This is a genomic window from Bacillus sp. AFS029533 (assembly GCF_002585125.1).
In the GTDB taxonomy this organism is placed as follows: domain Bacteria; phylum Bacillota; class Bacilli; order Bacillales; family Bacillaceae_G; genus Gottfriedia; species Gottfriedia luciferensis_B.
Genome location: NZ_NUQC01000029.1, coordinates 1 through 57,671 on the forward strand (window position 1 = coordinate 1; position 57,671 = coordinate 57,671).

Here is a 57,671-nt window from a genome sequence, read left to right on the forward strand (position 1 = left end):
GGTCTCAGCCTTCCCGCATATCCCATAGGAGTTGAGCACTATCCGCTCCAATCAACTTATTCATAAAAAAATGGTTACACTAAAAACCTAATTTAATATCCTTTACTTAAAGTAGCGTAACAGATTGTTAAACAGTTTATAGGTCAATTACGATTGAACATCAACGTATTTTATAAATTATTAAAATTTGTATTCTAAAAAGACTCTTATTATTTTTTACTAAGAATAAACATTCTAGAGTTTGTTGATCTTATAAAACCGTTCAAACAAGTTAATACATTCTGCAAGCACTCCTGTCGATAAATTGGAGTGCTTTTTAGAATCCAGTCCAATTCTCCTACTTTTAAAGCTATAAATGGTTATTTCTACATCCACTTTCTTACCTTAAAGGGAGATCAGTATTTTAAAAGTTATTGGATATAATCATATATATTCTTCACTAATAGTAAGCAGGTTACTGCAATAAAAAGAGCACGTACATAACCACTTCCTTTTTTTATCGCAAATTTCGATCCACATATCGCACCAGCAATTTGTGCTATCCCCATTATTATTCCATAAGTGTAGTTTACTTGTCCTAAAAACATAAACATTAACAATCCAGCAATATTACTACTAAAGTTTAAAAATTTTGCATTGCCTGCAGACTTTAAAAAATCAAACCCAATCATCAAAAAAGCAAAAATTAAAAATGATCCTGTTCCAGGTCCAATGAACCCATCATAGAAACCAATCGCAAATATTGTAACTAAAAAAATAATGACTTGATAATTGGATAATTTTTTTTGTGTTGAAATGCTGCCCCAATCTTTCTTGAAAATAGTAAAAATTGCTACTGCTCCGAGCATAATTAACATCAATGGCTTAAGCATTTCAGGGTTTAGCAAATGTACAGTGTATGCACCCAATAATGAGCCAACAAATGAAAGCGGAAAAAATTTAAGCACTGATTTTAAGTCGATTTTACCAGAACGATAAAACATTAATGTACTTGTTAGAGAGCCAATTGTCGCTGCTAATTTATTGGTAGCTACTGCCGCGGCAGGGTTAAGTCCAGTGAATAATAATGCAGGTAGTGTAATTAACCCTCCACCCCCAACAACAGAATCAATGAATGAAGCTAAAAATCCAAAACAAATTAAAATAATTAATAAAGATAAGTCTAGATGCATTTCTATCAACCTTTCAGTATAGTCACTACTGAAATAGTAACTAACAAATTGCTATCTGTAAATAGATATTGTAAATTTATTACATAAACAAAAATAGGAGTGCGAAAAATGGAAGATCTAGTGCAACAGTTAAAAAAATTAGGTTTTAACGAATATGAAGCTAAATCTTATGTATCACTCGTTAAACAAGGTCCTGTAACAGCTTATCAAGTTAGCAAGGACTCCGGTATACCAAGAGCACGTATTTATGATGTGTTAGGTAATCTTGTTGAAAAAGGGATTGTCTTGAAAGAGGAAATAAATGACACGGCACGATATTCCCCCCTGCCCGTTGATATCTTTTTACAGAAGGCCCAAACAGAGTGGCAATCAACTTATTCAGTTATAAGTGACTCTTTAAAGGATCTAGAATCATTTGGTGAAAAAGTGGACAACCGTGTCATTACTTTAAAGGACTATAAAACGATTATTAACTATTGTGAGACGTTGATTAAAAAAGCAGAAAAACGGATTGTAATATCAATGTGGGACGAAATGTATGAGGTTTTGAAAAAGGAACTGGTTCATGCGACTGAAAAAGCAACCATACAAGGAATTACGCTACATGTCGAAAATCCAATTGGAAAACTAGAAAGTCATCGCATAACACCATTTACTGAGACTAAGTCTACAGATCATTGGTTTATTTTGTCGATTGATTCTAAAGAGATGATTTATGGACCATCAATTGAGGATCGTAGTATTGCTTTTTATACAAATGATCCAGTTCATATTTACTTATTAGAGGATTATATATGGCACGATGTGCTAGTGAATAGACTTGTTCGACGTAGCAAAGACGATTTAGAGCAATGGATTACTTCTGAGCGAAGCGCCTTTTTCATGGAATAATAATAAGCAAATTTAAAGAACAAAAAAAATAAAGCATAAGGACCTTAAGGAACTTATGCTTTATTTCCAGTCTAATGTCTGTTTCACACATTTTAGTTAATAACTTTTTTCATAGTTTGTATTTAATATTATAATTTGTAATACTGAAAATTCCTTCGAGTTTATTTGATTAAAAACTGGTTATTGATGAGCTAGGCTGCTATCTGGCATTATCTTAAGTTTTCTTAAGTAAGGAATCATTAGAACAGCACCCATAAAGAACGTTATCCCCTCCGTAAGTGTTAAAGACCAAATTATGCCACTTAATCCATAAAAATGATGCAAGATGATGATAACTGGAATGAAAAGAACTCCTTGTGTAATTGACATGATTCCTGTTGCAAGTCCTTCACCGGACGCTTGGAAAATACTAGTGAATAAACCTGTGAATCCGTTAAAAACAGATGAAATGAGTTGAGCTGTTAAGATTAGTGCTCCAATACTTAGCACGGCTGAATCGCTTGTAAATAAACCGAGTACTTGATCTTTAAGAATATATACAATTCCACCAAATACAATTGAGATTCCACCAATCCATAATGTTAACTCTTTTAAAGTTTCATATAGACGTGGTTTATTTTTCCTACCAAAATTATAAGCAATTAAAGAAATAGCCCCTATAAATAAGCCCATCATTATAAACTCTGGGAGTTGTGCAATCCTTACTGCAATTCCAAAGCTTGCTACAACATGCTCGCCGTATTCAATGGAATAGTTGTTTAATAATAAGGTTGTAATAATCATAAATGACATTTTAAATAGCTCAGGAACACCGACTTTATAGATTTCTAATTGATCGTTTTTTGATACTTTCCAATTCTTTAAGAAACCTCTTAATGTTTCACTTTTTCTGTTTAAAAACCAAACGTAATAGATGCTTGCCGCGATATTTGCTAAAACCATCGAAAGTGCAGCCCCCATTACATGAAGGTTTAAAACTAAAATGAATAACACATCAAATATGATGCTAAAAATAACACTAATGAACATGCCATACATAGATTCTTTTGCTGCACCTTCAGAACGCACAATTTGTTCTAATGCAAAGTTCAATATAAATGCAAAGCCACCAATAAAAAGCGTGATTGTATATTGTTTTGTATAAAGCAATGTTGTGGCGTCCGCTCCCAACAAATGAACAATTGGATTAACAAATAATAAGGCAATTACTGCAATAATCAATCCACATATAATGCTCATATAAAAAGCATATCCAGCTACTGATTTCCCTTTCTGAAGATTCCCTTCACCTAAAAGACGAGTAACAAAAGTTCCAGCACCAACCCCAAATACATTCCCAATCGCCATTAGTACTGTAAAGATCGGTAATCCTAATGTAATCGCGCTTAACATCGCAGTATCATGAACTAAACCGATAAAAAATACGTTTATTAAGTTATAAATTGTACCAGCAGAAATCCCAATCATCATTGGGATACATAAACGAGCTAACGCTTTACGTATCGGTGCATCTTTTAAATAATAAATATTTGATTGATCTATTTCAAATTCTTCCATTATATTCCATCCTCCCGAATCTTATCTTTTTATTTTTTTATAATTATAATTTTTGAATATATTTACTTAGAATTCTAACTTTTAGATTTCTAAGTTTTTATCGATACGACCGTAATGGCCGTAGTCACTCAAAGGTTTGAATCAATTTTTTTCAATAGGCGTAAAAATTCATTTTTTTCTTCTTCAGTCAATGACTCTGTTAATCGAGATTCCATTGCCAAAAACATATCATCAATCTGATTAACGATTTCTTTACCTTTATCTAATACGAAAATTTGCTTCTGACGTTCGTTATCAGCTTGAATTTTTCTACCAATGTATCCATTCTTCTCAAGTCCTTGAAGCATACTGGTTATACTTGCACCTCTTCGATTAAATGCATCTGCTAAATCCTTTTGAATTAAACCTCGATCCTGATGCTCAGCAATATAACTGATCATCCTACCTTGTTGTGGATTTACTTCAAGTTCTTTCGTACGATACGACAATTGATCCCGTACCTTATGCATAATAGTATTTAGAAGTCTCATATAAGGTGTATCAATCAAATCGTTCACCTCCGAATAATTAGAATTCTAACTGTCTGAAACCAATATAACTCGGTGGGAGTTCTATGTCAACGAAAAAAGATAGAATTCTAACAATTAGACTTTAAACTTTTAGGAATATATGATACTTCAAATTGAATCGTTTTTTAAGCCCTCTCTAAATTTTTTTATGTCATTTGTCCTGCACTTTTTCTAGTCCAAAATTATCAACTAAAGAAAGAACAATTATTATGTATTTCTTTAAATATAGGTCTGATTAACCAAAATAACCTTATGAACTAAGTCTCAAACCAGTAACCTTGAAGAACTACATCTCTCAATTAGCAAAGGGCAACATTACCCAATAGACGATCACGTAGAAATTATCACGTTCTTCCTTGAATGTCGATTGGTTCTCAAACACTGAACTATAATAAAATAAAGAGCAGTATACCACTACTATAATACGTAAAAGTTTCTAAGTATTATAATGAGGATACTGCCCTTTATGATTAATTAGCCTACAGTAAGTTAAAAGTAATACATCCTGCTGGTTTTTTCCATTATACGAATAAACTTAGTAAAAGAATAAAGATCAGTCCGCAAACGGAAATAATTGTTTCTAGTAATGTCCAAGTTAAGAACGTTTCTTTCATACTTAATCCAAAATATTCCTTAAACATCCAGAACCCTGCGTCATTAACGTGTGAAGCGATTAAGCTACCAGCTCCAGTTGCTAGAACGACTAAAGCTAAGTTAGCATCAGAATGACCCAACATTGGAATAACTAAACCAGAAGTAGTTAAAGCTGCAACAGTAGCAGAACCTAATGAAATTCGTAGGATCGCTGCAATAATCCAAGCAAGTAAAATCGGTGACATTGAAGTACCTTTGAATAACTCAGCTACATAATCACCAACTCCGCCATCAATTAACACTTGTTTGAAGGCACCGCCACCTCCGATGATTAAGAGCATCATCCCAATATGTGTAATTGCAGTTGTACATGAGTTCATAACTTCTTTAATTGGTATTTTTCTAGCCAATCCCATTGTATAAATCGCCACTAATAGTGAAATAACCATTGCAGTACCAGCATTACCAATAAAGCGAATCGCTACTAATAGGCTATTATCATCAAATCCAATTGTTTTTTGTAGCAAATTAACAATTGTTGCAAATGACATTAAAATAACAGGAAGTAAAGCTGTAAAAACACTGATTCCAAAACCGGGAGTTTCTTCAAGTTTAAATGTTTTTTGTTCACCTAAAGATGCAATATTACCCGTTTTTGTGAACGATGCTGGTACTAGCTTTTTAGCAAGCTTTGTAAATAAAGGACCTGCGATAAAAACAGTTGGTAAGGCAATAATAAAACCGTAAAGTAATACTTCACCTATATTTGCATGATATTCACCAGCGATTACAGTCGGACCTGGATGTGGTGGTAAGAAACCATGTGTAACAGATAAAGCAGCTGCCATTGGAATACCTAAATATAAAATAGAAACTTTTAATTGTTTTGATATGGCAAATACTATCGGAATTAATAATACTAATCCTACTTCGAAGAATAGAGCGACTCCGATAATGAATGAAGCAGCAACAACTGCCCATTGAATGTTCTTTTCACCGAATTTGTTAACAAGCGTCATCGCAATACGTTGTGCTCCACCAGAATCTGCGATCAACTTACCAAGCATTGCACCAAGTCCGAAGATTAATGCTAAATGACCAAGTGTTCCGCCTAACCCAGCTTCAATCGTTGTACCAATATTGTCTGGTTTCATTCCAAGTGCTAAAGCAACTCCAAATGAAACTATAATTAATGAAAGGAAAGTATTTAATTTTAACTTCATAATTAAAACAAGTAATGCGATTATTCCGATTGCTACTATAACTAGTGGCATGGAAATCCCCCCCGAATATCTATTTATTTTTAATAATTAATCCTCTTTGATAATTAGCAATCCTCTGATAATCTTTTTCTAATACTCTCGATAGGCTAATAAAGATTGGCAATAATTCTCGATATTCTCTTACTGCATCTTCATTAGGAGTATGTTTGTGCGTATTACCGACCATTTCAGATACTACTTCAAAGGATTCTATTTTTCCTGTTGCATAAAGACCTAAAATACAAGCACCAAGACATGAACTTTCATAGCTTTCTGGTACGACTACATCTAAATCAAAAATATCAGACATCATCTGACGCCATACATTTGATCTTGCGAACCCACCAGTTGCTTGGATTTTAGATACTGGTCCATCCATACATTCAACTAGAGCTAGAAAAACAGTGTATAAGTTGTATATAACTCCTTCTAGTGCAGAGCGAATCATATGCTCCTTCTTATGTGCCATCGTTAATCCGAAAAAGGATCCTCGAACATCAGGGTTCCATAATGGTGCACGTTCACCAGCTAAATAAGGATGGAATAACAAGCCATCTGCTCCTGGTTTTACTCCTTCGGCAATCTTTGTTAATACTTCATATGGATCAATACCTAATCTTTTTGCAGTTTCAACTTCTGAAGCAGCAAATTCATCACGAATCCAACGAAATACCATTCCGCCATTGTTTACTGGTCCACCGATGACCCAGTGTTTTTCTGTTAATGCGTAGCAAAATATTCGTCCTTTTTCGTCAGTTTGCGGTTGGTCAATGATCGTTCGAATTGCCCCACTTGTCCCAATTGTGACTGCAATTTCTCCTTTTCGAATCGCATTCACACCAAGATTTGAAAGTACGCCATCACTTGCGCCAACTACAAAAGGAGTTTGTGGATCAATTCCCATTTGTCTTGCTAACTCAGGATTACAGTTTGTAAAAATCTCCGTAGTAGGTACTAGTCTAGATAGTTGATCAGTTGTAATTCCTGCTACTTGTAACGCTCCTTCATCCCAATCTAATGTTTTAAGATTCATCATACCCATGGCTGAAGCAATCGAATGATCCACAACATATTGTTCAAAGAATTTTTTAAATACATATTCTTTAATTCCAATATATTTTTTCGCTTTTTGTGCGATCTCTGGTCGTTCATTAACAATCCATGTTATCTTGCTTAAAGGTGACATTGGATGGATAGGAGTTCCTGTTCGTTTGTATATTTCGTGACCATTTAATTCATCTTTAATTTTATGAGTCCAAGACTCACTTCGATTATCTGCCCATGTAATACAAGGCGTTAATGGTTGATCATTTTCATCCATAACAATTAGGCTATGCATTGCACTACTAAAAGAAATAAATAATATCACTTTTTGAGGATGTTGTTTCATTATTTTAGAAATTGCTTGTACTAAAGCTGTAAAGATCTCTTCTGGGTCTTGTTCAGCTGTTGAAATATCAGGTGTATAGAGTGGGTATCCGATATTCTCTTGCTGAACGACTTCACCTGTTTCAGTAAATAAAACGGCTTTTGTGCTTGTGGTACCGATGTCTAACCCTAACATATAGTTTGTCATTATTCTTGTTCTACTCCTTTTGAAAACATTTGTTGAGATCTCCAAAGATCCTCTACTTTCCCTTGAACATCATCAAAGTTTTGATGTAGGGATTGAATCATAAGGTCTCTATTCTTCGTACCAATTGCATCAATATATAACTGATGATTTTCGACTATTCGTTGAAAGTCTTCGTATTTTTCCTTAAACCGTACTCGCATTGATAAAAGTATAAACGCTTCCATAACTGGTTTTGCATTATTCCAGATCATCAAAATGTAAGAATGATCAATCGCTCGAATAATCGTTTCATGGAATAATACATCTTGAAATGAAAACTCATCTGCATCTTGATATTTAATAGCAATTTTCATCATCTCAAGAATTTTACTTAGTTCCATAACCAATTCTTTCGTGTCTAATTTTACCAATCGCTCAAATACAAATGTTTCAATTAGTAAGCGCACATCATATATTTCTTCTATTTCTTTTTCAGTTAATCCAATAACAACTGCACCCATTCTTTCTAAACGAATTAGATTTTCAGATGCTAAAGTTTTCAATGCCTCTCTAATAGGAGAACGACTTACATTAAAATCGGCAGCCAATTTATTTTCTGATAACTTGGTACCGCTTTCAATTAGTCCAGAAATTATCTGCATCCTTAATTCATATGTTACACGATCACCAGCTGAAGCTTTTGATAGCCATTTTTCCGGATAAAGATATTTCTTTAATTCTGACATAAGTTCACCTTCATTTCCATACGAGTATACTTGTATACAAGTATTATAAGAACATAATTAAAAAAATGCAAGCGCTTTTAATTCAAATTGCTCCACTATGTAATAGATTTTGATTATCATGAACAATTTATTACAACTAGTTTGTTTAATACGACCCTTCCGCCAATTAAGAATTCCTAGTAATTATTTGTTACTATTCACCGTTTAGGATTCCTATAACATCAATAGATTAGAGCAATAGAAATGACTTTGTGATGCTAATCATTTAATTACTCCCTTTATTGAAATCGCTGAAAGAGTAGCACCTGAAATCGCATTTGGTATTTACCTTCAGATTTTCGGAGATCTTAGGAGAGGTGTAGTCGTTAATTTAACTCGGTCTAGTTTAAGAGCTAAAGTAGATTTTGCCAGTCAACGAAATTTTTTCTTGAGATTAATAAATAATTCTAATTAATCCAACAAACTTATTTTTTACCTAAAGTATTATGAAACCTGAATTCCAAAGTGGTAGGGTATAGCTAAATGGGCTAATCAATTTAATTTGCAGCTGAAAAAAGACTATCGTCATTCTCCTTTTAAATAACAAAATATAAAAAGCATTCATTTTGCTCAATCTTTTAAAAACCTTTAATTTACCATATACAATTCAAACAAAAAACAGGAATGAATATTCATCCCTGTTTAAAGGAATACCTTCTTCTATTAAGAAGGTATTACTTCATCTATTAAGAAAGTATTACTTACCGGTACTTCTTCTACTTTAGTTAACTTACGTTCAATATTTCTTGATTTTCTACTAGCTTCTTCTAGTTTATTTGTAGCTTCCTGCATCTTTTTATGAGTTTTATCTAATAAGTCTCCAAATTTACCAAATTCTGTTTTTACCATTCCTAACAATTTCCAAACTTCACTTGAGCGTTTTTCAATTGCTAATGTTCTAAAACCTACTTGTAAAGCATTTAATAATGCTGTCAAGGTAGTTGGTCCACTTAACACTATTCGGTACTCTCTTTGTAGTAATTCAACTAATCCTGGTATTCTTAAAACTTCTGCATATAACCCTTCTGTTCCTAAGAACATAATCGCAAAATCAGTCGTGAATGGTGGTTCCACATATTTTTCACTAATCTTCCTAGCTTCATTTTTAATGTTATTTTCAAGTTGTTTACGGTAAATCACAACTTTTTCTTGGTTCGCTTCATCGTATGCTTGCAGTAAATTTTCATAATCAGATAATGGGAATTTCGAATCAATCGGCAAATAGATTGTCTTTTCTTCTTCTGATTTAGCTGGTATTTTAATCGCAAACTCAACTCTATCTTTACTCTTAGGTTTTGTGATAACGTTTACATCATATTGTTCTGCAGTTAACATTTGTTCTAGAATGTTATGAAGCTGAACCTCACCCCAAGACCCTCTAGTTTTTACATTACCTAATACTCGTTTTAAATCCCCTACTCCATTTGCTAATGTTTGCATCTCTCCTAAGCCACGTTGTACCTTTTCAAGATGTTCACTAACCATTTTAAATGAAGCTCCAAGTCTTTTTTCTAAAGTGTCGTGTAATTTCTCATCAACTGTTTTGCGAATCTCTTCTAATCTCTTGTTGTTACTCTCTTGTAATGAATTAATTGTTTTCTCAACATTTTCATTTATCTTCTCTAAGTGAGTGGCATTACTTCTTTGCATCCCTATTATATGTTCATTTATGGTTTGTAAGATTTTTTCAGTTTGGTCAGTTAAATTTTTCGAAGTAGTAACATGATTTTCATGTAATGTCTTAACTGTTTTCTCTTGAAGTTTATTTGTTGTATCATTTATTGTACTTAATTTCTCTTCAGTCGATAGAATTAGTTTATTCATAGTATCGACGTGTCTTTGTTGCGATTGCTCTTGTTGCTCCCTTAATCCTTTTATATTTGAACTTGTTTCTTTCATAAATACATTGAAGCTATTTGCTAATTCTTCTCTATTTTCTCTAAGTAATGTATGCAATTCTGTTTTAGAAGAATTTATTTCTTCTCGGACCTGCTTTATCATCTTATTTCTTTCATTTTCTATCTCTTCTCTGGTTAATCCATCACCACTTTGACCAAAACCTTTTCCAATTTTAGTCATTATAAGTAAAAGGATAATAATTTCTACAATAGCAACGCCTAATATTGCATACAGCAACATAACCCCCCCTTTTTCCTTAATTAAATTTTTTTATATTTCTATTATATTCGACAACTTTTAACATATCTATATTTAGCAATAATTTCACAAAAAGTATTTAGTTAAACTAATACTAATTTATTTCTGTTTTTTATTTATTATCAAATCATCATGTTCTTTTTTAATAAAATAATTAGTTGCCTAATTCCCACATATTTCCTCATGATTTGAGGTATTGCTGTAAAGCTTTTTAACATGTTTACTACACATTTTAAAGTATATTCTTCATTAGACTTGAATTTAATATTGACTCTTAATTTCTTTCTTTAACAAAAATGACAGCCTCCAATTTGGAGACTGCCGATTTATTACTTTAAAACCCATTTATATCGCGAATTAAATTATACGCATCTGGTGTCCCAATACCTGAAGCCATATCGTAGCCAGAGGTAGCCGGATAGTACAAGTTTGTTCCAGACGTAATATCATGATATGCTGCATATTTTTGAGCTGTATTAAAAACTTGATAAAGAGTTGGATTTGCTTGACCAAGGTTACCCTTGCCATTTGCTTGTGCGAATTGATTATTGAGTGCAGCGATTCCAGCCCATAATGGTGCAGCAGCTGATGTACCACCTACTACATGCCAGGCACCTCCAGTATAGATTGAATATCCAGTGTTAGGGTCAGCAGCTGCCGATACATCTGGAACCTGCCTTTTACCATTCGAATAACTGTTTTGGACACCAGGACCTGATTGGAACGATGGCATTGTATAAACTTTAGATAATCCTCCACCGTCACCTGATTTGCTTGTTTTGTTACTCCAAACCGTTTCTGAACTGTAGGAAGTACCACTTAAATTCAGGTGAGTTCCACCAACGCCAGTTACATACGGGTCATTTGCGGGACTATCAACCTCTAAGGTTCTACCTCCAGAATCGTAGGCACCATTGTCTCCAGACGCAGCAAAAATACTTTGTCCTTGGGCAGCAAATTGTTGGAATATGGTATGTAAACTATTCATGGTCGCACTTGCTTCATGCTGCTCTCCGATCCCCCAGCTGACAGAAATTGATTTTGCTGTATTATCAGAGGCAATTTTTTGATAGGTATCAATTAATCCTTGGGCACTATTTGGCCCTTCGTATACAACCACTTGTGCTTTTGGCGCAATTGCATTGATTACCTCAATATCAAGTTCAACTTCGATTGCACCTTGACCAGCAGCACCACTATAACCATCAATATATACATTTGTTGGTGCAGGGCTTCCTAAGCCATAGTAGTTGTTATAGGTACTAATGTTTGTTGCTTTATATCCGTCCAACTCCATAACTGCTACAGTTTGGCCAGATCCAGTATATCCGGCAGTTGCCAGTGGGTTGATATCGTATGCACCTTTTAATTCAGCCGGTGTATAACCGCCAGCTGGGCCACTGCCCACTTTTGGTGTCACCGCTTTATTCTGTTGGGAGACTTGCATAGATGCACTACTAATTTTCGAATGTGTATAATGTGGTTCATTATTGAGACCTTCAACATCCGTAATCACCCCAGAAAATTCAGCTGGAATGGAAGGAGCTTGATCATTGGCATAATAGGTTTTGCCATTTGAATCTTTATAGTTATTTATAGTTACACCAAAAGTATCCTCCATTTGACCAATGGTGCCACTGACGGTAATAAAGGCGTTATTGGAAGAAACATTTTCGACTTTAAAGCCTTGACTTGTCAAATAGCTTTTAACATTGGCAACAGTAGTATCAGTTGGTCCATATTGATTTTTAAATTCGTTGGGAGTTAAGTATTTCTTGTAGTTGATGGAGTCAGGGTTCTTTAAGCTGGCAATATATTCATCCAGTTTATCGCTGTTTCTTAGCTGAAGGGCAATAGTTACAGTAGCTTTGGAGTTACGGTTTGTGTGACCAGTGGAAGTACCATGATTTGCAGCAGTTGGAGCTGCCTGATTAAGTTGTACATGTTTGGAAGCTGCGGCAAAAGTTGGGCCTCCTGGGAAATACATCGATAATGTTAACAATGAAGCAACAGTCGGTACTAATAATTTTCGGTTTCTTTTTTTCATCCTTACACCTCTCCTTAGTTCCTAAATAAGTTCTTACCAACAATCTAGAAATCAAAAGACGATTTGAGGATACCCGACTACCATGAAATTAATATCTCCAGTTATTCCTTTTGGCTATCGGCTTCGGGTTATGTATCACCTTCTTTCAAAAATACACCTTTCCATTTAGGATATATTTTTGAGTTTGACGTAAAAATTAGAATCTCCTGCAAAATACATTTTTTTTAATTGAATTCTAAAAAATCTTAAATACTCTTAAAGCTTCTAAACTCCCTGATAGTTCAAGAGCAAAAAAAAAGAGTTATTCTAGTAACTCTTTTAAACTTTTTCTAATCTGAATTTTTTAACTTCTCAGCCTGTTGCCTAAATTCTTGGACATTTTTACGTACTTATGAACTCTTTTATCTCAAATTTTTTCACTTTTATTCTTCCATATGAATCCTTTTTGAGTAAGAAATATAGTTCGAATATTCCTAAATAGTTTTAAGTTACCATTCTTTAGAATAGAATTAATTGAAAGATGGCTTCAACTGTTTTTCGTACTGTTTTCCCAATAAGTTTCATTAGTCCATATTGAAGAAACTAAATAATAGAAGGTGATCTATTTTATGAGTCATTTCTTATTAAGTAGACTTGGCAACTGGAAAATACAAATTCATTGCCATCCTGGTATTAGAACAGTTGGGAATGAGCGGGAAGTGCTTTTACTCGATGAAGAACATGAAAAAATTGCACATTTTTCAATTGATACAAAAGGAGCCTTTTTAATACTACAAATCCCTTGGGGTGGATATGTAAAAATTAAAGAAGGCTACCAAACAATCGTGGTACATATTCCGTTTGAAGAAGCTGCAGAGGAATAGTTGAAAGGAATACTGGTTTTATAAATAAATGCATTGGTCATATAAAAAGAGTGTGTTTAAATATATTAGATTAAATCTGAAAAGTATGAATTTTCCGTTTAGAATTATCCAAGATCCTCTGATACTCGTTGATTAAATAATGTTTTTTTGCGATTTATAATTGGCCTAATAATGATTTCTCTAAAAAAAATTAATTGAGCCAAAGTGTAAGTCATTTAGATGTTTACCATATTTGTAAATGTAAATTTGCATAGGTAGAATTTGAATTTTAGGTACAGTTTAATAATTAAAGGTAATTCTTTAAAATATTGATTTTTTTAATGTTCTAAAGAATAATTTTTATATTTGAAGAGTTGATTGAAACGAAGGGATGCTCGACTCCTATGGGAGATGCAGGAAGGGTGAGACCCCGCAGGAACGAGGAGGCTCAGCTCATGCCCCATGGAAAGCGAGCATCCCGTAGTGGAAATCAACAAGACATTCTTATTTAATTAACAACTTTTTTTAAAAGCATGAAAAAAGAGTGTGCCATTTAGCACACTCTTTCCTTATTATTTACGTAATGTTAAAAACTCTAATTGTCTTAATCTTACTGTGAAGAATGTAATCGGATCGAAGTAAATACTTGGATTAGATTTCATATCTTCTAAAGTTTGATTATAGTTAGAAATTGCTACTCTTGTTTCATCAACTAGTTCATGGATTTGCTCAAATGGAGCATGTAGGAACATTGATAAATCTCTTGGTAAAGTTTTTTCAAACATTTCAAATTGTAGGAAAAACTTCATTGATAATTCTGATGTTACATCATCATAGTTGACATTATCAACATACTTTTGATATTGAGCAACAAGCTTTGATTTATTTTGTGGTAGTAAACCTAATAAGATACCTGAGCTCTTTAAGATAAACTGAGATGGTGAAGAATTTAATAAAATATTCATATCATCTAGTTGAGTCATACTAGTCATTCGATCAGCATCACGGCGCCAGTCATCTAATACTTTAAAATCACATTCAAGATTTAAGTATTCATTTCCAATGTAGTCATTTAAAGAATCACTCATTTCAGATAAGTAGCCTTGAGTACCTTCTAATAAAACACCTGAATCTTTAATCCAGTTTTGAAGAGCTTCATTTAGTTTTGGTAAAGTATTCTCTCTTACATACTCACCAATACGAAGATTCATCTCTTCGTTTAGTGTTTCAAGAATTGTACCGAAATCACTATCTTCTTTGATTAATTCTTTACATTCTTTTAGAAGACCAGGAATACTTAGCTTCAGGTCATATTTTAATTCGTCTTTTAATTCACGATACGAGCTTTTAATTGTATTTAAATGTTCCATTTCTTTATCTTTTAAAGAATGTAATAGACCATTTAATTTGTCATCAAGAACTTCATTCCATTCAACATTAGCACGTAGTTCGTCTTCTTTCTCTACTCGTTTTTCTAATAAGAAATTAATTAATTTGCGAATAGCTAATAATAATTTTTCTGTTTGTTTAGAATTTGCTTCAGTTGAAAGAACGTTATCCTCAATAAATAATTCTAAATCTTTAAATTGATCTTGATTATTATAAATTGAAGAATAAGGTAATACTTTAGCGCTAGGGAAGTCTTGATTAACTTTCGCTTGGATTTCAGCGCGAACTCGATCAATTTCTTCTTTACTATAAATAGAATCCATCTTATTTAAAATAAAGTGAATCGGTAGAGTTGGTAATTCTTTATGAATTTTAACTAGTAACGATCGTTCGTTTTCTGTATAAGGTGCAGTAGCATTTAAAACATAAACAAGACGATCTGCAAGTTTTACAGATTGTAATAATGCTTTTGTATTAACCTGGTTTCCATCAATTCCAGGTGTATCAATAATTGATAGGCGATGCTTTTCTAAAAATGAATTTGGTAATTTATAGTATACTAATTCATCACCTTTTAACAGATTATTTTCAACTGTTGTTAAATCGTAAAAATCTGCAAATTCGGCAAGTTGTGTATTTCCTTCCTTCGAAAATACGATAATATTTGAATCACTATTTTGTTCAAATAATACAGGCATTGTCGTAGAAGAACCCATCATTTTCTCACCTAAAAGTGAGTTAACAAATGAAGATTTACCGTTACCTGATGTACCTGCAACAAGCATTGTTGTATTTTCAAATTGAGTTAATTTACTTGTCCACCACTCAAAACGGTCTCCAACTTCTATTTCATTTAAAGCAGACCATTGTAGGATGTTTTCAAATAATTCTTTGCCAATTTCAAAGCAATCAGGCGTTTTTAATAACTGTTCAAATGCCATTTCTGCGTCAGCAACAATTTGATAATCAATACGGCCTGGGAATAATCGATCCCATGCAAGTGTTGCAGTCGTTGCTAAAACCGCACCTTTTATATCGGTAATACGTAACCAATTTGTTAAAAAGCTTGGCATCATTTCCTCAAGCTGAGCTACAAAATAATCACCTTCAACTAATTCTTCGTATGTCATTGAATAGATTGATGGGAAACGATTCCACTTCACACCTGTTTCAACGTTGATTTGGAATAACATATCATTAAATGTTTGTAACCAATTTACATAAACTGATTGTTCTCTGTAACTATTCCAAAGTGCTTCTACCATTAATTCAAAGTGCTCAAGATCGACTTTAGCCAATGATAGTAACGGTTGCACAAAGTAACTTGGTGCCATTTCTTTTGTTACACCATTTACAATGTATTCTCTTAATACAATAAACCATTTCAAATCTTCTGTTCGAATTGATTCATCTGAAGCTAGAGCTACAGCACTAGTCCAATCGTGATGTTTTTCATAAAATTTACGTGCAATTCTCGTTACATTTGGATAATCAGGATTATATTTTACTGCTTCTTTAATAATACGATCTGCTTCTTCGTATTTCGAAACATCGATATAAAGTGAGAATAAATGTAAGAATATTTCAGATGTCAAAGTACTACTATCTGTTTTAACTTCTTTATATAACTTCTCAGCTGTTTCAAATGCACCGATTTCATAATAAGAATCAGCGATATTTTTCTTTGCCCAATCGCTTAACTGGTTTCCGACTTTTTCCCATTTGAAAACTGCAGATTCAAAATCTTTATTTTCAAAATAAACTTCACCTTGTGCAAATCGAATAGATGAAAGATCCATATCATCATTTTGTTCATTGTAAAGGTCAGCTAGAACTGCAATAGGATGGATATTGTTTTCATTTTCATTTAAATACGATTTATAAAATTGTTTTTTAATAAATTGTTCTTTCACTTTCACTTTAACTTCCACTGTCATGTTCTCACCTACTATGTATAATAAAATCAAATTAAGTCCAAAAATTTGTCAAAAGGAATATGTTAAATTTATACAGCATTATTATTCTACCAAATTAGAGTAGCTGAAATTGTGACAATTCTATGTCATTTTCAAAAGATTTTTGTTATATTTGTTACGTTACATACAAAACATAGGTAAAAGAATATTTTTTTGGAGGCATTATGCTAACTTACGAAGAAAAACTAACAATCATTGAATCATTTCCAGAATTAACTAAAAAGCCAGTCTCACTTGGTCGTACAAATTTTCAATATGAAGAAAGTTTAAAAGAAAAAAAGAATGTTGTTTATCATTTACATCCTAATGGAAACGGCTTTGTATATGCTGAAGGTGTAAAAGGGTACAAAACGAACGAAAAAGGTATGGTAAATATAAGAGAATTTACTGAAGAGGAACTTCGCACAATTCTCACTAAATCAATTGAAAGCCTATCATTCGAGCCAATTTTTGAAGAAGATGAAGAAGTAGAAGAAATCTGGGTTAATGCGAACGGCCAAATCCTTAAACTTGTTTCTGAAATGGACATGTGGAATGTTTACGCAGGAGAAAATCTTGATGGTACATTCAATAGCTACGGTGAAGCTTGTGAATATTTAGATGAAGAAGGATTTAATGTTCAAGACTAAATATAGTTAGAAAAAATATAGAGCTTGGGGAAATCCAAGCTCTTTTTTAATTGGTTATTTTAGTGTAATTCAGTTTGTGATTTACTACCTTTTTTAGAGCGATAGACATTTCCTTTTGTATTATCACCACTAGTAGGTGCTTGTCCATGAAGTTCAGGTGCGTTTTGATTTTTACTTCCTTTGCTGCCATTTTTACTTGTCATTTTGCTTCCTCCTAATACTATTTATCATAAATAGATTCCCATTTTAAATTAAAGATTATTCAAGGAATTTAAGCACATAATAATAAAAAAGGAGGGTTAAACATGGCAAAAGGACATACAAACAAAGGTCCACAGAAAAGTTCTGTCGATCAATTTGGGCATTCAGAGGAATCTGCATATTCGAAGAGTAAAAAAATGGAAGAGTTTCATAAGAAAAATACAGAAAAAGACAGCTAATAGATCGCTTAATTCTTTTAAATGTACTTGCTAATTTTCCTTCAACAAGTCATTATAAAAGTATGATTAAATTGGAGGAAACTAAATTTATGAGCGAAAATAACAATGAACCAAAAAAAGTTAGTCTTCAGGAATTAATGAAACAAAAGTTGGCTAGCAAAAAACAGCAAAATTCTAATCAAAATACTGGAGTAAATGCTGTTAAAGATATGACGAAAAAGAATCAAATTTCTAAAAAGCCAAACAATCAACGCAAACGTATGGGTGTGTAATTAAAAAAACGACTGAGGTTATCAGTCGTTTTTTATATGTCTTCTAAAAGATTTTGATTGCTATTATTTTCTCCAAAAGTTAAAACTTCCTCTACTGGCTGATAAGATTCACCGTAAAAATGTGTATCCCTATATGTATGAATCATATTATATGTTTTTTTCATCGCTTTAAATATCATTTCTTCACCCTCATTATTTGGAGACCAGTATAAAATCTCCATAGGGTTTATTTCTTGAGTTGCTAATGATCGTCTGTTATATCCTATCGACTGAGCATGCTCAAAACCTTCTCTTTTATAAAATCTAAGCCTTTTTTCTGTATCTGTATCTTCATAATTAACTGGTTCAACCTCTAAAATAATTGGTTTGCCTTTCTTCTTTAGCTTATCAAGCAATTTATACCCAAGACCCTGTCCACGGGCATCTTTTGAAACGAACAAGTAATCGATAAATACAAAATCATCTAGTTCCGCATACATTAAAACATGATGTGGACCTTCATCCTTATGGTAAATATCTGATCGCTCTTTCAATAAAGTTTCCATATGTTCCCTTGATTTCATTTCTTCAACTGGAAAATACTGATTTAGTTTTTCATACCAATGCATTGATATTCTCCTTTTCTTACATGCAGTTTATAGCATCACACTAGACAAGTCATTATTTCATTTAACTCATTAATAAATATTTACACAAAAATAATTAGTAAATCCTTTCAAATGAAGTATTTGAAGTATTAATACTTTTCATGCAAAAAAAAAGTTCATTGATATGAAATTAACATTATTTCCTTAAAGAAACCCTATCTTCCGCTAACATTCCATAAACGATGTGATCTACATAATGATCATACAACCATTCAGCTTTCCTGATCCGACCTTCCTGAAAGAATCCTAACCTCTCAGGAATAGCACGACTTTTTGTATTTTCAACAGCAGCACGAATCTCGACCCGATTTAGCAATAGATCTGTTAATGCATAATTAACAAATGCATGACAAGCCTTTGTCATTATACCTGTACCTTCAACCCCCTTTCCTAGCCAATAACCAATACTCGTCGACTTATTTGACCAATCAATTTTATGAAACCCTATTACTCCAACAAGTTTTGAATTTGACCAAATACCAGCTTGGAATCCATTGTTTTCAGTAAATTGTTTCATAGTTGTTTTTATAAAGTTCTCTGTATCCTCAAGTTTTTTATTATATGCTATTAATGGTAACCATTCTTTTAAATGTTCCATTGAATTGATTGTTAATTTGTATAACTCATTTGCATCTTGTAGAGTCAATAACTTTAATTGCAAATTTTCTTCAATTTTATAACTAAACATCAATTTTTCTCCTTTTTAAGAGCTTAGAACTAGATTATAAAAAAGACAGCTTTAAGCTGCCTTAATCGGTTATGTCAACGATGTGATGGCCACGATCCTTGCATTTTTCTTATTTGAATAATTTGTCCGGTATGGTAAGCGTCATGTAGTAATAAATCCATTAGTTTGACTTCAAAGGAATTTTTCATCAATTCCTCATCTGTCATATTACTCAATAACTGTCTTAAACTAAAACTAGTATTCTCCAATCGTTCAATAACTTTTTTCCATTCGTTTTCTTCATTCGATTGTTCTGTAAGAAAAAAGGTTTGGTCACCGTCTAGATTTTGCGTCCATTCTCTACCTTCTAGATTTGCTACAATCCTCTCTTTGTAATAAAGAAGATGATTAACGTTTTCCCAAATTGATTTAGTCGCTTCCCCTGTTGGTCTCCAACCAGCTTGTTCAGCTGTAATTCCTTCAATTGAATTTTTTAGTGGAGCAAACCAACTTTCCTTATCATATGTTTTGTCTAATACGTTTAAAAACATTTCTTTTCGATTCAAAAAAATTTCCTCCTTTTTAAACTCTAATAATTTTAGAAATTACTTCTATAAAGTCTCCTCATAACTAATAAACTGTCATAAAAAAGTAGGACAAATTTTGAACTAAATGATAACGAATAATTCGTACTTGAGGTCACCACTGTTATTTATTCAACAAATGGCTATTTTTACCTTTTATTTTTTTAGCTAAAAATACTTCTATAAAAACAAAAAGGAGTCACAACCATGACTCTCTTAGAAGCATTAACTTACAATGTGAAGTACAAAAATAACTAAAAACACACCAGACAGTACACTAATTTTTTGAAACTTTGTTCGTTTTTCAAACCAGTTCCATCTTTGATTCTCGGAATTAACAAGTCCAAAGTGAAACATCAAATAATCAATCGTACTCATTAATAAAGCCCCTAATACGACCCAAATAATATTTGACATTCAAATTCTCCCTTTATCTAAACTAAATTTAGAAAAAATTACTAATTTTTCTTAATTATACATTATCGTTTGATAGTTGTAATATGGGAGAATTTCACCATTTTAACAAAATTTCTCACTAAACAAAAAGACGACGATAAATTATCAATTTATCGTCAGAGTGTTGGAATAAAACATATACAATATTGAAAATAACATAATCATAACTGCTTCATGAGTAAATAAAATGGCTAAATATTACTTTTAACTTACTCATAACCGCTTCATGAGTAACTACAATGGCTTATTCTTGCTTTTATCTTACTCATAACTGCTTCATGAGTAACTAAAATGGCTTATTTTTGCTTTTAACTTACTTATAACCCCTTCATAAGTAACTAAAATGGCTTATTCTTGCTTTTATCTTACTCATAACTGCTTCATGAGTAACTACAATGGCTAAAATTCTGACAGTTCAGTTTCCCCTTTTTAAGATCTGAATTATCACTTGATCATCAGCAAGATTTTTTACTATTTGAAAAATAAACCTCATATCCTCTTCCAACATCTTTTACACTATGAGAATCAGAACCATACATTAATTCTATGTTTAAGGAATTCGCAATTTCAATGACATGTTTTGGTGGATAGGTTTCACCACAATACTCTTTAAATAATCCTGCAGTATTATAGTCTAAAATATAATTTTTTTCTTTTACTAGATTTAATAGTTCAACTTGTTTATTTAGGATTTTTTCCGTATCATCACAATTCAAAAATTGTTTAAATTTATTACATAAAGTCATATGTCCTATTCTTTTGGGTTTAAACGGACCTAAATCATCAATGATAGACTGTTTTACTAAATCGTAATAAGCAAGTTGAAACGCTTCTGCACTGCCATAGTAATTAACTAAACCAGAAAAGGTATCTTCAGCTTTATAATCTATACAATGCCATCCATTTTTTCCTTCTAGGTAATGAACTGACAAAAGTCCTGTGTCACAATATTTGCCGTATTCTTTTAGGAAATCTTTAAACCATACTGATTCACTCGGTAAATAATCGTATTCAAATCCAATTTTTATACGAATTCGATCCTTATACTGATCTCTTACTTTATACATTTCCTTAATATATTCGTCTACTTCATTTTCAGACATAGCAAGTGAAGCAACAGCGTCATTTGGCTTTAAGCAGTTTTGAAATGATGATGGTACGGGTGTATGTTCCGTGATATGGTATTCATCGAACCCAAGTTCAATCGCTTTTTCGATCATTAATTGTACGTCATCACCACTTCCGTGCGGACAATATTGTGTATGTGTGTGTCCATCAATTTTCAAGATTTTACTTTCTCCTTCCTATTTATTAAGCAATTGTTTATCTCTTCCAATTTTATTCCTTTTTCTACCATTAAAACAATTGTGTGATAGACTAGATCACTAATCTCATAAATTAATTCTTCCGTTCCTTCATTTTTAGCACCAATAATTACTTCGCTCGTCTCTTCACCTACTTTTTTCAATATCTTATCAATGCCTTGATTAAATAAATAGGTAGTATAAGATCCTTCAATTGGATTCTCTTTTCGATCTTGTATCGTTTCATAGAGGTTTGGTAGATAACTTAATGATTCATTTTGAACAATATTTTTTTCTTGCATTAATGTTAATTTTTCGGAAAAACAACTGTAGCTTCCTGTGTGGCAAGCTACTCCTACTTGTTCAACCTGTAGTAAAATTGAGTCTTGGTCACAATCATAAGAAATCGATTTGACATATTGAAGATTCCCCGATGTTTCTCCTTTTTTCCAAATTGATTGGCGACTTCTACTATAAAATGTAGCAAATCCAGTATCGATTGTGAGTTTAATTGATTCATTATTCATATATGCCAACATTAATACTTCTTTCGTATTAATATCTTGCACAATTGCTGGTACTAATCCTTGTTCATTAAAGCGAATTTTTTCGATATCAAAATACATGTTTTTCTCCTCCTATAGTCGAACTGGAATATTTTTTTCATTTAAGTAGTCTTTTAATTCACTAATTTTGATTTCTCCAAAATGGAATACTGAAGCAGCTAAAACTCCATCGACATTTGCATATTCAATCGCATCGTAAAAGTGTTCTACTTTTCCTGCGCCACCAGATGCAATAACCGGAACATTAATTGCATTTGTAATTTTTTGCAGCAATCGGATATCAAACCCTCTTTTCATACCATCTTCATCAATACTATTTAAGACAATTTCACCCGCTCCAAGCTCCACACCTTTCTTTGCCCAATCAATCGCTTCCCATTCAGTCTCTTTCCGACCACCATTTATAAACACTTTATAATTGCCATCTTTATTTAACTTTGCATCAATTGAAAGCACGACACATTGCGATCCAAAACGATCTGATGCCTCTTTAATTAAATTCGGATTTAAAATTGCTGCAGAATTAATTGAAACTTTATCGGCTCCATTTCTTAATAGTTTCGTAAAATCATCAATCGAACGTACTCCACCTCCAACACTGAAAGGAATACGCAATTCCTTCGCTACTTCTGAAACAAATTTCAATGATATATCTCTTTCTTCATTTGAGGCCGTAATATCATAAAATACTAACTCGTCAGCACCATTATCACTATAATATTTTCCTAGTTTCGTAGGTGAGTCAACATCTTGAATACTTGAAAACTGTTTTCCTTTTACGACTCGTCCATTACGAACGTCTAAGCACGGTATAATTCTTCTTGCAAGCATTTAAGTGCCTCCTCAACTGTAAATTTCCCTTCATATAATGCTTTTCCAGAAATCGCACCATAAATATTTAACGTGCGAAGTGATTTCAGATCATTGATTGAGCTCACTCCACCTGAAGCAATGATTTTTAAATTCGTTTCTTCAGCTAATTTTTTATATGCTTCTAAATTAGGCCCACTTAACATGCCATCCTTTGATATATCAGTGTATACGACTGTTTTCACACCGAGTAGCTCTAGCTGTTTACAAAATTCATAGCTATCTTGATTTGTCGACTCTTCCCATCCATTTATGGCTACAAAACCGTTTTTTGCATCTACTCCTACAATGATTCGATCACCGTATTTTAAAACAGCTTGTTCTAAAAGTTGTCTATTATTAATTGCAGCTGTACCCAAAATTACTTTTTCTACACCTAATTCTAACCAGAACGAAATCGAATCAAGTGATCTGATTCCTCCACCTAACTGAATGTTTAAATTCGTATTTTGAACGATTTCTTTTATAATTGAAGCATTTTTCCGTTCTCCAGTCCTTGCTCCATCTAAATCAACGACATGTAAAACTTTTGCACCAGCTTTTTCAAAGTCTAACGCAACTTCAAGTGGTGAATTCTTATAAATTACTTTCTTATTAAAGTCTCCTTGCTCAAGGCGAACGCAATTACCGTCCTTTAAATCAATTGCTGGATATAGAATCATATAAACACATCTCCTTAAATGCTTTTAATAAATTCAGACCTGTTTCTGCACTTTTTTCAGGGTGAAATTGCATTCCGTAAATATTATTGGATTGAATAATTGCTGGAATCTTTACCCCGTAATCGGAATAAGCTAAAAGCTCATCATTTGTTGAACTAATATAAAATGAGTGTACAAAATAGACATAATCACCTTCATTTACATATTTTAATAATGATTCCTGTTTCGTAAAATTTAGCTTATTCCAGCCCATATGTGGAACTTTTACGATGTCAGGTATACGTTTTACTTGACCTTTAATTAAGCCAAGCCCAATTGCTCCGAAGTTTTCTTCACTAAATTCATATAGTAATTGCATTCCAAGACAAATTCCTAAAATTGGAGTACCACTTTTTGCCTTAGACTTTATACAATCAACTAAACCAAGTCGATTTAATTCATTCATCGCTGCTTCATATGCCCCAACACCTGGTAGAATAATAGAAGAAGCTTCCTCAATCACTTCAATTTCATTCGTAATGACTACCGGAAAATCAATTTCTTCACAAGCTCTTTTTAATGAATCTAAATTACCTACACCATAATCAATAATAATATTCACTTATAACATTCCTTTCGTGGAAGGTAATTTAGTCGAAGTTATTTCAACCGCTTGTTTAACCGCTCTGCCAAATGCTTTAAATAAAGCTTCAATTTTGTGATGATCATTTTCTCCATATAAAACTTCCATATGACAATTCATTCTAGCTTCAGAGCTTAATGATTTAAAAAATTCTTTAAAATTCTGTGTATCAATCATTCCTATTCGTTCTCTTACCGTTCGATCATTGTAAACAAGATATGGTCTACCACTAAAATCTACGACCACTCTTGCTAACGTTTCATCCATTGGAATGTAGCATGAACCGTAACGATTAATGCCAATTTTTTCGTCTAACGCAATTAATAAGGCTTTACCTAATGCGATACCAACATCTTCTGTTGTGTGATGATCATCTACTTCAAGATCACCCTCACAAAATACTTCCAAGCTTATTCCGCTATGGAATGAAAATAACGTTAACATATGATCTAAAAAACCAATTCCAGTTTGAATATTACTTTCTCCATCACCATCTAAATTTAAATTTAAACGAATATTTGTTTCATTTGTTTTTCTTGTTATCATTGCAGTTCTCACTTTGAATCCTCCTCAAATCGAATACTAATTGCTTTACCGTGACCATATAGTCCTTCTTCCTCTGCGATCAATTCAATATGTTTTCTTGCTTCGCTTAAGGCAACTTTATTGTAATAAACAACGGATGTTTTCTTACTAAAGTCATTTACATTTAATGGCGAGGTAAATCTTGCAGTTCCGCTAGTCGGTAATGTATGATTTGTTCCCGCAAAGTAATCACCAACAGGCTCTGGAGTATAGTCTCCTAAAAAAATAGCACCTGCATTTTTAACTTTATGAACGATCGACTCTGGATTTTTTATCATTAGTTCAAGATGTTCAGGCGCTAACTTATTAACAAGCTCAATTCCTTCCTCGATTGTTTTAACGACGATAATAGCTCCATAATTTTCGAATGAGCTTTTAATAATTTCTTTTCTTGGTTGTTCTTCTAATAAGTTTGGTATTTCTTGCTGTATTTTTTGTGCAAACTCTTCTGTATTCGTAATAACAATACTAGATGCCATTTCATCATGCTCCGCCTGTGCCATTAAGTCAGCAGCAATAAATCTCGGATTGGCAGTTTCATCTGCTAATATGACAACCTCTGTTGGACCTGCAACCATATCAATTCCTACGATGCCTGAAACACTTTTCTTAGCGAGCGCCACATAAATATTGCCAGGGCCAACTATTTTATCTACTTTTTCAATTGTTTCAGTTCCATAAGCCAATGCCCCAATTGCTTGCGCTCCACCAATTTTCAACACTTTTGTAACACCAGCTAATTTCGCAGCGACTAGAATAGAAGGCTTAATTTTTCCTTCTTTATTTGGTGGCGTTACAATGACAATTTCATTCACGCCTGCTATTTTTGCAGGAATCACATTCATTAAAACTGTTGATGGGTACGCCGCTTTTCCACCTGGGATATACACACCAACTCTTTCAATTGGATTAATTATTTGTTGAACATATGAATTTTTTTCATTTATTTTATAGCCGTCTTGAAGTTGCTTTTCATGATATGTCTCTATATTTTTCTTAGCTTCAATTAATGCATTTACTAAGTTTTCATCAGTTTGTTCTAGAGCCTCATTAAATTCATCTTCACTAACTTCAAAGCTTTTTAGTTTGACCTCATCATAAATTAAAGAATACCTGCGAACAGCTTCATCACCATTTTCTTTCACATTTAATAAAATCTTTTCCACACTTTTTGTGATCTCAACAGTAGGTAAATTCGTTCGGTTTATAATACTTTCAAGTTTTTCACTTTTATGATTAATCGATAAAATTTCCAGCATATATATCCCTACCCTTCTTTATTTTTTCTATAAAATCAGTAATACGGAAATAGTTAAATCGATAACTAACACGATTTGAAATCACTCTGGCGCTAATTGGAATCATTTCTTCTAAGATGACTAATCCGTTTGCCTTTAAAGTACTTCCTGTTTCTACTAAATCAACAATAATATCGGACATTCCTACAATTGGTGCTAATTCAACAGAACCGTTTAAATAAATAAGTTCAATATTTTGCCTAAACTGAAAATACTTCGAAGTGATATTTGGATATTTTGTCGCAACTCTTAACGTTTCATCACCTCGATCAATTAACGTTCCTGGAAAACCCGCTGCTGCAAAAATGCATTTTCCAAGTTCTAGATCCATCAACTCGTATACATCTTTCTCTTGTTCTAGCAGAATGTCTTTTCCTACAAAACCAAGATCGCAAACTCCTCGTTCAACATATGTAGCGACATCCACTGGTTTCACTACTAAATATTTAATTTTATTTAATTCATCTTCAAAGATTAGTTTTCTAGTTTTAGAATCAATTACTTTTCGGTAACCAGACTGACTTAATATTTTAATAACCTCATCTTCAAGTCTTCCTTTTGCAACTGCAACTGTTAGCCAACTCACTTTACATCCCTCATTTGACATGTTATCCAAGCATTTGTATCAATCGAAAATCCGATTGCATCAATGCTGTTTTCCGAATCTTCAGACACCAGAAGATAGCGTCCTCCACTTAAAACCTCTTTATTTAACTGATCGTAATACCCTTTAAAAACGATTCCGTCATAATAATCAAATTCATTTACGATTGATAAATCGAGAAGAATATTTGGACTAATTTCTTGAAATTTAATTACCTTTTCAACAGCATTTTCCATTTCATTATTTAATACTAAACTTCTAAGTAATGAATGAAGTTTTTCCCCTTTACCTTGTAAACTAAATAACTGTTCAAAAACATTTCTGGCTTGAAGGGGTAAATTAATTGACTGAATAAATCGTTCTAATTCATCTATGTTTTTTAAATAAATTAGCTTTTTCAATTTGTTTTTTTGCGACTCGCTTAAATTACATTCTTTGAAAAGTCCTTCGATAAATCCTGTATGCCCGATTTCTAAAATAAAAGGAACATTGCTTAATAAATCAATTGCCATAATAACTACTTCTATTTCAGATGCTTCAGAAATTTGCCCTAAATTTTCGATACCAAATTGATTAATTTCCTCAAGCTCTACCCCATTATTTCGATAGATTGTTGATTGATAAAATACTTTACATTTCTCTTCCTTCAATGCGATTGGATAAATTTCTTTCATTAATGCACTTGTTAAATCAGGTCTTAACAATAAAATTTGCTGTAAACGTGTCAATACAACAACTAAGTCTTCTCTAGCTAATCTAGGGTTTCGACTCGAAAATGAATCATACTCTTCAAATAACTGAGGATGAAAAGGGATATATCCTCGCTCTAGTGCATAATCTTCCATTTTTCTTTTATATCGATAATTGACTAATGATTGCTTTAATTTCCCATCCAATTGAACATTCCCCCTTTTAGAAAAAACAAAAAGGCCATACAGGTTAAATGCCTGTATGGCCTTCTGGCACGACACAAGCACCTTTTTCGTAACACGAAGAGGGCTTGCATCTATGGTCAATTTTTGTCCATAGATTCAAACCCTGGGTGGATGATGATGTTGTAGCCCATTATTCGTGCGTGCGAAAAGCATGTTCATGTCTCCTTTTTCGTTTTATTTTTATTCATCTTAATGAATTTGATATAAGTTGTCAATCCCTTTTGAAAAATAAAAATTTTGAAAGGGTTTACATTAAGATTTTTTAATTTTTCGAATCTATTAAACTAAAATAAGTGTTTTATTCTTATAACAAATATCTTATATAGTATAACTAATGCAAAAACCTTACTTAGTAAAGAGATAATAAATAACGTAAAACCAACTAAAAAACCCGTGAATTATTGCCCAAAGAACTGATTTATGAATACTCCAAGATATTGTAATGGCTAAAGCCGAACCGAAAGTAATAACACTTTTTGAACCAACTGGAACATTATGTCTTTTTTCTGACCTTTCTTTCATACCTCAATCCCCATTTCCACTAAAGCTATATTTGTTAATATTTATTCTTCAGTGAAAAGTTTATTCTCTTCAAGTATTAGTATCAGTAATTTTAACGCAATATACCTGTCAGTTGTTGTACTACTTATGTATGCATTATTAGGGCAACTAGCTTTTTCTAGTTGATTTTAGTAAATAAGTACTTTAAATATCAAAAGAAAATATTTCTTTAAAACCTTTTTTTCCTTCAAAAGTTATTTTTATGGCTCTTGTTTTTGGCATACGTTGAATCCAATTTAGTTCTAAAAATCTTTCTAGAAGAGCATTTCCCAATGCTCCACCAAGGTGATATCGTCTTTCACTCCAATCTAAACATTTATGTGAAAATGATCGACGTTTCTTCTTAATTTTTTCAAGATCGATTTGAAAATCAGTAAAGAATCTCTCTCCTATTTCTGTTACAATAAATCCTTGTTTTTCTTCGTTTATGACTCCCAAATTAATTAAAGAATCAGTTAATAGTACCCCAAACTTTCCTGCAGGATGATCGTAACACGTTCTTGCAAAGCGTATTGCTGAATTTTCCGAAGCTTGTTTTAAAGACCTAATTTCAATTGGCGGAGCTATTGATAATAATGTCTCCATTATTTGAGCAACCTCCTGATTTCGAATACCGTAGTAACGATGTCTTCCTTGTTTTTCTACATTAAGTAATTTCGCATCGACCAATTTTGCTAAATGGAAACTAGCCGTTTGTGGTTTTATTCCAGCCATATATGCCAGTTCGCTAGCAGGATGAAATCGACCATCTAAAAGGACGGTTAATATTGCAGCACGTGAAGTTTCACTTACAAGCGTAGCAACCACTGCCACATTTGGATTTGCATTCATTTTAAATCTCCTCCCATTATGTAATCCATATTTCGATGATAATTGAACTATTTATATTCTACAATATATTTGAAATACATAATTATTAGGAGGAAAAAAATGAATCATTTTACAAATACAAAGTTGATTAGACCTAAAATTCTATATTATGGAACACCCGTAATTTTACTAAATACATTGAATGAGGATGGGACAGTTAATATTAGCCCGATGTCCTCTTCATGGGCTTTAGGAGATTGCATAATATTAGGAATTGGACTTGGCGGGAAAGCAATTGAAAATTTACAGCGACATCCTGAATGTGTAATCAATGTACCTAGCCCTTTATTATGGGAGAATGTTGAATTTTTAGCCCCTTTTACGGGAAAAAATCCCGTTCCTGATACTAAGAAAAATATAGGATTTTCATATAAAAAAGAAAAATACAATATTAGTAAATTAACCGCTACAGAGTCACAAACCGTAAAACCTACACGAATAGCAGAATGCCCAATTCAAATCGAGGCAATTGTAAAGCACATTCGTATCCCTGAACATTCACCTGATTTTGCAATTGTTGAGACACATGTTTTACATGTACATGCTCAAAATGAAATCATCATTGAAGAAAATCATATTGATCCAAATAAATGGAGTCCACTAATATACAATTTCCGTCATTATTTCGGTCTCGGAAATCAGTTAGGTAAAACTTTTCGTTCGGAAATATAGTAAAAAACTAAAATATAAAGTTAGATTCCAACTTGTAAGGAATCTGACTTTTATATTTTAGAAGGAAAAACAGGTAAAAAAGAATTAATTTTTGTACCTCAACAATCACAAGCTGAGGTACAATTCTTCACTAACTCGCAACCATTTTTAAAGCATCAACATATTGTTTTGCTTCTAATAATGAAAGACCTAAAAGACTTCTAACTTCTCTAATTGCTTGAATTTCTTTTCCTTCTTGTAAAAGTTTACGTATATCATTATTAATTGGATGTTCTGGGACTTCTACTACTTTAGCAATCTGATCTAAAGTAATCTTTATATTTTTCATTCGATTCTCTAGTTTGTTAAGTTTATCAATAACCGTTGTAAAAAGTACAAAAACTATGACTAACACTAATCCAAGTAACGTAAATTCCACGCTAATCACCCTATCTATTTATATATTTTTAACATTATTGAATATCATTATATTTTTTTTCAAAGAGTTCTAATGGCATAGTGAACTTAGTTGTTTTTCACTCTTCCAATAAATGATAATTTCTACTTGATTCCCTTTCTTCTCAACTTCTAGTAAAGCATTCCCCCCTTTATCTCTTATTGAGACGAAACGAGTAAATATACTACTTCAAGTATACGTAAATTTTAGTTATATAAAGATAAAACAAAAAATCGTCATTTCTATAAATGACGATTTTCCAATTAATTAGATTGTAGAAGTATTTTTCGTTAATGCTGGCTTTAAATGTAAGATTAGTCCTTCATTTTCAGCAGCAGTTCCGATTGTAATTCGAATTCCATTAGGGAATGCACGGATAATGTATCCTTTTGATTCTAGATCTTTAAAGATTTCTTGGCTATTTTCAAGTGAAACAAATATAAAGTTTGCTTGAGATGGGTAGTATTCGATTCCATAACTGTTGAAAAACTCTTCGTATTGTTCCATGCCTTTTTTATTTTGTTCAACACAGTTTTTAATAAAGACTTGGTCTTCAAGTGCTGCTATTGCTGCAACTTGAGATAACATTGAAGTGTTGAATGGTAGTCTAGCGATATTTAATTCTTGAATTAATTTGCTATTTCCGATTCCGTAACCGATTCGGAATGATGCTAGGCCGTATGCTTTTGAAAATGTTCTTAATACGATTAGATTGTCAAATTTATTTAGTAATGAGATTGTATCAGGGAAATCTGATGCTGATACATATTCAACGTAAGCTTCGTCAACAACTACAAAAGTAGTGCTTGGTACTTTTTCTAAAAACTCGACTAATTTGCGGCTACCAATATATGTACCTGTTGGGTTATTTGGATTACAAATCCAAACTATTTTAGTATTCGCATCAACTTGTGCAAGCATAGAATCTAAATCGTGTACACCTTTAACTAAAGGAACAGGTCTTACTTCAGCACCTTCAATAACTGCGTGATGAGCATATTGTGAAAATGTTTGAGATGCTTGTACAATATTATGTTCTTTCGTTAACAACGCTCGACTAATCATTTGAATAACTTCGTCAGCACCACTTCCGAATATTAATTGATCTGGCTGTATATTTAGGAAATTTGCTAGTTTCTTACTAATTTCTTCTGTTGCTCCATCTGGATAAATCGCAAACTTACTTACTACATTACGTAGTTCTTCAAAAACTTTAGGAGAACATCCGAATGGATTTTCATTTGATGCAAGTTTTACTACTTTGTCTAGACCATATTCACGCATGACTACTTCACTTGGTTTTCCTGGTGTGTATGCTTGAAGCGTCAAAATTTGTGGTTTCACGTACATGCTTATTTCTCCTTTTATTCAAAGTTTTGTATAATGTTGTCAGTTTATCATATTATTAAGCTGTTAATCTAGTACTATTTTTAAGAATATTTCAAATTATCTAGTTCCATAATGCCTGGGTTTTCTTGTACATAGCTTGTTTCAAATTCAAATAAAAAGTAGAATCAAAAGACTCTACTTTTCAATCCAACTACCCATATAAGCCGGATCTTCATATTGATGTGCTTCTTTTACTACGTAAAGTGGTCTAAATGTATCAATCATAACTGCTAGTTCTAATGTTTCTTTCTTTCCAATACTTCCCTCAGTTTTACCTGGATGTGGTCCATGTGGAATACCTGATGGATGTAATGTAATAGACTCTTGTTCGATTCCTTTTCTACTCATAAAGTTTCCTTCTACATAGTAAAGGACTTCATCACTGTTTACATTACTGTGTACATAAGGTGCCGGAATTGCTTCGGGATGGTAATCATACATCCTTGGTACAAATGAGCACACTACAAAATTATGTCCTTCGAATGTTTGATGTACTGGTGGTGGCTGATGAATTCTTCCTGTAATCGGTTCGAAATCTTCAATATTAAATGCCCATGGATATAAATACCCATCCCAACCTACTACATCAAATGGATGATGTGTTAAAACATGTTTATAAAGGTTTCCTCTTGCTCTAGTTAGGACAGTGAATTCACCTTTTTGATCATATGTCTCAAGCGATTCTGGTCCTCTAAAATCACGTTCGCAAAATGGACTATGCTCAAGCATTTGGCCATATTCATTGCGATAACGTCTTGGCGTTGTTAATTGGCTATTTGACTCAACAATTAAAAACTTCGTATCATCATTTGGAACTACTTTGTAAATTGTTCCAATAGGGATCATGATATAATCCCCTTTACGGTAAGTAATTGTTCCAAACATTGTTTGGATTTCACCTGAACCGTAATGGACGAAGAACATTTCATCTCCTTCACCATTTCGATAAAAATGTTTGCTTTCTTCCGTTACGTTTGCAACTGCAATTAACAGATCAGAATTACCTAAAACGTATACTCTTCCTTCTAATGCATCACCTGTACGCTCTAAATTGTTTGTACGAATATGGCGGTGCTGTAGGGATGTCTGTTCTTCAAATTCGATTTGAAGTGATTTATAAAATGATGTTTCACTAACTGATGTAGGCATATTGTTATGATATAAAATAGATTGAGTACCTGAAAATCCTTTTGTACCCATTACCTGCTCTCTGTATAATGACCCATCTTCTTTACGAAATTGAATATGTCTTTTCTTTGGAATCTTACCTAGACTACGATAATACACAAGCTTCCCCTCACTTTCTTACGGTATTTCGTAATGTACCTAAACCTGTAATGCTTAACTCCACGACGTCTCCATCTTCTAACCAGCGATGTTTTTCTTCACCAAGCTCTAAGATACAGCCTGTTCCAACAGTTCCGGAGCCAATCACATCACCTGGATATAACGTTACATTTTTTGAAGCATGAGAAATTAATTCTGGAACGGAATAATAAATTGAAGAAAAATTGCCACTAGAAATGACTTTTCCATTAACTGCAGCTGTCATCTTCAAATCGTAGCTTTTACCTGTTCTAAATTTCTCAATTTCATCTTTTGTTACAATGCAAGGTCCTAAAGAAGTAGCAAAATCCTTACCCTTAGATGGACCTAAGCCAACCTTTACTTCGTGTGCTTGAATATCTCTAGCACTCCAGTCATTCAAAATTGTATAGCCAAGAATATAATCATCGGCTTCTTCAACTGGGATATCTTTACCTTCTTTACCGATAATACAAGCGATTTCTAATTCAAAATCCATCTTTTTGCAATTAGTTGGAATACTGACATGATCTTCAGGTCCAATTACCGCTCGATGATTCGTAAAATAGAAAACTGGTACGTCATACCACTCAGGTATCATCTCTAGACCTCTTCTGCCGCGAGCAGTTTTCACATGCTCTTCAAAGGCATAAAAGTCACGAATACTCTGTGGTTTTGGTAATGGTGCTCGCAATTGAACGGAAGAAAGTGGAATACCTTCTCCTGTTATTTCTGCTATTTCATTTTTATATAAATCATAGTTTTCTAGAATTGTTAGTAAATCCGCTGGAATTCTGCCATTACTAGCTTTATTAAGATCCATTACTTGATCTTCAACTAATAATCCTGCACGCTCATTACCATCATATTGAAAAGTTATAAATTTCATACCTTCACCTTTTTCTTTCAATTGCAAAAGTATCAGAAATAGCACGAGTATAAGAATGGCCAGCAAGGCGACCAACTGGATTTAGCTTTTCAGTATTGATTTTGCCATCTGCATATAATTCATCATTTATATGAACATTAACGACTTTACCAATTACTAAACTTCCAGCACCTTTGTTCTCACCAAAATGTAGTAGCTCATGAAGCTCACATTCTAGTCCTACTAAACTTTCTTTTACTCGAGGAACTTGCACAGTTGTCCCATCAACTTTTGTAAGACCAACTTGTTCAAATTCATCTACTCCATACGGAAAATCTGCAGCAGCATTATTAACTTGTTCGCAAATTTCTTCACTTACAATATTAATAATAAATCGTTTCGTCTGTTCAATATTTTTTAATGTGTCTTTTTTCTCGCCGTCTGTACCTCTAATCATTGGTGCAAAGCACACTAACATCGGGTCAGCACAAATCGCTGTAAAGAAACTAAAAGGTGCAACATTCGCTACACCTTCTGAGTTTACAGTTGAAACAAAAGCAATCGGACGAGGCAACACTGAACCAATTAACAGCTTATAAGCATCTTGCCATGGTAAAGTATCCGGTCTAATTTCCATTGTTACAACTCCTTATAGATTTCCTCGAAGTTCTTGCTCGCGCTCGATTGATTCGAATAATGCTTTAAAGTTACCATCACCGAAACCTCTAGCACCTTTACGTTGAATAATTTCAATAAATAAAGTTGGACGGTCAACGATTGGACGAGTGAAGATTTGTAATAAATACCCTTCATCATCACGGTCAACTAAAATCTTTAATTCTCTTAATTTCTCAATATCTTCATCAATTTTTCCAACGCGCTCTGTTAACATATCATAGTAAGTATCTGGTGTTTTTAAGAATTCCACACCTAGAGCTCTAAGTTTAGTAACTGTATCAACAATATCTTCAGTTAATAAAGCAATATGTTGTACGCCTGGTCCATTGTTATAATCTAAGTACTCTTGAATTTGTGATTTCTTTTTACCTTCAGCTGGTTCATTAATTGGGAATTTAATTCTGCTTCCATTTGTCATAACTTTTGACATTAATGCAGAATACTCCGTACTAATATCGTCATCATCAAAATGGATCATTGATTGGAATCCCATTACATTTTCATAATAAGAAACCCATTCTTCCATTCTTTCAACGTTACCAACTACGTGGTCTAATGCGATTAATCCAGTTTCATTTACTGGAATTGTGAAAGCGCGATCTTTATATCCTGGTAAGAAAGGACCATTGTAGTCGCCTTTTTCGATTAATGTGTGAATTGTATCACCATAAGTTCCGATTACAGCTTTTTTAACTGTTCCGTATTCATCGCTAACTTCAGTTGGAGGTAAAATTTTAATTGCTCCACGGCTTACTGCACCTTGATATGCTGCTTCGATATCATCTACTAATAAAGCGATATCTTTAACACCATCACCATGTTTTTTAATGAAGTCAGCAATTTTAGAATCTTCTTTTAAAGTTCCAGTAATAACTAGACGAATAGTACCATTTTTTAATACGTAAGAAACTTTATCACGTACTTTTGTTTCTAAGCCAGAGTATGCTACTGGTGTAAATCCAAAAGTGTTTGCGAAGAAATAAGCTGTTTGTTTCGCGTTCCCTACATATAGTTCTAAATGATGTACATCTGATACTGGAAAAACATCATAGCTAGTATTTGTTTGTTTTAATTCATCTTGTTTCATTTTAATTTCCCCCTATAAATTACGAATTTTGTAAAGAAAAGAAAAAACTATGTAAGAGCGTAAAGTAAACGCTTACAAAACAAATAAACCGCATAAAAAAAATTCTTAACAAGGATGACAATTCGCCAAGAATACCATTTAGAAATATATGGGAATTTCCCTAACGAACACACAACCTTTACTACTATATTAATGTAATCATCGTTTTATGAATCGATTTTACACTTATATAGTAGTCTCTAAGATAAATATTTCTACACTTCTTTTTAAATTCCTTCAAAAAATTTTTAATTTAATAAATTTTTTGTCGTTTCTTAATTTTATAACGATAGTATTAATTCCTTTTGCTTTTCTTTATATGATTTCCACCCCATGTACATAAGAGATCCAAAATTGGTTTCATTGATTTACCGTATTCATTTAATTCGTATTCCACTTTTGGTGGAATTTGATCATATGCAATACGATTAATTAGTCCATCCGTTTCTAACTCTCTTAATTGCTGTGTTAACATTTTTTGAGTTATTTTAGGCATCAGTTTTCTAAGTTCATTCGTTCTTTTTTTACCAGTTTCTAAATGGCAAAGTATGATACATTTCCACTTACCACCTATTACCTCAATCGCCGCTTCAATCGGCATATTATATTCTTTCATATATCCTCCATCATTGCTAAATACTATTTAATTAAAAATAAAGTTATTTTACTCAACTTTTTTAGTACTAATGAAAACTTCAAAATCATCATATATTGTGGATATTATAACTATTGTCCTATCAATGATTTTGCAGTCAACAGTAAATGTTCATAAAATATAGCATACAAATAATTTATAGTTCAACTATTTATCAGTTATAAAATAACCGAACTTAGTTCCATAGACTTAGATTTCCCAAAAAGTTTTATAGGCACTTTTTAGTACGTACTTTATTTTAAGATCGTTATCATTCATAATTACAATCATAATTTATTCAAAAAGGAGTGGAAACAATATGTTTATCATTCATGGTAGTTCTAGGGAAAACGGAAATACAGAGCAGCTAACAAATTTCATTACAAAAGATGTTGCCAAGACGGAAGTACAATTACGTCATAAACAGATAAAGGCAATTAACGACCAAAGACACGAGCCAAATGGCTTCCAACCAATTGATGATGATTACGAGGAAATTGTAAAAGAAATGCTCGAGCATGATACGATTATTTTTTCAACACCTTTATATTGGTATGGTATGAGTGGATACATGAAAAACTTTATTGATCGTTGGTCTCAAAGTCTTCGTAATAAAGATCTACAATTCGCTGAAAAAATGAAAAACAAAAAAATCTATGTCGTAATTGTTGGTGGAGATCAGCCTAAAATTAAAGCTCTACCATTAATTTTACAATTTAAGCATATTTTCGAATTTGTTGGAGCTACACTTGAAGGATATATTATTGGAACAGGAAATTCACCTGGAGCAATATTAGAAGATCAATTAGCCATTCAACAAGCCGAATTGCTAAACACAACATTAAAAAATAAGTAAGTACAACTAGAAGGAGCAAGACCTTGATTCCATTTTTACAACATAACCCAACTAAATTATGGTTTGGGAAAAATCAAATTGAACAATTAGCAAATGAAGTACAAAATTATAATCGTATCCTGATCGTTTATGGTGGCGGCAGTATTAAAAAAAATGGCGTATATGATGACGTAATGAACCAATTAAGTGATAAAACGATTTTTGAACTTTCTGGAGTTGAACCAAATCCGAGACTAACAACGGTGAATAAAGGTATTCAAATCTGTAGGGATGAAAAAATTGATTTTATTTTAGCTGTAGGCGGCGGCAGTGTAATCGACTGTGTTAAAGCTATTGCAATTGGCGTTCCATATGAAGGAGATGTGTGGGATGTTATTACAAGAAAATCTAGGCCGACAAGTGCAACTCCTTTTGGTACTGTTTTAACATTAGCTGCAACCGGTTCAGAAATGAACTGCACATCAGTTATATCAAATATGGCAGTAAATGAAAAAAGAGGATGGAGTAACCCACTCGTTTTTCCTAAATTTTCAATTTTAGACCCTTCTTATACATTCTCGGTACCACTAGATCAAACAATTTACGGAATTGTTGACATTATGTCACATGCATTAGAGCAATATTTCCACCGTGTTAGCAATACACCTATGATTGATCGCTTTATCGAAAGTTTATTAATTACTGTAATCGAAGCTGGTGGAAAACTTGTTAAGGATTTAGAAAACTATGAATTACGCGAAACAATTATGTATGCTGGAACAACAGCCTTTAATGATACGTTATTAAATGGTACAGATGGTGGCGACTGGGCATCACATCAAATTGAACATGCGGTATCTGCCATTTACGATATTCCACATGGCGGTGGGTTAGCGATCATATTCCCTAACTGGCTAAGTCACTGTTTAGACTATGATCCAAGCAGAATTAAAATGCTAGCAACAAATGTTTTTGGAATTTCTGAAGAAGGAAAAACAACGAAGCAAGTTGCAGAAGAAGGGATCCAAGCACTAAGAAGTTTTTGGAACTCAATCGGTGCACCAAACCGTTTAGCAGATTATCAAATTGACGACTCACGTTTAGACGAATTAGTAGAAAAATCATTTGTAAAACCAGTAGTTGGTGGTTATAAAATTTTGGATAAAGAAAGTGCGAGAGATATTTTAGTTCGTTCTCTTTGATGATGGAAAGAACCTTGCATTAAGCTAGGTTCTTTTTACTGTATGTATGAATTGCTCTGAACCATCACCCTTTCGGATCGATTATTGAGTTTTTTGATTAATATCTGCTGTTTGTATATTTTTTGGGGGATAATTGTTGGCTTATTTGCAGTTATATTGGTTTTATTTGTTGTTTTGCTTATTTTATTTGCTGTTTTACTAATTTTAATTGCTTTTTCATCATTTTTATTTGCAGATTCATTGATTTTAATTGCGATTTCACTTATTTTATTTGAAGTTCAAATTTATTTGCAGTTTCACAGACTTTATTTGTACCTATCCTTGATTTTAACGTCGAAAATCTATCTACTGCTTACCTAAATTTAATGGCATTTTTTCTAATTAAAAAACAAAAAAAAGAACCCAATAAAAGGTTCTCAATTAAAATTGCATTTCAATCCAATTAAGTTCATTAATATGGTGATCTACCACGTTACAACACATATTCGGGTTAATCGTATCGACATGTGAAATTGTAATAGATGACATCGAAACCGAATATTTAACTGTATCAACAATGCTCATATTATTCATATAGCCATATCCGATCCCAGCAACTAAAGCATCTCCCGCTCCTGTTACATTAACGACTGAAACGCCATCGGCTTGGATAATACCTTCTTCTATTCCATCATTATAATAAATTCCTTCTGCATCTAAACTAATAAAAACATTTGTTACACCTAATTCTCTAAAATATCTGCCAGCTCTTCGAACATCTTCCACAGAAGTAATTTCAAATCCACACAATACTTCAGCTTCATGTCGATTTGGTTTAATCGTATGAAAATATTGAATATAATCTTTTATTTTTGAAGCTTTTGACGCAGAAACTGGATCTAAAATAAATTTTGTTTCATTATGGAAATTTGTTAATAAATAAGCTAAAATACTTGGATTGTCCGCGTCAACCACCATATATTCAGCATTTCGAATAACTTCTGCTTTGGAGTCTATAAACTCCTCTGTAAAATTGTTTGTGATATCTAAATCTACTACCGCAGAGACCATTTCTCCGCTTTCATTTAAAATGGCTAAATATGTTGGAGTAGATTCTCCTTTAATAATTAATGTGTCTTCCATATCTATGTTCATATTTTTTGCGTGATTTAACATATTGATTCCATTGATATCATCACCAATGACTGAAATAAACTTTGTATTTAAGTTGATCTTTGCCATATTTTCTGCAATATTACGGCAAACACCACCAAACGATACTTTTACACTGCCTGGATTTGAATCATATGGACGATAATTTTTTTTCGTAAATCCGATAATATCACATATCGAAACACCAAATACTAAAATATATGGATCATAAGGAATTGTCATTTTGTCAGTCCTTTCACTTTAAACTGAAAGAAAAATAAATTGTTTTGATTCACTAATTATACCAATATAATATATTCTTTATAAAGTATTTTTTTGAACTTATTTTCATAATTAATTTCTTTTTTATTATTGACTAAAATTATTTTTAAGTATAATATTTATTCTTACGTTTAAAAAATATATTTTTTACGTGGTTCGAAAACCTCCCACGAAAAAAAACTAAGGAGTAACAAAATGAAGTTAAAGACAATTACTGTTAATGGAGTATTTGCTGCACTTTATATTGCAGTTACGTACTTTATTCAACCATTCGGGTTTACGAATGTACAGTTTCGTGTATCCGAAATTTTTAACCACTTAGTCGTATTTAATAAAAAGTACATATATGGAGTAGTTTTAGGAGTTATATTAGCTAATTTTTTCTTTTCTCCAATAATGGCATATGATTTAGTCTTTGGTGTTGGCCAATCGATTATTTCGTTATTAATTACAATTGCCACGTCAAAATTTATAAAAGGTATTATACCGAGAATGATTGTTAACACGGTTGTCTTTACGATTACTATGTTCTTAATCGCAATCGAATTAAAACTAGCATTTCATTTACCTTTCCCAATAACTTATTTAACTACAGCCATTGGTGAATTTGTAGTGATGGTTGTTGGTATACCGATAATGTACTATTTAAATAAACGAGTAAAATTCGAACATCTAGTTTAAGTAAAAAGAGTTGTTTCTCTAAATAGAAACAACTCTTTTTATTATGTATTATTTGTCTTCTCTTAATAAATAATCATTACCATCTTGATCATAAAAATTAAACATTGAACCGTATGGCATTTTCATCAGGTCATCAACTTTTACGCCATTTTGTTTCATTTTTTCATAAGCAGACTCAATATCCGTTGTGCTAAAAAGTACAGATGGATGAGCTATTTTTTCTGGTTTAAATTGTTCCATCGAAGGTTTAGAGTAAAGAACTAAAGTAGTAAATTCACTTTCGCTTGGACCTACTTCAATCCATTTAGCGTCTGGTCCCATTGGCATTTCTAATTTTAGTACAAACCCCATTTTATTAATCCAAAAATCTTTTGCTTGCTCTTGATCTTCTACATAAACAGTAACTTTACCGATTTTATTAATCATATAAAAATCTCCTCTACTGGTTAATTTTACTACCAATCTATTTTAGCAAACACAAATATGTAAAACAAACCGATTAAGTATGAATTTTCACTTCGTGTATATGTCTTTTTTCCTGTAGAAGCATTTTTATAAAACAATACCATATACTTTTTTGAAAACAGTACTAAGTAAGGGGGAAGTAATCTTGCCTAATAACGTAATATGGAACGATGTTGATGAATATTTTGTAGAAAAACTAATTCCAAATGATCCTATATTAGAAAATGTATTACTTGCAAATTATCAAGCCGGTTTACCTAGTATAGATGTGTCTCCTACTCAAGGTAAATTACTTTATCTATTAGCAAAAATTAAAGGCGCTAAAAACATTTTAGAAATCGGTACTTTAGGTGGATATAGTAGTATTTGGTTAGCTCGTGCACTTCCTGAGGATGGCAAATTAACAACCTTAGAAATTAGCCATGAGCATGCAAAAGTTGCCAAACAAAATATCATAGAAGCAAAATTGCAAGAAAAAGTCGAGATTATTATCGGAAAAGCGTTAGATACTTTACCAACGCTAAAAGAATCAAAGCCTTTATTTGATTTCATATTTATCGATGCCGATAAACCAAATAATCCTCATTATTTAAAATGGGCATTAAAATTAGCAAGCTCTGGTGCATTAATTATTGTCGATAATGTTGTTCGAAACGGAGAGGTAATTTATGAAACGAGTCAAGATAAAAGTGTTAAAGGTGTTCGTGAGCTTTTGGATCTAATCACTACAGACTCTCGAATTGACACTACCGCTATTCAGACTGTTGGATTAAAAGGATATGATGGTTTTGTGATTGGAGTTGTTAAATAATTTATTAATTTTAAAAAAGGGGCGCCCATAGTTCAGTTAATCTGAATTATGAGACTGCCCTTTAAAAATTCAAACTTATTTTATTACATTACTCGCTTAAACATTTTCTCAAGCTCATACGAACTAAAATGGATAACGATTGGTCGACCGTGTGGACATGTAAATGGATTGCTTGATTTTCTCAACGATTCTAATAGATTAAAAATCTCATCGTTTGTTATATATTGATTTGCTTTTATTGACGCTTTACAGCTCATCATGATGGCTTTTTCTTCACGCAGTTTTTTTATATTAATCGTTCCGCGTTTTAATAGTTCTTGAATCATTTCATCAATTAATGTATCCTCTTGTCCTTCTGGAAACCAATTTGGATGTTCACGAATGACATAACTATTCGATCCAAACTTCTCGATAAATAGCCCAACTTCTTGGAGTTCATCTTGGTATTGGTCTAATAAAATAGCTTGCTCTGGTGAAACATCAAATGTAATTGGAATTAATAAAGTTTGCAGTTCTGATGCAACTTCCCCTATTTTTTCCTTAAAATATTCATAGTAAACACGTTCCTGTGCGGCATGTTGATCAATTAAATATAATCCTTTTTCATTTTGAGCAATAATATACGTTCCGTGCATTTGGCCGATTGGATATAAAGGGGGTAGTTGGTCTATGTTTTGCTCATCATATACTTCTTCGTTCACAATGACTGTTTCTTCTATATTTGATTGGTCGTCTTCACTTACAAAATTTGAATATCCTACGTCTTTATTCAATTCATGTTTTTCAAAATAAAGACTTTCATAATCGGTTGGGGTTGATGAATCAATTTGATTAATTGAATCGAATTCAGTTGAATTTTCTTCTTTTATTGTTTCATTCGTTTCATTGGAATAATTCGAATTAGTAGTAAAACGATCTTGAAGCGAGAATGGTAATTTCTTTTCTACATCTTCTTTTATAGAAGAATGTTCAAACGAAAATGTAGATTGTTCACTAAATATTTTTTCCTTTGGAACTGTTGACTTTATTTCTGGAATTAGGGAACGACCTCTAAAAACTTTTTTTATACTTTCAGTAATTAATGTAAATAATTGATCCTCTTTACTAAAACGAACTTCTTGTTTTGTTGGATGTACATTTACATCGACTAATTGAGGGTCCATTTTAATAAATAACGAAACGATTGGAAAACGGCCAATTGGTAGCAAAGTATGATAACCTTCACTAATTGATTTGTTTACACCATAGTGTTTTACATATCTTCCATTTACATATAGTGATATATAGTTTCTAGTTGCTCGTGTATATTCTGGCATAGATAAATAGCCTTCAATTTGAAAGTCTAATGACTCGCCTTTAAAATGAACCATGTTTTTTGCAATTTGTAGTCCGTATAATGATGCAAGGATTTGTCTTGCGTCGCCATTTCCATTACTACGGAACATTAATTTATCATTATGTTTCAAATCAAAAGCGATTTGTGGATTAGCTAATGCTAATCGATAGACAACGTCTGTTACATTACTTAATTCTGTTTGAACCGTTCTCATATATTTTAATCTAGCTGGTGTATTAAAAAATAAATTTGAAACTTCAATACTTGTCCCTTTTGATTTTGCAATTTCTTTTTGGGATTGCAATACGCCACCTTTTAAAATGGTTTCAATTCCAGGTCCGTCTTCGGTTGATGTTTTTACTGTAACATAACTTACAGACGCAATACTCGGTAATGCTTCACCTCGGAAACCTAATGTACGTATTCGAAATAAGTCATTTTCATCTTTTATTTTACTAGTTGCATGGCGCTCAAATGCAAGGATACTATCTTCCTTTGTCATCCCTTCGCCATTATCACTTACAAAAATTCGTGAGAGTCCACCGTCGTTAATTTCGACTGTAATACGTGTACTAATTGCATCAATTGCATTCTCAAGTAATTCCTTAACAACTGATGCAGGACGTTCTACAACTTCACCTGCGGCTATTTGATTGGCTAAAATCTCATCTAACTTCTGTATTTTTGACATTAGTGAACCTCCTCTCTAAATAAATGCATTAATCAATAAAAAAAGGTATAGTACATTAAGCTATTATCATAATTTTAACTATTAATTAAAAGAAAGGCCATTTGGCCTTCTTTTATTTTTTAACTTGCTTTTGAAGTTCATATAATAAATTAAATGCTTCCATAGGATTTAATTCTAGTATATTTATTCCTTTTAATTGATCAATGACAGGATGGTTTTTAACAACTTCTTTAACCACCGGTTGATGATCGTCAAATAAGCTTAACTGAGATTCAGCATCCTCTTTGTTGGTCGTTTGAACAATTTCTTTTTTCGGTACTTGAATAGTTACAATCTCTTTTTCTGTATTTTCAATTCCCTCTTTAACATAGGAATGACTATTTGATTCTAAATCATTTAATAATTCTTTTGCCCGACTGATTACATCTTTTGGAAGGTTTGCTAATTCGGCAACGTGGATACCATAGCTTTGATCCGCTGCGCCTTCAAAGATTTTATGAAGGAATAATACTTTTCCATCTTGCTCTTTTGCTGCAACGTGAATATTTTTCAAAAACTTAAGTTGATTAGCTAATACCGTCAATTCATGGTAGTGAGTAGAAAAAAGCGTTTTTGCTCCGATATGATCATGTATATATTCAATCATGGCTTGTGCTAAGGCCATTCCATCATATGTTGATGTTCCTCTACCAATTTCATCAAATAAAATTAAACTTTTTTCAGTTGCATTTGTGATTGCATAATTAGCTTCTAACATTTCGACCATAAATGTACTCTGTCCAGAAATTAAATCATCTGCTGCCCCAATTCTAGTAAATATTTGATCAAAAATAGGTAATTTCGCATATTCAGCAGGTACATAGCATCCAATTTGAGCCAATATACTTATTAGCGCAACTTGTTTCATATACGTACTTTTACCAGCCATGTTAGGTCCTGTAATTAAAAATTGATGAGTCTCAACATCGAAATTAGTATCATTCGGAATATATTCGGAACCTAGTAGTACCTTTTCAACTACTGGATGTCTTCCATTCTTCACGATATATTCTCTTTCCTCCGTGAATGCAGGTCTAACATATCCATTTTTTTCACTTACTACAGAAAAACTTTGTAAAACGTCAATTTGACTAATTACTTGTCCTAATGTTTGAAGTCTAGATAAATATTGTTTTACTTGTTCTCGAATTGAAATAAATAACTCATATTCCAAGCCAATCATTTTTTCTTCAGCTTCAAGAATCATTGTTTCTTTTTCTTTTAGTTCTTCAGTAATAAAGCGTTCTGCATTCGCTAATGTTTGTTTACGTTCATAACGACCTTCTGGTACTTGACTAATATTTGATCTAGTCACTTCGATAAAGTAGCCGAAGATTCGATTATAGCCAATTTTTAAGTTCTTAATCCCCGTAATTTCTCTTTCTCTTTGCTCTAATTCCATTAGCCAATTTTTACCGTTCTTACTAACGAATCGATATTCATCTAATGTTTTATGAAAGCCATCTTTTATAATGTTTCCTTCTTTAATTGATAAAGGCGCATCTTCTAAAATTGCATTCTCTAAAAGCATTTGAAGCTCTTCACACGGATCGATTTGATTAATTAATTCATCTATCGTTTCATGACTAATTGATTTTAAAGCATGAATAATTGAAGGTACCGTTTGAAGTGAACGTTTTAATTGTAATAAATCTCTTGCATTTACATTACCAAATGAGACTTTCCCAGCTAAGCGCTCTAAATCATATACATCTTTTAATAATTCCTTCAGGTCTTCACGGATAAAATAATTTTCCATTAACAATTCTACAATCGTCAAACGATGTTCAATCTGTTTAGTACTTACTAGTGGACGTTGAATCCATTTTTTTAGTAAACGTCCACCCATCGCCGTTTTCGTTTCATCTAATAACCAATTTAAAGAACCTTGTTTGTTTTTTGAACGTTGTGTTTCAACTAATTCAAGATTTCTCATCGAATACATGTCCATGTTTAAAAAATCATGTTGATGAATAACGACTATTTCTTGAAGATGAGAAAGTGTTCGTTTTTGTGTTCTCGATAAATAATTTAATAATCTTGCGGCAGTAGTTTTTAAACTAGTTTGATCAATTGATTTTACAACATTTTTAAACTCATCTGATAAATGAACATTTTCCTCAAATGAAACGGTAATTGAAAAACTTTTTTCTAGTGTTTGAATCGCTTTAGATGAAAAATCTTCATTTACAACAACTTCTTTAGTACCAGTTGCTGCGATTTTTAAAACTGCTTCTTCAATTGAACCACTAAGTAATAAAGCATTCCCCTCACCAGTCGTCAAATCAATCCAAGCTAAAGCATATGAACTTGGTGTTACTTCTGATAATGTTGAGATATAATGATTTTGCTTTTCATCAATCGATCTACCCTCCATTTGCGTCCCTGGAGTAATCAGTTGAACAACCTCTCTTCGAACTACTCCTTTTGCGACCGTTGGATCTTCAACTTGTTCACAAATAGCTACTTTATATCCTTTTTCAACTAATTGTTCTATATATCCAGCTGCAGAATGGAATGGTACTCCACACATTGGAATTCGTTCATCAGTTCCTCCTGCTCGACCGGTTAACGTAATTTCTAAAACTTGAGATGCCTTTATGGCATCCTCAAAAAACATTTCATAAAAATCACCAAGTCTAAAAAACAAAAATGCATCTTGGTAATTTTTCTTTATATTTAAATATTGCTCAATCATTGGCGTATAAGTTGCCATTTCTATCCTCTCCATCAAAAAACATTCTTCGCATATTATATCACATTTTGCAAAAAGGCTTAGAAAGTTCGAAAGTTAAGAAAAAGAAAACTTTCGATTGATTGTAAAGTTGAAATTATTTATAAAATAAAAAAGCTAGGAAGTATCACCTTCCTAGCCTAACTTACTCTTCTTCGCCTTCTAAAACAAAATCTGGATCTAAATCTTCAAACTCATCATCTACATCAAAGAACTCGTCATCGTCGTGTACACCATGCGGTGCAACAAGTACGACAATTTTCGTTTCACCTACAACTTCAACTAATACTTCTTTCTCTACTGTTACAATAAATCGATTTCCATTTGGAGAAATAATTGCATCTAAACAATTTGGATGTTTTAATGATCTAGCAATCACTTCACAATCTTCGCCAGTAAAGTTTTCATCTCTGTGTCTTAACTTTACTACTTCAGTATACTTAACAGACTCAGGAACAACTTCTGTTTTCGTATTGTCACCATAGGAGTACCAAATATTAATATCATATTTACCAGATACTTCTACTCCATCCTTACATTTTTTTGCATCATATACATGGTTAATAACCCAGCAGCCTAAAATACTTGATGGAGTATGATTTGGTGTGATTGTATGTGTGACTTTGTTATATTTCTTGCCTCTTCCTACGACTGCCTTCGTTATAATCTCTCTATGTTCGCGTTCAGACATAGGTGTGACCCTCCTCGTTCCATTTTCATTTCATTCTATGCGTGACATATGCGGAATGTGTTAATGACATGAAAATTCTTTTATACAAGTTAAAAAAACATGTGATGATAAATTGTATGACGACAGCCTAATAAAGTTGACTCTAAATTGAAGAATTTAAAAAATAAACATAAAAATTATGATATTAAGGCTATTTAGTAATTACTTTATTAGCTTTATATAAAAAAAAGACTCAAGCAGCAAAATTATTTGCTTCCTTGAGTCTTTTTTATTAATGGCTGCAGCTATCTGTTTTGCAAGCATCCGGCCCATGTTCTACTTTTGAACCTGTCTCACCACTTAATAAGTTACCGCCTGTTGACTTAATGATTTCGTCTGTCACACCATTTGAGATCGTGTGAGCGATTAATTGAAGTAAGTCATTAACTTCTATTTGAGAAGATTGAAATTCTTGTACAACTGGAATTGTTTCTAGTTTTTCGTTTAATTCATCAAGCTCTTGTTCAACTTTTTTAAGTGCTTCTTTCTTACCCCAGTGCTCTAAATTAACTGCTTGTTTTTGTAATGACTTAATTTCTTCAATATAAGCTCTTACAGTTTCACTCTCGTTAATTTGCGCTTCAGCACGTTTAAAAAAGTCTACTTCTTCTGTTTCAGAAATCATTACTGCTAATTCTTTTGCACGTTCAACGATATCCGTTTTTGTATATTTTCCCATTATAGCACCTCTACTGTTTCTTCTACTAATTCTCCATCTAATGACCATGTTTTAGCTTTTGTAACTTTTACTTTTACAATTTGACCAACGATTGATTTAGGACCTCTAAAGTTTACAAGTTTATTATAAGGAGTATACCCAGCAAGTACATCAGGGTTCTTCTTACTTTCTCCTTCAACTAATACATCAAGTATTTGACCTTCAAAACGTTTATTGAATTCAGCAGATTTTTCATTTACAAGATTGTTAAGTCGTTGTAATCTTTCCTTTTTCACACTTTCTGGTACATTATCTACCATTTTTGCAGCTGGTGTACCTTCACGTGGTGAATAAATGAAAGTAAATGCTAAATCAAAACCAACTTCTTCATATAATGTCATCGTTTCTTCGAATTGCTCATCCGTTTCATTTGGAAATCCAACAATGATATCTGTTGTAAATGAAATTTGTGGCATTGCTGTTTTTAATTTTCTTACAAGTTCTAAATATTGTTCACGATCATATTTACGTGACATTAGTTTTAGAACTTCAGAGCTACCAGATTGAACTGGTAAGTGAATATGTGGCATTAAGTTGCCACCTTTTGCTAATACTTCTATTAAATGATCATCAAAATCACGTGGATGACTTGTTGTAAAACGAACACGCGGGATACCAATTTTACGGATTTCATCCATTAAATGACCTAATCCATATTTACCATCATCTAAGTCTTTACCATAAGCATTAACATTTTGACCTAATAAAGTAACTTCTTTATAGCCCAGTCTAGCTAATTCACGTACTTCATTGATGATATCCTCTGGCTGACGACTACGTTCTTTACCACGTGTGTAAGGAACAATACAGTACGTACAGAATTTATCACAGCCATACATAATATTAACCCATGCTTTAATTTCTCCACGACGTACTTTTGGAAGGTTCTCAATTACATCCCCTTCTTTTGACCATACTTCAATCACCATTTCTTTACTAAACATCGCTTCTTGAATAATAAATGGTAATCTATGAATATTATGTGTACCAAATACCATATCTATAAATGAATGTTTTTGTAAGATTCGATTAACAACTGCTTCTTCTTGAGACATACAACCACAAATACCGATTAATAGATCTGGTCTTTGAAGTTTTAACGGTTTTAAGTGACCAATTTCACCAAACACTTTATTTTCAGCATTTTCTCGAATAGCACATGTATTTAATAGAATAATATCAGCATCTTCAACTGATGTAGCTACTTCATAACCCATCGTCGTTAAAATACCTGCCATAACTTCTGTGTCATGTTCATTCATTTGGCAGCCATATGTACGGATTAAGAATTTTTTACCTACACCTGAATTTCTCATTTCTTCAGGAATTTCGAAACCACGATCATACGTAACTTCTTCTTTACCTCGACGCTTTGCATCAGCTAAAGATGGAGCTTGGTAAACTTTTTCAAAATATTTACTATAATCTTTATCATTTTTATCTTTTGAATTATTTATATTAGTGCCTTGAAGGCGTTGTTGTTCATTCATGAAACAATCTCCTTTCTTCTCGAGCGTCCACACATTACTTAAGTATATAACGTTATTCTACAATATACAATGTGCGTTAGGCAAAAAAGAAAGCTGATAATACTAGTATATTTGAATAATTTTATCCATTATTATAAAAACAATTCTATAAAAGAATAAAGCGCTTTAATGATTGATTGAAGAATGTTGATTCAGGTTATATGGTCCTCACTTTTAGAACCGTAACTCGAGCCCTCTCTAAACCTAAAAAACACCTTTTTCAACATAAAAAGAGAATCCATCAAAGGATCCTCTTAAATTCATTGAGTTCATAATTTACATAAAAAAATAAAAATATAAGTAGCTTAAGAAACAACCTGTCCAAGAAACAATCGTAAAATTCATGACAATGACATTTTCTGACCAACCATATTTAATTCCATAATGAAAATGTATAGGTGCCATTAGAAATAATCTTTTTCTTGTTCTTTTAAAGTAGAAAACTTGAAAAATAACGGAAAACTGTTCAGCTAAATAAATAAAAAACAACATTGGAATCAAGATCTCTACTTTTTCAATTATCGCTAAAAATGATAACGAACCACCGATTGCCATTGAACCTGTGTCTCCCATAAAAGCCTTAGCTGGATATAAGTTATAAATTAAAAAACCAGCTAAACTAGCGATCATTATGAGACTAAAAATTTTCACTTCAATATGATCTGAAATCAGAAAAAAGAAAAAGAAGGTAGGGATTGATACCATACCAAGCAGTCCGTCCATCCCGTCAGTAAAGTTAATAGCATTAGCTGATCCTACAATAAATAAAGTGATTAAGGCCAAATAAACCCATAATGGTAAAAAGATACTTATCGAATCGGTAATCCGAAAGGTTGTGTCTACTTCAAAAAAATTAATTAAAACAATAAGTAAAAAAATAGTAAATGAAAATTGAAAAACTAGTTTTGTTTTAGCTGATATTCCTCCTGGATCCTGTTTTGATGCTTTCCAAAAGTCATCAAGAAAACCAACAACACTGAATAAAATAAAAGTTCCAACTAAAAAAAGCATAAGTGGACTTGAATAATTAACGAAAGCTACTAAAATACCTATCAAAAATATACTTCCCAGCATTAAAGGAGTTCCTTTTTTATTATGGTGTTCAGCTGGTAATTCCGCTCTAATAGGTTGAGTCAACTTCAATCTTCTTAACGTAGCAATTAAAAAAGGTGAAAGAATACTTACCAAAATAAACGTAATTAAAGCAGGTACGAGTGAGGATAACAAAATTTTTCTCCTTTCTATTATTTCTAATTAAGAAATTCGATAATATCAAGCGATTTCCTTTATTTGCCTATTTTTTAATTTAAGAATTCAATTTAGTGTTACTTTGTTATTAGAAAATGGAGGGTCTCCAAAATTGGAAACCTCTATTTTTTAATATGGTATCCTTAGAGAATCTTTAAATGTTGATAAAACTGTAGATTTAAAAACAGAAGTGATAAATAATGACTAGGCTGCAAATAAGAGTTTTGGAATGCCAAATAAAGGGTTCTTCTGTAAAAACAAATGATGAAATTGGTAATTAAACAGTGGTTTGCAAATAAAACCTGAAAAATTGCTATTTTAATCTATCACTGACTTTAATTTTCCAAATCATATGATCAGATCCCTTATCCCAATAGTCCTTTAATAAATAATCAGGTTCGCCAAATTTCTTTTTCCAGATTTTTTGGGCATTACAATAGCCACTATCTAAACAAAATTCTTCTATCCCTTTATTGTGTAAAGTAACGAACATATTCTTTAATAATAAATTTCCTATTCCATTTTTTTGATAGTCTGGATGTACAAATACAGTACCGACCTCAGGTAGCCCTTTTAATTCATTGTTTGTACAATTTAAAATAAGATCACTAGCTAGACCATATTCAATCGAACCAATAATCTTTTCGTTATTTAACGCAATCAAAAAATATCGTTCTTCACCATTACTTTCAAAATCATTTTCTAGATAAATTCCTTTTGTTTTGATTTCTTCCTTCATACTTTCCACTTGATTGCTAATACCTTCTTTTGTAAAAGTATCTGTAATCACTATTTTAAAAAATTGATTTAATTCTTTAATGTCTTCTATTATTGGTCTTCTTATTTTTATATTCATCATCAAAACACTCCTAACTACAAATTACTTCAACATCAAATGGCAGTATCCTTCATAATAGATTGTCATGATTGTCCATATATAAAATAAAAAAAACTCCTCAAAAAATGAGGAGTTTTTCTTTTTATTACATGAATTCAGCAACTAATTTTTCGAATTGTGCTTTTTCTAATTGAAGTTCTGATTCAACTAATGGTTCTTCACTGTATCCAGAAATTAATTGTTGGTATGATTTTTGCTCTTTGTTTTGGTAGATAAGACCAGTTACTAAACCTTTATTTTGCATTAATGTTTGCATAGCCATTTCTTTGTTTGATGGATCATATCCTTCAACATCAGAAAGTTTAACAAGATTTTCTTTAAACCAGTCATATGTGTTTACTTTATTGTAAGTTACACATGGGCTGAATACGTTAATTAAAGAGAAACCTTTGTGGTTAATACCTTGCTCAATTAATGAAGTTAATTCTTTTAAATCACTTGAGAAACTTTGAGCTACGAATGTTCCACCAGCTGTTAATGCCATTTCCATTACTGAAAGTGCAGATTCAACAGAACCTTGTGGCGTACTCTTAGTTTTGAATCCTACATCACTACGAGGTGATGTTTGACCTTTTGTTAGACCATAGATTTGGTTGTCCATTACGATATACGTAATGTCGATGTTACGACGAATTGCATGGATTGTATGACCTAAACCGATAGCGAATCCATCACCGTCACCACCAGAAGCGATAACAGTTAGATCACGGTTAGCCATTTTTACACCTTGTGCAATTGGAAGTGAACGACCATGGATACCATGTAAACCGTAAGAGTTAATATATCCAGAAATACGACCAGAACATCCAATACCAGAAATTACTGCAAGGTTATCAGGTTCTAAACCAACATTTGCTGCTGCACGTTGAATAGATGCTTGTACAGAGAAGTCTCCACATCCTGGGCACCAGTTTGGTTTAATATTATTACGAAATTCTTTAAATGTTGCCATTTAGAACAACTCCTTCCTTGCAAGTATTGTAAATTTCTTTTGGTAAGAAAGGATTTCCATCATATTTTAGTAAGCTTGAAATCTTTTCTGCATGACCACAATTCATTTTGATAATGCTTGCTAATTGACCAGTAGCATTATTTTCAACTACGATTACACGCTTAGCTTTTTTAAGCTCAGGCATTAATTCGTTTGTTGGGAATGGGTGAATTAGACGGATATGAGCATGGTTAACTTTGATACCATCTTGCTCTAAACGAACCATTGCTTCTTCAATCGCACCACGAGTTGAGTTGAAACCAACTAGTAATACATCAGCATCTTCGTGTTTAGAGTTCACTAACACTGGGTTAGGGAATTTTAGGTTATTTAATTTACGCATACGTTTATCCATTTGTTGATTACGGTTAATTGGTGATTCTGATGGTTTACCCATTTCATCATGCTCAACACCAGTTACGTGGTGAATTCCACCTTTCATACCTGGTACTACACGAGGAGAAACGCCATCTTCAGTCACTTCATAACGTTTGAAGTACTCTTTGTTTTCAGATACAGGTAATTCTTGTTTGTAATCAAACTTACCACGGCGAATTTGTACTTTTTCAAATTGAAGTGGCTCAACAGTTTGTTTACCTAAAGAAAGTTGTAAGTCAGTAATTACGATTACAGGTACTTGGAATTCTTCAGCTACGTTAAACGCTTCCACCATATCGTAGAATCCTTCTTCTACTGTACTTGGAGCGATTACTACTTTCGGAATTTCACCGTGAGTTCCGTAGATCATAGCCATTAAGTCTGATTGCTCTTGTTTAGTTGGAAGACCAGTACTTGGACCACCACGTTGAGTATCAACGATTACTAAAGGAACCTCAGTCATACCAGAAAGACCGATTGCTTCCATCATTAATGAAAGACCAGGACCTGCAGATGATGTTAATGTACGAACACCAGCATAGTTAGCACCGATTGCCATTGTACATGCAGCAATTTCGTCTTCAGTTTGAATAACTGCTCCACCATACTGAGGTAATTTTTTGATTAAGTATTCCATAATTTCAGATGCTGGCGTAATTGGATACGCTGCCATAAAACGAGAACCACCTGCTAATGCACCCATTGCGATTGCATCGTTACCGATTAGGAACATACGTTTTTTACCATCAGCTTCTGATAATTGCATTTTATTTACATTCACGCCAAGCATTTCTCTCATTTCTTCTGCTCCACGTGCGATTGCTTCTATGTTTTTCTCAACAATTTGTTGACCTTTTTTACCAAAAATTTCATCTACAACTTCTCTGAACACTTCAATTGATAGACCTAAAATTGCACTTGAAGCTCCAACTGCAACCATGTTTTTCATTAATGAAGTACCTAGTTCAGTTGCTAATTCTGTAAATGGAATTGAATAAAGTGTTACGTCAGTTGAATCTGGAATTGTCGGATTAAATTTAGCATCAGCAATTACGATACCGCCTTTGCGTAATTCATAAAAGTTTACATCGATTGTTTCTTGGTCAAATGCTACTAAAATATCTAAGTCATCTGAAATTGCACGAACTTCAGTTGTACTTACACGAATTTTGTTATTAGTGTGACCACCTTTAATACGAGAAGAGAAATGACGATATCCGTATAAGTAGTAACCTAAACGGTTTAGCGCAATTGCAAAAATCTCACCTGTACTTTCGATACCTTCACCCTGTTGTCCTCCAACTTTCCACGAAAGTTGTTCAATCATTTCCTACACCCCTTTGAATGCCCTCATTCGTAATAAATTAAATTATAAATGGATAATTTTTTTGCATATCATTCATTTTTTATAAAAGAATGAAAGCGATTTAAAACATATCTTTTGATATGAGTTAATTCGCTTTCAATTCTAGACCTATTAATCAAAAAAATCAATGATTTTGAAAGAAATTATTCCTTTAATTTTTATATTTTTATTATTCTGAACAAGTAACGTGTTATTTGTAATGTATATATGATGAATAATTCTCATACATAAAGCCTTTAACCTGCTGTTCTGTATAGTGTTTAAGCAATTCATTTGTTAAATTTTGATAAAGACCTACGTGATGTAAATTTGTTGGATGAGTATCGATTCCATCAAAATCTGATCCCATCGCGATAAATTTTTCTCCACCTAGAGAGCACATATAATCGATATGTTTAAGAATATCTGAAATATTTGCGACACCTTCATCAACTAAAAAAGTAGGATAGAAATTAATTCCGACTATTGCTCCTCTATTAAACATAGCCTTTAGCTGTTCATCATTTAAATTTCTTGGATGTTTACAAATCGCTTTAGCATTTGAATGAGTCGCAGTTGGATATTTTGCTTGTTCAAATGCATCCCAAAACGCGGCTTCAGTACAATGAGAAAGATCACACCACATATTATGCTCATTTAAGTAATGAACTACACTTCTTCCAAAATTAGTTAACCCCCCATTTCTTTCCTCAAGAATTCCATCCGCAGCTTCATTTGCATAATTCCATACTAGACCGACACTACGTACCCCTAGACGATGTAATATCTTTAAGCGATTAATATCACCTAAAAGTGCATCACAGCCCTCTAGCGTCAAAATAGCACCCATTTCGTGACTTTTTAATCCAACTTCATCTTCTTTTGTTCGAATAACTTTTATATTATTATTTTCTGTTGCTACTTTTTCATAAAAAAGTGTTACACATTGAAGAGCTGCATCAAATTTGATTAGTTTATGTATACTTTCAGGAATATAAATCGCATAACATTGTATTTTACTATTCCCTTGTTTTAATCGATTAACTGAAACTTGTAAGGAATCATCATTTTCAAAATTGATCGAAGGCTTTTCTAGTAATTTCATCAATACATCACAATGAGCATCAAAAACTTTCATAAATTAACACCCTCCTATTTTTTTGACTATTAAAATTAGTGTATCATATTAATAAATCCAATAATAAAAGTAATAATTATACGCAAAAAAACTCGTCGACTAAACGAGCTTTCAAGTTGGAGCTAAAGTTTTGTCCACCTTTTAATTTCAAATTTGCGTAATCTGACTCGCTAACACTTACTCTTCCTTGAATTAAAAATAAAACAACCTGTCGCTTTAGGCTAACAGGTTGTTATTATTAACGAGGCTCTACGATTAATTTTATCGCTGTACGCTCTTCCCCATCGATTTGAATATCTGTAAATGCAGGGATACAAATAAGGTCTACACCACTTGGTGCAACGAATCCTCTTGCAATTGCAACTGCTTTTACAGCTTGGTTTAACGCGCCAGCACCAATTGCTTGAATTTCTGCTGAACCACGCTCTCTCAATACACCTGCAAGTGCTCCTGCTACAGAATTAGGGTTTGACTTTGCTGAAACTTTTAATATTTCCATTCCTGATCCTCCTTGTACTTACAAAGCTATTATTGTGTACAATAAAAACTATTCTCGATAACAAGAAGTTATTCCTGCAAATATTTAAAAGTTTTTTAAAAATTTTCACAATTCTTTTAATTAATATTATAGCTCTTGATGATCATCATTTATTTGTATTCTTTTTATTGATTTTGCTAGCCCAGTTTGTTTATCTAATTCGATAATTACACCACTTAACTGACCTCTACCTTCATCAACTTCGAATCTCACTGGTAAGTTCGTTAGGAATTTTTTTATAACAGCTTCTTTCGTAACACCTAGAATCCCATCATATGGACCTGTCATTCCAACATCTGTAATAAACGCTGTACCAGCAGGTAAAACTCGCTCATCAGCCGTTTGAACATGTGTATGTGTACCAACAACCGCTGTTACTCTTCCATCCAAATACCAGCCCATAGCAATTTTTTCACTTGTTGCTTCAGCATGAAAATCAACAAAAATGATGTTTGTTCGTTTTTTAGCGATTTTTATTAGCTCATCAGCTTTTTTAAAAGGACAATCAAGTGGTTGTAAAAATGTTCTACCTTGTAAATTTATAACGGCTATTTCAACATCATTAAAATTTAAAAATACTAATCCATTACCAGGTGTACCTTCAGGGAAATTAGCTGGTCTAACTAAGTATTTTGCTTGATCAATAAATTCAAAAATATCCTTTTTATCCCATGCATGGTTACCAAGTGTTACTGCTTGAGCACCTAATTCTAAAAATTCGCGGTAAATTTTTTCCGTTATTCCTTTACCATGTGCTGCATTTTCACCATTTATAATCGTTACTGAAGGATTATATTTCCTTTTTAAAGCTTGAATATTAGCCTTTACCATTGCCCTACCATTTGAACCAACTACATCGCCTATAAACATTATTCTCATTACGTTACATCCTTCCAACTTGCCACTGTTAATTCACAGCACTGATTTTACTTTTAGATTACCCAAAAATACGAAAAGCCCCATTACTAGCACAATCTGAATCTTCATCTATGCCATTCAACTAAGATTCATTTCAGATATGTATTAGTTGGAGCTATTTTTAAAAATACTTTATTTTGTTACAAAAAAGAAAATAAAGTGGCATAAACCACTTTATTTTGCATACTCGACAGCTCGAGTTTCACGAATAACCGTAACTTTTATATGACCTGGGTAATCCAGTTCATCTTCAATACGCTTTCTAATGTCTCTCGCTAATCTATGAGCTTGTAAATCATCAATTGTATCTGGTTTTACCATGATGCGTACTTCACGACCTGCTTGAATAGCGAATGATTTTTCTACACCTTCATATGATTCAGAAATCTCTTCAAGCTTTTCTAATCGACGGATATAGTTTTCTAATGTTTCGCTACGTGCTCCCGGTCTAGCAGCAGATAAAGCATCTGCAGCAGCTACAAGAACCGCAATAATTGAAGTTGGCGCAGCATCCCCGTGATGAGATGCAATACTATTGATAACTACTGGATGTTCTT

General features: G+C 32.7%; 57 protein-coding genes and 1 riboswitch (1 of these 58 running past the window's edge). Of the genes, 10 read left to right on the forward strand and 47 right to left on the reverse strand.

The genetic code is table 11. The features are described from left to right. Positions 1–410: 410 nt before the first annotated feature. A complete protein-coding gene (locus COE53_RS16605) occupies positions 411–1,172 on the reverse strand; it encodes a TSUP family transporter (RefSeq protein WP_483295435.1) in 762 nt (253 codons plus the stop codon). Positions 1,173–1,280: 108 nt separating this feature from the next. On the opposite strand from COE53_RS16605, the gene COE53_RS16610 reads away from it, so the two are divergent. Next, positions 1,281–2,063 carry a TrmB family transcriptional regulator gene (locus tag COE53_RS16610; RefSeq protein ID WP_069034443.1) on the forward strand — a complete coding sequence of 261 codons (783 nt, stop codon included), beginning with the start codon at positions 1,281–1,283 and terminating at the stop codon, positions 2,061–2,063. Between the two features lie 180 nt (positions 2,064–2,243). Here the strand turns inward: COE53_RS16610 and COE53_RS16615 are convergent, their stop codons facing one another. The 7 genes from COE53_RS16615 to COE53_RS16645 form a co-directional block, all read right to left on the reverse strand. Further along, positions 2,244–3,605 (reverse strand): MATE family efflux transporter, encoded by a 1,362-nt coding sequence (locus tag COE53_RS16615; RefSeq protein ID WP_218962886.1) that lies wholly within the window; start codon positions 3,603–3,605, stop codon positions 2,244–2,246. Between the two features lie 143 nt (positions 3,606–3,748). Beyond that, positions 3,749–4,168 carry a MarR family winged helix-turn-helix transcriptional regulator gene (locus COE53_RS16620; RefSeq protein ID WP_286162590.1) on the reverse strand — a complete coding sequence of 140 codons (420 nt, stop codon included), beginning with the start codon at positions 4,166–4,168 and terminating at the stop codon, positions 3,749–3,751. 542 nt (positions 4,169–4,710) lie between these two features. Then, on the reverse strand, positions 4,711–6,057 hold the full coding sequence (locus tag COE53_RS16625) for a GntP family permease (RefSeq protein WP_098948424.1): 1,347 nt from the start codon (positions 6,055–6,057) through the stop codon (positions 4,711–4,713). A 19-nt stretch (positions 6,058–6,076) separates the two neighbouring features. Then, positions 6,077–7,621: a gluconokinase gene (gene gntK / locus COE53_RS16630; RefSeq protein WP_098948425.1), complete on the reverse strand. Its 1,545-nt coding sequence runs from the start codon at positions 7,619–7,621 to the stop codon at positions 6,077–6,079. Next, entirely contained in the window at positions 7,621–8,346 is a 726-nt protein-coding gene (locus COE53_RS16635; protein ID WP_098948426.1) for a GntR family transcriptional regulator, read from the reverse strand. The genes gntK and COE53_RS16635 overlap by 1 nt, the downstream gene beginning before the upstream one ends. A 702-nt stretch (positions 8,347–9,048) precedes the next feature. Next, complete coding sequence (locus COE53_RS16640; RefSeq protein ID WP_286162591.1) at positions 9,049–10,521, reverse strand: DNA recombination protein RmuC; 1,473 nt, start codon at positions 10,519–10,521, stop codon at positions 9,049–9,051. 355 nt (positions 10,522–10,876) lie between these two features. Further along, positions 10,877–12,589, reverse strand: coding sequence for a S53 family peptidase (locus COE53_RS16645; protein ID WP_098948427.1), 1,713 nt, complete (start codon positions 12,587–12,589; stop codon positions 10,877–10,879). 608 nt (positions 12,590–13,197) lie between these two features. Here COE53_RS16645 and COE53_RS16650 point away from each other — a divergent pair. Beyond that, positions 13,198–13,452, forward strand: a complete 255-nt coding sequence (locus COE53_RS16650) for a hypothetical protein (RefSeq protein ID WP_098948428.1) — start codon at positions 13,198–13,200, stop codon at positions 13,450–13,452. Positions 13,453–14,003: 551 nt separating this feature from the next. On the opposite strand, the gene COE53_RS16655 is transcribed toward COE53_RS16650, so the two are convergent. Continuing rightward, complete coding sequence (locus tag COE53_RS16655; RefSeq protein WP_098948429.1) at positions 14,004–16,757, reverse strand: dynamin family protein; 2,754 nt, start codon at positions 16,755–16,757, stop codon at positions 14,004–14,006. A gap of 203 nt (positions 16,758–16,960) precedes the next feature. Between COE53_RS16655 and COE53_RS16660 the strand changes: the two genes are divergently transcribed. Beyond that, the gene (locus COE53_RS16660) at positions 16,961–17,425 is read left to right on the forward strand and encodes a hypothetical protein (protein ID WP_069034452.1); all 465 of its coding nucleotides are present in this window, start codon (positions 16,961–16,963) and stop codon (positions 17,423–17,425) included. Between the two features lie 59 nt (positions 17,426–17,484). Here the strand turns inward: COE53_RS16660 and COE53_RS16665 are convergent, their stop codons facing one another. Beyond that, positions 17,485–17,628 carry an imidazoleglycerol-phosphate dehydratase gene (locus COE53_RS16665; RefSeq protein ID WP_097978661.1) on the reverse strand — a complete coding sequence of 48 codons (144 nt, stop codon included), beginning with the start codon at positions 17,626–17,628 and terminating at the stop codon, positions 17,485–17,487. Positions 17,629–17,730: 102 nt separating this feature from the next. Between COE53_RS16665 and COE53_RS24410 the strand changes: the two genes are divergently transcribed. Both COE53_RS24410 and COE53_RS16670 read left to right on the forward strand, forming a co-directional pair. Further along, positions 17,731–17,865 carry a hypothetical protein gene (locus COE53_RS24410; protein WP_286131686.1) on the forward strand — a complete coding sequence of 45 codons (135 nt, stop codon included), beginning with the start codon at positions 17,731–17,733 and terminating at the stop codon, positions 17,863–17,865. An 89-nt stretch (positions 17,866–17,954) separates the two neighbouring features. Further along, positions 17,955–18,137, forward strand: coding sequence for a hypothetical protein (locus COE53_RS16670; protein WP_069034453.1), 183 nt, complete (start codon positions 17,955–17,957; stop codon positions 18,135–18,137). Between the two features lie 32 nt (positions 18,138–18,169). On the opposite strand, the gene COE53_RS16675 is transcribed toward COE53_RS16670, so the two are convergent. The 15 genes from COE53_RS16675 to COE53_RS16740 form a co-directional block, all read right to left on the reverse strand. Continuing rightward, positions 18,170–18,745: a GNAT family N-acetyltransferase gene (locus COE53_RS16675; protein ID WP_069034454.1), complete on the reverse strand. Its 576-nt coding sequence runs from the start codon at positions 18,743–18,745 to the stop codon at positions 18,170–18,172. Between the two features lie 175 nt (positions 18,746–18,920). Next, a complete protein-coding gene (locus tag COE53_RS16680; protein ID WP_098948430.1) occupies positions 18,921–19,472 on the reverse strand; it encodes a GNAT family N-acetyltransferase in 552 nt (183 codons plus the stop codon). A gap of 74 nt (positions 19,473–19,546) precedes the next feature. Then, complete coding sequence (locus COE53_RS16685) at positions 19,547–20,002, reverse strand: DinB family protein (RefSeq protein WP_091022300.1); 456 nt, start codon at positions 20,000–20,002, stop codon at positions 19,547–19,549. A gap of 258 nt (positions 20,003–20,260) precedes the next feature. Then, on the reverse strand, positions 20,261–20,452 hold the full coding sequence (locus COE53_RS16690) for a hypothetical protein (protein WP_069034457.1): 192 nt from the start codon (positions 20,450–20,452) through the stop codon (positions 20,261–20,263). 494 nt (positions 20,453–20,946) lie between these two features. Next, positions 20,947–21,777 carry a histidinol-phosphatase HisJ gene (hisJ, locus tag COE53_RS16695; RefSeq protein WP_069034458.1) on the reverse strand — a complete coding sequence of 277 codons (831 nt, stop codon included), beginning with the start codon at positions 21,775–21,777 and terminating at the stop codon, positions 20,947–20,949. Beyond that, a complete protein-coding gene (gene hisIE / locus COE53_RS16700) occupies positions 21,774–22,421 on the reverse strand; it encodes a bifunctional phosphoribosyl-AMP cyclohydrolase/phosphoribosyl-ATP diphosphatase HisIE (RefSeq protein ID WP_069034459.1) in 648 nt (215 codons plus the stop codon). The genes hisJ and hisIE overlap by 4 nt, the downstream gene beginning before the upstream one ends. A 12-nt stretch (positions 22,422–22,433) precedes the next feature. Further along, on the reverse strand, positions 22,434–23,192 hold the full coding sequence (gene hisF / locus COE53_RS16705) for an imidazole glycerol phosphate synthase subunit HisF (RefSeq protein WP_098948431.1): 759 nt from the start codon (positions 23,190–23,192) through the stop codon (positions 22,434–22,436). Continuing rightward, positions 23,162–23,893 carry a 1-(5-phosphoribosyl)-5-[(5-phosphoribosylamino)methylideneamino]imidazole-4-carboxamide isomerase gene (gene hisA, locus COE53_RS16710; protein ID WP_069034461.1) on the reverse strand — a complete coding sequence of 244 codons (732 nt, stop codon included), beginning with the start codon at positions 23,891–23,893 and terminating at the stop codon, positions 23,162–23,164. Before hisA ends, hisF begins: the two co-directional genes overlap by 31 nt. Continuing rightward, the gene (hisH, locus tag COE53_RS16715; RefSeq protein ID WP_069034462.1) at positions 23,871–24,494 is read right to left on the reverse strand and encodes an imidazole glycerol phosphate synthase subunit HisH; all 624 of its coding nucleotides are present in this window, start codon (positions 24,492–24,494) and stop codon (positions 23,871–23,873) included. Before hisH ends, hisA begins: the two co-directional genes overlap by 23 nt. After that, the gene (gene hisB, locus COE53_RS16720; protein WP_091022181.1) at positions 24,495–25,073 is read right to left on the reverse strand and encodes an imidazoleglycerol-phosphate dehydratase HisB; all 579 of its coding nucleotides are present in this window, start codon (positions 25,071–25,073) and stop codon (positions 24,495–24,497) included. Further along, the gene (gene hisD / locus COE53_RS16725) at positions 25,070–26,356 is read right to left on the reverse strand and encodes a histidinol dehydrogenase (RefSeq protein ID WP_217493005.1); all 1,287 of its coding nucleotides are present in this window, start codon (positions 26,354–26,356) and stop codon (positions 25,070–25,072) included. The genes hisB and hisD overlap by 4 nt, the downstream gene beginning before the upstream one ends. Next, the gene (gene hisG, locus COE53_RS16730) at positions 26,337–26,984 is read right to left on the reverse strand and encodes an ATP phosphoribosyltransferase (RefSeq protein WP_069034464.1); all 648 of its coding nucleotides are present in this window, start codon (positions 26,982–26,984) and stop codon (positions 26,337–26,339) included. The genes hisD and hisG overlap by 20 nt, the downstream gene beginning before the upstream one ends. Next, the gene (locus COE53_RS16735) at positions 26,981–27,898 is read right to left on the reverse strand and encodes an ATP phosphoribosyltransferase regulatory subunit (protein WP_069034465.1); all 918 of its coding nucleotides are present in this window, start codon (positions 27,896–27,898) and stop codon (positions 26,981–26,983) included. Before COE53_RS16735 ends, hisG begins: the two co-directional genes overlap by 4 nt. Positions 27,899–28,282: 384 nt before the next feature. Then, positions 28,283–28,459 carry a hypothetical protein gene (locus tag COE53_RS24060; protein ID WP_175403510.1) on the reverse strand — a complete coding sequence of 59 codons (177 nt, stop codon included), beginning with the start codon at positions 28,457–28,459 and terminating at the stop codon, positions 28,283–28,285. Between the two features lie 183 nt (positions 28,460–28,642). Next, the gene (locus tag COE53_RS16740) at positions 28,643–29,329 is read right to left on the reverse strand and encodes an ArsR/SmtB family transcription factor (RefSeq protein ID WP_069034466.1); all 687 of its coding nucleotides are present in this window, start codon (positions 29,327–29,329) and stop codon (positions 28,643–28,645) included. Positions 29,330–29,428: 99 nt separating this feature from the next. On the opposite strand from COE53_RS16740, the gene COE53_RS16745 reads away from it, so the two are divergent. Continuing rightward, positions 29,429–30,040: a flavin reductase family protein gene (locus COE53_RS16745; RefSeq protein ID WP_098948432.1), complete on the forward strand. Its 612-nt coding sequence runs from the start codon at positions 29,429–29,431 to the stop codon at positions 30,038–30,040. A 130-nt stretch (positions 30,041–30,170) separates the two neighbouring features. Here the strand turns inward: COE53_RS16745 and COE53_RS16750 are convergent, their stop codons facing one another. The 7 genes from COE53_RS16750 to COE53_RS16780 all read right to left on the reverse strand — a co-directional run bounded on the left by COE53_RS16750 (position 30,171) and on the right by COE53_RS16780 (position 36,458). Next, complete coding sequence (locus COE53_RS16750) at positions 30,171–30,458, reverse strand: hypothetical protein (protein WP_098948433.1); 288 nt, start codon at positions 30,456–30,458, stop codon at positions 30,171–30,173. Between the two features lie 285 nt (positions 30,459–30,743). Beyond that, positions 30,744–31,826, reverse strand: a complete 1,083-nt coding sequence (gene hisC, locus COE53_RS16755; protein WP_098948434.1) for a histidinol-phosphate transaminase — start codon at positions 31,824–31,826, stop codon at positions 30,744–30,746. 174 nt (positions 31,827–32,000) lie between these two features. Beyond that, complete coding sequence (locus COE53_RS16760; RefSeq protein ID WP_098948435.1) at positions 32,001–33,152, reverse strand: homogentisate 1,2-dioxygenase; 1,152 nt, start codon at positions 33,150–33,152, stop codon at positions 32,001–32,003. A gap of 10 nt (positions 33,153–33,162) precedes the next feature. Beyond that, positions 33,163–34,059 (reverse strand): fumarylacetoacetate hydrolase family protein, encoded by an 897-nt coding sequence (locus tag COE53_RS16765; protein WP_098948436.1) that lies wholly within the window; start codon positions 34,057–34,059, stop codon positions 33,163–33,165. 4 nt (positions 34,060–34,063) lie between these two features. Further along, the gene (locus tag COE53_RS16770; RefSeq protein WP_069034472.1) at positions 34,064–34,675 is read right to left on the reverse strand and encodes a flavin reductase family protein; all 612 of its coding nucleotides are present in this window, start codon (positions 34,673–34,675) and stop codon (positions 34,064–34,066) included. Between the two features lie 12 nt (positions 34,676–34,687). Continuing rightward, the gene (hppD, locus tag COE53_RS16775; protein ID WP_069034473.1) at positions 34,688–35,803 is read right to left on the reverse strand and encodes a 4-hydroxyphenylpyruvate dioxygenase; all 1,116 of its coding nucleotides are present in this window, start codon (positions 35,801–35,803) and stop codon (positions 34,688–34,690) included. A 334-nt stretch (positions 35,804–36,137) separates the two neighbouring features. Then, on the reverse strand, positions 36,138–36,458 hold the full coding sequence (locus COE53_RS16780) for a winged helix-turn-helix transcriptional regulator (protein ID WP_098948437.1): 321 nt from the start codon (positions 36,456–36,458) through the stop codon (positions 36,138–36,140). Between the two features lie 337 nt (positions 36,459–36,795). Here COE53_RS16780 and COE53_RS16785 point away from each other — a divergent pair, with 337 nt between their 5' ends. After that, on the forward strand, positions 36,796–37,332 hold the full coding sequence (locus COE53_RS16785) for a flavodoxin family protein (RefSeq protein WP_069034475.1): 537 nt from the start codon (positions 36,796–36,798) through the stop codon (positions 37,330–37,332). Between the two features lie 23 nt (positions 37,333–37,355). Then, the gene (locus tag COE53_RS16790) at positions 37,356–38,513 is read left to right on the forward strand and encodes an iron-containing alcohol dehydrogenase (protein WP_069034476.1); all 1,158 of its coding nucleotides are present in this window, start codon (positions 37,356–37,358) and stop codon (positions 38,511–38,513) included. A 420-nt stretch (positions 38,514–38,933) separates the two neighbouring features. Here the strand turns inward: COE53_RS16790 and COE53_RS16795 are convergent, their stop codons facing one another. Continuing rightward, positions 38,934–39,887: a carbohydrate kinase family protein gene (locus COE53_RS16795; protein WP_069034477.1), complete on the reverse strand. Its 954-nt coding sequence runs from the start codon at positions 39,885–39,887 to the stop codon at positions 38,934–38,936. A gap of 184 nt (positions 39,888–40,071) precedes the next feature. Beyond that, a riboswitch (PreQ1 riboswitch) is annotated at positions 40,072–40,116 on the forward strand. Positions 40,117–40,121: 5 nt separating this feature from the next. On the opposite strand from COE53_RS16795, the gene COE53_RS16800 reads away from it, so the two are divergent. Further along, positions 40,122–40,607 (forward strand): QueT transporter family protein, encoded by a 486-nt coding sequence (locus tag COE53_RS16800; RefSeq protein ID WP_069034478.1) that lies wholly within the window; start codon positions 40,122–40,124, stop codon positions 40,605–40,607. Between the two features lie 48 nt (positions 40,608–40,655). Here the strand turns inward: COE53_RS16800 and COE53_RS16805 are convergent, their stop codons facing one another. Further along, complete coding sequence (locus COE53_RS16805) at positions 40,656–41,033, reverse strand: VOC family protein (RefSeq protein ID WP_069034479.1); 378 nt, start codon at positions 41,031–41,033, stop codon at positions 40,656–40,658. Between the two features lie 184 nt (positions 41,034–41,217). On the opposite strand from COE53_RS16805, the gene COE53_RS16810 reads away from it, so the two are divergent. Beyond that, positions 41,218–41,883, forward strand: a complete 666-nt coding sequence (locus tag COE53_RS16810; RefSeq protein WP_098948438.1) for an O-methyltransferase — start codon at positions 41,218–41,220, stop codon at positions 41,881–41,883. Between the two features lie 83 nt (positions 41,884–41,966). Here the strand turns inward: COE53_RS16810 and mutL are convergent, their stop codons facing one another. The 13 genes from mutL to rny all read right to left on the reverse strand — a co-directional run. Next, positions 41,967–43,910: a DNA mismatch repair endonuclease MutL gene (gene mutL, locus COE53_RS16815; protein WP_098948439.1), complete on the reverse strand. Its 1,944-nt coding sequence runs from the start codon at positions 43,908–43,910 to the stop codon at positions 41,967–41,969. A 112-nt stretch (positions 43,911–44,022) separates the two neighbouring features. Further along, positions 44,023–46,665, reverse strand: a complete 2,643-nt coding sequence (mutS, locus tag COE53_RS16820; RefSeq protein WP_098948440.1) for a DNA mismatch repair protein MutS — start codon at positions 46,663–46,665, stop codon at positions 44,023–44,025. A gap of 163 nt (positions 46,666–46,828) precedes the next feature. Beyond that, positions 46,829–47,374, reverse strand: a complete 546-nt coding sequence (gene cotE, locus COE53_RS16825; RefSeq protein ID WP_069034483.1) for an outer spore coat protein CotE — start codon at positions 47,372–47,374, stop codon at positions 46,829–46,831. Positions 47,375–47,645: 271 nt separating this feature from the next. Beyond that, complete coding sequence (locus tag COE53_RS16830) at positions 47,646–48,092, reverse strand: YlbF/YmcA family competence regulator (RefSeq protein ID WP_098948441.1); 447 nt, start codon at positions 48,090–48,092, stop codon at positions 47,646–47,648. After that, positions 48,092–49,621: a tRNA (N6-isopentenyl adenosine(37)-C2)-methylthiotransferase MiaB gene (gene miaB, locus COE53_RS16835; RefSeq protein WP_069034485.1), complete on the reverse strand. Its 1,530-nt coding sequence runs from the start codon at positions 49,619–49,621 to the stop codon at positions 48,092–48,094. The genes COE53_RS16830 and miaB overlap by 1 nt, the downstream gene beginning before the upstream one ends. A gap of 315 nt (positions 49,622–49,936) precedes the next feature. Continuing rightward, entirely contained in the window at positions 49,937–50,887 is a 951-nt protein-coding gene (mraY, locus tag COE53_RS16840; RefSeq protein ID WP_069034486.1) for a phospho-N-acetylmuramoyl-pentapeptide-transferase, read from the reverse strand. 334 nt (positions 50,888–51,221) lie between these two features. Then, a complete protein-coding gene (locus tag COE53_RS16845) occupies positions 51,222–51,767 on the reverse strand; it encodes a GNAT family N-acetyltransferase (RefSeq protein WP_098948442.1) in 546 nt (181 codons plus the stop codon). Positions 51,768–51,891: 124 nt separating this feature from the next. After that, positions 51,892–52,758, reverse strand: coding sequence for a 2-oxoacid:ferredoxin oxidoreductase subunit beta (locus COE53_RS16850; RefSeq protein ID WP_069034489.1), 867 nt, complete (start codon positions 52,756–52,758; stop codon positions 51,892–51,894). Beyond that, positions 52,745–54,502, reverse strand: coding sequence for a 2-oxoacid:acceptor oxidoreductase subunit alpha (locus COE53_RS16855; RefSeq protein WP_069034490.1), 1,758 nt, complete (start codon positions 54,500–54,502; stop codon positions 52,745–52,747). Before COE53_RS16855 ends, COE53_RS16850 begins: the two co-directional genes overlap by 14 nt. 229 nt (positions 54,503–54,731) lie before the next feature. After that, a complete protein-coding gene (locus tag COE53_RS16860) occupies positions 54,732–55,658 on the reverse strand; it encodes a dipeptidase (RefSeq protein ID WP_069034491.1) in 927 nt (308 codons plus the stop codon). A gap of 238 nt (positions 55,659–55,896) precedes the next feature. After that, complete coding sequence (spoVS, locus tag COE53_RS16865) at positions 55,897–56,157, reverse strand: stage V sporulation protein SpoVS (protein WP_044893696.1); 261 nt, start codon at positions 56,155–56,157, stop codon at positions 55,897–55,899. Between the two features lie 126 nt (positions 56,158–56,283). Next, positions 56,284–57,075 carry a TIGR00282 family metallophosphoesterase gene (locus COE53_RS16870; protein WP_098948443.1) on the reverse strand — a complete coding sequence of 264 codons (792 nt, stop codon included), beginning with the start codon at positions 57,073–57,075 and terminating at the stop codon, positions 56,284–56,286. 213 nt (positions 57,076–57,288) lie between these two features. Then, a protein-coding gene (gene rny, locus COE53_RS16875; RefSeq protein ID WP_069034493.1) for a ribonuclease Y crosses the window boundary here: on the reverse strand, positions 57,289–57,671 show its 3' portion. It continues 1,189 nt past the right edge of the window; only the last 383 of its 1,572 coding nucleotides appear in the window; the start codon falls outside the window, past its right edge; it ends in the stop codon at positions 57,289–57,291.

Coding starts and splice junctions, on each gene's coding strand:
- COE53_RS16605 (WP_483295435.1), bottom strand. CDS start 1,172: ATGCATCTAGACTTATCTTTATTAATTATTTTAATTTGTTTTGGATTT.
- COE53_RS16610 (WP_069034443.1), top strand. CDS start 1,281: ATGGAAGATCTAGTGCAACAGTTAAAAAAATTAGGTTTTAACGAATAT.
- COE53_RS16625 (WP_098948424.1), bottom strand. CDS start 6,057: ATGCCACTAGTTATAGTAGCAATCGGAATAATCGCATTACTTGTTTTA.
- gntK (WP_098948425.1), bottom strand. CDS start 7,621: ATGACAAACTATATGTTAGGGTTAGACATCGGTACCACAAGCACAAAA.
- COE53_RS16635 (WP_098948426.1), bottom strand. CDS start 8,346: ATGTCAGAATTAAAGAAATATCTTTATCCGGAAAAATGGCTATCAAAA.
- COE53_RS16645 (WP_098948427.1), bottom strand. CDS start 12,589: ATGAAAAAAAGAAACCGAAAATTATTAGTACCGACTGTTGCTTCATTG.
- COE53_RS16650 (WP_098948428.1), top strand. CDS start 13,198: ATGAGTCATTTCTTATTAAGTAGACTTGGCAACTGGAAAATACAAATT.
- COE53_RS16655 (WP_098948429.1), bottom strand. CDS start 16,757: ATGACAGTGGAAGTTAAAGTGAAAGTGAAAGAACAATTTATTAAAAAA.
- COE53_RS16660 (WP_069034452.1), top strand. CDS start 16,961: ATGCTAACTTACGAAGAAAAACTAACAATCATTGAATCATTTCCAGAA.
- COE53_RS16665 (WP_097978661.1), bottom strand. CDS start 17,628: ATGACAAGTAAAAATGGCAGCAAAGGAAGTAAAAATCAAAACGCACCT.
- COE53_RS24410 (WP_286131686.1), top strand. CDS start 17,731: ATGGCAAAAGGACATACAAACAAAGGTCCACAGAAAAGTTCTGTCGAT.
- COE53_RS16670 (WP_069034453.1), top strand. CDS start 17,955: ATGAGCGAAAATAACAATGAACCAAAAAAAGTTAGTCTTCAGGAATTA.
- COE53_RS16675 (WP_069034454.1), bottom strand. CDS start 18,745: ATGCATTGGTATGAAAAACTAAATCAGTATTTTCCAGTTGAAGAAATG.
- COE53_RS16680 (WP_098948430.1), bottom strand. CDS start 19,472: ATGTTTAGTTATAAAATTGAAGAAAATTTGCAATTAAAGTTATTGACT.
- COE53_RS16685 (WP_091022300.1), bottom strand. CDS start 20,002: ATGTTTTTAAACGTATTAGACAAAACATATGATAAGGAAAGTTGGTTT.
- COE53_RS16690 (WP_069034457.1), bottom strand. CDS start 20,452: ATGTCAAATATTATTTGGGTCGTATTAGGGGCTTTATTAATGAGTACG.
- hisIE (WP_069034459.1), bottom strand. CDS start 22,421: ATGTATTTTGATATCGAAAAAATTCGCTTTAATGAACAAGGATTAGTA.
- hisF (WP_098948431.1), bottom strand. CDS start 23,192: ATGCTTGCAAGAAGAATTATACCGTGCTTAGACGTTCGTAATGGACGA.
- hisA (WP_069034461.1), bottom strand. CDS start 23,893: ATGATTCTATATCCAGCAATTGATTTAAAGGACGGTAATTGCGTTCGC.
- COE53_RS24060 (WP_175403510.1), bottom strand. CDS start 28,459: ATGAAAGAAAGGTCAGAAAAAAGACATAATGTTCCAGTTGGTTCAAAA.
- COE53_RS16740 (WP_069034466.1), bottom strand. CDS start 29,329: ATGAATGCAAATCCAAATGTGGCAGTGGTTGCTACGCTTGTAAGTGAA.
- COE53_RS16745 (WP_098948432.1), top strand. CDS start 29,429: ATGAATCATTTTACAAATACAAAGTTGATTAGACCTAAAATTCTATAT.
- hisC (WP_098948434.1), bottom strand. CDS start 31,826: ATGTACGTGAAACCACAAATTTTGACGCTTCAAGCATACACACCAGGA.
- COE53_RS16765 (WP_098948436.1), bottom strand. CDS start 34,059: ATGAAATTTATAACTTTTCAATATGATGGTAATGAGCGTGCAGGATTA.
- COE53_RS16770 (WP_069034472.1), bottom strand. CDS start 34,675: ATGGAAATTAGACCGGATACTTTACCATGGCAAGATGCTTATAAGCTG.
- hppD (WP_069034473.1), bottom strand. CDS start 35,803: ATGAAACAAGATGAATTAAAACAAACAAATACTAGCTATGATGTTTTT.
- COE53_RS16780 (WP_098948437.1), bottom strand. CDS start 36,458: ATGAAAGAATATAATATGCCGATTGAAGCGGCGATTGAGGTAATAGGT.
- COE53_RS16785 (WP_069034475.1), top strand. CDS start 36,796: ATGTTTATCATTCATGGTAGTTCTAGGGAAAACGGAAATACAGAGCAG.
- COE53_RS16795 (WP_069034477.1), bottom strand. CDS start 39,887: ATGACAATTCCTTATGATCCATATATTTTAGTATTTGGTGTTTCGATA.
- COE53_RS16800 (WP_069034478.1), top strand. CDS start 40,122: ATGAAGTTAAAGACAATTACTGTTAATGGAGTATTTGCTGCACTTTAT.
- COE53_RS16805 (WP_069034479.1), bottom strand. CDS start 41,033: ATGATTAATAAAATCGGTAAAGTTACTGTTTATGTAGAAGATCAAGAG.
- mutL (WP_098948439.1), bottom strand. CDS start 43,910: ATGTCAAAAATACAGAAGTTAGATGAGATTTTAGCCAATCAAATAGCC.
- mutS (WP_098948440.1), bottom strand. CDS start 46,665: ATGGCAACTTATACGCCAATGATTGAGCAATATTTAAATATAAAGAAA.
- cotE (WP_069034483.1), bottom strand. CDS start 47,374: ATGTCTGAACGCGAACATAGAGAGATTATAACGAAGGCAGTCGTAGGA.
- COE53_RS16830 (WP_098948441.1), bottom strand. CDS start 48,092: ATGGGAAAATATACAAAAACGGATATCGTTGAACGTGCAAAAGAATTA.
- miaB (WP_069034485.1), bottom strand. CDS start 49,621: ATGAATGAACAACAACGCCTTCAAGGCACTAATATAAATAATTCAAAA.
- COE53_RS16845 (WP_098948442.1), bottom strand. CDS start 51,767: ATGATGAATATAAAAATAAGAAGACCAATAATAGAAGACATTAAAGAA.
- COE53_RS16850 (WP_069034489.1), bottom strand. CDS start 52,758: ATGGCAACATTTAAAGAATTTCGTAATAATATTAAACCAAACTGGTGC.
- COE53_RS16855 (WP_069034490.1), bottom strand. CDS start 54,502: ATGATTGAACAACTTTCGTGGAAAGTTGGAGGACAACAGGGTGAAGGT.
- COE53_RS16860 (WP_069034491.1), bottom strand. CDS start 55,658: ATGAAAGTTTTTGATGCTCATTGTGATGTATTGATGAAATTACTAGAA.
- spoVS (WP_044893696.1), bottom strand. CDS start 56,157: ATGGAAATATTAAAAGTTTCAGCAAAGTCAAACCCTAATTCTGTAGCA.
- COE53_RS16870 (WP_098948443.1), bottom strand. CDS start 57,075: ATGAGAATAATGTTTATAGGCGATGTAGTTGGTTCAAATGGTAGGGCA.